This is a genomic window from Nitrospinota bacterium, from assembly GCA_029881495.1.
In the GTDB taxonomy this organism is placed as follows: Bacteria; Nitrospinota_A; UBA7883; order JACRGQ01; family JACRGQ01; genus JAOUMJ01.
On the sequence record JAOUMJ010000024.1, the window covers coordinates 1 to 42,919 of the forward strand.

Below are 42,919 nucleotides of genomic sequence, written 5' to 3' on the forward strand. Positions count from 1 at the left end.
ATTGTTCGACATCATCAATAAAGCGACACCGGACACGAAAGGTGCCGCCATGGATGTACCCTCAAGGAATCCGTATTCATCTCCCGCGTAGGTTGTGGAGTGACAGCTCACCTGCACATCGTCGATGAGCACCCCTCTATCCTGGCCTGTCGCATCGGTTATCAGGTGGAATCGGATTGCAATGGTCGGTTTGTTCTCAAAGGCGCTAAGGTCGTGTACCATCACGACTGCTTCTGGCATAAGCCCTGTAAAGATCCCAGCCCCCTCAGCTTCCGTGAAGGGGCGCCAATTCAGGCCGCCGTCGCTTGAAATTTCCGTCTGCATGAAATCCTTATTCGGTTCAAGGCTCCCGGCAAATATATAGGAAAGCTGACATCCAATCTCCCCCTCAAGACTGAATGTTTTGGATCTAACCCATGAATCGGTACTGTTCTCGTACAATCCGGTTTCTTCCGAATAAGGCTCTGGATTCGGACTGTCGGTAAGCGCGCTCGGAGGGCTGTAATACAGGTAGCTGGTGAGACCCCACAGATCTTTCACTCCGCCGTGGGTCCAATCTGCCAGCGTGGAAAAATCATCGGCAAAGACCGTCTTTCTCGCGGGGAAGGTAGAATAAATGTATTGTCCGGGAGCGGCAATATCTACCGACTTCGCGCCGTAATTGGAAAAAACGGTCAAGTTGTCGTTGTAGTCGGAAGCGGCTACTGAAACTATATTATCGAGATCATAGCTTGCGGGATATATCGGGTAGATGTCATTGTTGTCCCCTATCCCGTCGAGGTCGCCGTTCCCGCACGCGACAACGATGAGTATGCCGGCACCCTGCGCCCTTTCGAGGGCGTCTAAAAACGCCTGGCTCATATCCGGCCCGCCGAGACTCAGGTTGATTATCTTAGCGCCGTGATCAATGGCGTAATTGACCGCCGCCACGAGGCTGGACGTCAAACCTGAACCGATCGTATCGAGCACCCTGATAGGCATTATCTTCACGTTCCAGCTTACTCCGGCTACACCTTTACCATTATTGGTTGTCGCTCCGAGCGTACCGGCTATATGTGTGCCATGCTCGTTGAAGTCCGATGGATCGTTGTCGGTATCTATGAAGTCCCACCCCCTCACGTCATCGATATATCCGTTCCTGTCGCTGTCCTCTCCATTCTCCGTTTCGCCCGGATTCTGCCAGATGTTTTCGATAAGTTCCGGATGGTTCCATGAGACGCCGGAATCGAGAATCGCAACGATTATTTCTCCGGAACCTGTTGAAATATCCCACGCCTCCGTCGCGTCTATGTCGGCGTCGGCGGTCCCCTTGCCGTCTATCATCGTATTGGTATGCGGGTCGTAGACCTGCGTAATCACCTGCCCTGCGTTATGCAATCCCCACTGGATCCCGAAATCGGTATCGCTTGGAGTTACGGCAAGCGATCTGTAAATATAATTCGGCTCTGCATACGCCACGCCCGGCAGTTTCTTGTACGATTCAACCGCCTCCTCAACGGACACACCCGGTTTCAGCATTATTCTGTTCAGGCCGAAATTATCTATCTTCTTCATCTCTCTCGCCCCTTCGGGGAGGGAGGAGGGTTTGTAATATCCTTTGAAAGATGGATCCATCTTCATCAGCACTTCCCCCTGGGCATATCTTGGGAGAGCGGGGCGCGGTTTTGTCCTGACTTTTGGATCAGGCTGTCCGGAAGCGTGCGCTTCCCCTTGATTGTCGGGCCGAAACAGGACTAATGACGCAATAATAACGACATATGCAATTTTTTTTAACTTCAAAATCCTGCTTCCTCTTGGCTGTACCCAGTTATTTATATTGAATTATTTTCCGGAATTCGAGCATATAGCATGTCTATTTATTGTACCTCAACGCCCCACAATTTCGTAATTCCGCAAAAATCCGGAATTTCTGGAGTTTCTACTCAATTTTCCATCTTTTCAACGAGTTTCCGGTATTGCAAACCGTAACACATCTCCAGGTATCGGCTGGTCTCTCCCCTCTCAAGATTTGTTACATATTTCCAGAATCCGTATATGCGTGAAAGTGTCATTATCCTTTCAGCGTAGAGATCCCACGTGTAATGCCTGTTGACCCTGTCGATCCCGCCGTCGGATATCCTTTTCCAATACTCCTTATCCCTCGCGCACTCCTCGAAAAAGGAGGCGAGCGTCTCAGCCGCATCTTCCGGGTGATTCGGATCGATATGGAACCCGGAAACATTATCCTCGATGATCTCCATCGGGCCGCCGTAGCAAGTGGCGAATGTCGGCAATCCCGAAGCCATCGCCTCAATGATCGTTAACCCAAATGCTTCGAAGAGCGCGGGCTGTACAAAAACCCCCTTGTTATCCGCGATATGTCTGTACAGCTCTCCCGCAACCGCCTTTTTCAGCTGTACCCCGCACCACCGCATCTCTCCGTCCAGATTGTGCCTGTTCATAAGGTCGTGCATTCTCCCTATCTGATCCTTTTCGTCGGCATCGCTCGACCTGTCGGGATTGACATATCCAGAAATGATAAGAAGGTTTGCGTGCTTCCTCAGCCGAGGGGAGTTTGCGTACATCTCTACCAGCCCGGTCATATTCTTTATCCGATCCATTCTCGCCATAGAAAATATTATCGGCTTCTCTTTTTGCTGAAACACCCCTCTTATCTCCTCTGTCGGCTTATCGCCGAAAACCAGCTCTTCAAGCTCCCCTGACATGGCGGAAAGCCTTCTCCCGGTTTCGTAAAATGGAAAATATATTTCGGCGTCGGCCCCGGGGGAGACAATATTGAATTTCGGGTCGTACCCGTTAATGCCGTTTACCACCCTGTAAAGCCCCGGCATGGTGAACGACTGATAGCTTTCATACTGCCCTACGTTTTCCGCGTTGCCGGCTATCTCCTGAAATGTGCTGGTGATAATGAAGTCGGCGGAATTCATCGCTATAAGGTCGGCTGTAAACTGGCACGAGAAATGAAATCTTTCGTCATTGTCCTTCCAGTAAAGATCCGAATAGAGGTATTTCGTCTTTTCAAGGGCGTGGGCTATGTTGCACTGCGTCACCTGGAACCGCTTTGACAGCAAATAGCCGACAAGGTTCCCGTCGCTGTAATTTCCTATTATGAGATCGGGCTTTGCAAGGAACTCGGCTACCAATCCTTTCTCCGCCTCTTCTGCAAATCGTTCGAGGTAGGGCCATATCTCGAACCTTGATATCCAGTGGCGTATCACCTCACCGTTCCGGTTCCTGAAAGGAATCCTGATTATTCTGGCGTTTTTCGTTCCGACAATCGACTCCGTCGGCTGATCGCAGGTCGTACCGTTCGATTCCGGGATAAGCCTTGTCACAACGACTATTTCGGGATCAACCTCAAACCCCTGTTCATCAAGCCTCTTTATCATCTCCTTCTCCAGCGCGCGCACCTGGTCGAGGATATACACGACCTGTCCCCCTGTGTCCGGCAGACCGAGAACGTTCCCCTGAGAAAAATAGCCGTGAGGGGAGAGTATGGCGATGCGGAAGATCATCGGAATTCTTCCGAGAAATTCGCCAAGCGTCTTGGGATCCGGCGCTTCGAGAATATCAGTAAGGAGCGACATGGTATCCCGCATGCGCGTAACAGTCTTACCCCATCCCGGTTCGAATCCATAACCCTTCATCGCCTGTTCAACATCGTCCCATTTCATATCAGGAGGCTGGCCTTTAAGGTAGTTTTCTGCCGCGCGGATCGCCTGACGCATTTTCACTACGTCGGTGATCTTCTCGTTGATCATCAACTGCATCCCCTTGTACTGATGCACCCGCAGGAAATCTACAAGCTCCATGCCCCCTTTCTCGATCTTCTGGAAAAGCTGGCTGGACAGGACCCTGTTCATGAACTCCACGCCGCGCCCGATTGATTTCTGTTCATGCATGCGCGGGAGATCCCTGTTGAACGGACCGAAATCAATTTCAGTTACCCAGTCGCTCGCGCTCCCGTGGCCGTTGACGAGCGATTCCTTGAACATGAAATAGTCCGACACGGAAACCTCCTCAACATGGACGGATTCCTCGTGTATGCGGAGATATTGCCACTTTGCCACTCTCGACCTGAGAGCGAAATATATCCATGGGGAACTAAGCGCTGCCTCCTGAATCTGAGAAATGATAATCGGCATCCTGGTGCCGGCAAGAGCGCTGTTCTCTTCTTCCGCAATAAATGATTTAAAGAGATCCGAGATCTCCGATTTAAGGAGAAATTTTTTCCCAAGTGACATATAGCCCTTCAGAAGCGCGTAAATGCTCTTCCTGTGCCTTTCCAGCATTTCATTCAATTCATTTTCAATTTCAGCCACTCTTGATATCCTCCATTGATGGGCCAGGCTTCTCCCCGAAGAAATTATAATAATCTATCGCTTCGATTATCCCTTCGGCATTTTCACCTCTGGCAAAATATATATTCGGCTCGCCCCGGAGCTTTTCCAGTTCCGGACTGTGATTCCCCACAACAACGCCGAGCGTATTGCCCGACAGCATATCCTCATCGTTGCCGGAATCACCCGCGACCAGAATACTCTCAACTGAGAGACCCCATTTTACCGCAAGGTAACGGATGGCAAGCCCCTTGGATGCGCGAAGCGGAAGCACGTCAAGATACATGCCATGGGAAAATACCAGTTTCGCGTGAGCGTTGTTCTTTCTCAGCATCATGTATAGATCGGAGATAGGGGGAGCCTTTGCCGGATCCATGAAATAGCTTATCTTGTAGTGCCCCTGCCCCTTCGGCCCTTGCGGTTTTATACCCGGCAGATTTTTCATCTTCTCCCTTATCACTTCAGGGTTCCACCTGTAGGCGATATTGCGCTCGTAACCGGAATCCTTCACAAGCCTCCGCCCATAGTAGATCTCACTGCCTACCGAAGTTATCAGCAGGTTGGGGACCGGAATGTTCCACTCCTTAAGGACGCTCATTGTCAGCTTGAGGCTTCGTCCTGTAGCAACTCCGAAAATAACCTTGCGTTCCTCCTCATTCAGCATTTTCAAAAGGCGATCCAGCGATGGTTTGTCCCCTACAAGTGTGTTGTCTATATCGCAGACAAGTATCCTGTCTGCGGTGATAAGCCGCCTGCTGTTTGTCGTTTCGATCCTCACCTTTCTCTCGTTGGCGTTTATGGCCCTCTGAACATGGCGGAGGTATTTCTCCACATGCCCATCCCAGGAGTAATGTTTTTTCACGTTTACCAGGCCGGCCTTTACCCATCTCCCTCTTCTCTTTTTATCGGAGAGCGAAGCCATCATCGCCTTCCCTATATCGGAGGTATCGAACGGATCAATCAGCATTCCGTTTTTACATGTTGCGACTATTTCCTTTGCGCCGCCGTTCTTTGTGGCGATAACCGGCAAACCGGAGGAGGCCGCTTCCAGAAGCGTCAACCCGAACGGCTCCGTGATGGCCGGATTGATAAAGATACCGTTCGTTCTGGCGGCAAGCCTGTATATTTTCTGCACATCATCAGGCTCATGGTTTTTGGGAATGCCTACGCACCCCCAGAGGTCGTAGTAATCGATCAGGAGAAGGAGGTCGTTGAATATTACCCTCTGCGATTTTTCCATCAGCCTTATATCCTCACGCGTCCCAAGTACCAGCAAAAGGTTCGCCCTATCCCTCAAACCTTTAGTCTCTCCAAACGCTGTCACAAGGCCGAGAATATTTTTCTTTGCGTCCGGGCGGGACAAGGCAAGGATCATCGGCTTCTTCGGGTCGCTGAAAAACTTGAATATGTTTCGCTCAAGGGTTTTATCGTTATCCTTTACCTGCGATACCGTTTTATATTTTGATACGTCAACCCCCGGAGGGATAACGAGCATCCTCTTGCGTGCATAATTGGCGTAGACCCTGTATTGCTCCTCCACCTCCTGTCTGGTGCTGGTGACAACGAACGAAGCGTTTTCGATCGAGATCTCCTCCGCTTCTATCCTTCTTTTGATATTAAAATTCTTTTCAATAGACTCAGCTTTCATCCCCTGCTCAAGCAGTCTCTGCTCCTTCACCTTCCCAAGCGAGTGACCGGTAAACGCCATCGGTACACCGAGAAGTCCCGACACGTAAGAACAGACGTATCCCGCATCCGCGTAATGCCCATGAATGAAATCTGGCATACGTCGGTTATTGCGGAGATATTCGATGATACTGTCGGCAAAATTGCTCATGTATGGCCAGAGAACCTCTTTCCGGAGATACCTGTTCGGCCCGCATGGAAGCCGTACGATATTAAATCCCGGAGATATCTTTTCATAACCGACGGCGTAATCCGGGCTCACCCTGCTATCTATTATCTTCCTGGTCACAAGATCGACGGTATCTACGTCAGGATGTCTCGCAAGTGCCTGAGCCAGCTCCACCACATATTTTATCTGTCCCCCTGTGTCCGAATCCCTCCCCAGTTCCATATGCGAACCATGCACCAGGCCGTGCATGCTCACAAGAACGATATAATACTTTTCCTTACGCATCCTGTTTACCCCAATCGGCTAGAAACCTGTCATAAAGCGAACGGTCCTTGCTCGTAGCCCCCCTTATTCCGCATATCTCGGACGCGAAGGCTATCGCTCTCTCCATGGATCTCTCAATAGTCCATCTGTTCGAAATCCCCAGAATGATGACAGAGCTGAACGCGTCACCAGCACCGACGGTGTCTTCAACCTTTTCAACCTTATTTGCTTTGTGGAAAACAAGACCGCTACTGGAAGACGATACCGCCCCCTCTTCCCCCATGGTTACTATCAGGTTTTCAATCCCTGATTTTTCCCTGAATTTTTCAGCAACCTCCAGCAAGGTTCCCCTCGACGTCAAACTAGATCCCGAAAGCGTTTCAAGCTCCTCGTTGTTCAGCTTCACCCATGTGGCGCCGACTATTGTCTTGCACACCTCTTCCGTATCAAACCACGGCTCGCGAAGATTCACATCTATGAACCTTGGGATCTCACGCGATGAATAAAGCATTTGAAGCGAAGATCTTGAAACGGGCGAACGGGTAATGAGGCTTCCATGGTATAGAAGTGAGAATTTCCGCTTGCCAAACCTCTCCTCCAGAAAACCGGGATCGATAAAATCGTAAGCCTGTTCGGGAAGTATATCGAAGGTATGACCGTCGCCTGACATCTCCACCTTTACCTCGCCGGTTGGGTATTCCGAATCCCTGAACAGGCCGGTAACCTCAAGACCCCAACTCTCCATCTGGGTAATTATCTGATCACCCTCCCTGTCGCGCCCGACAGAACTTACAAAAAGAGGATCCAAGCCGAATCCCTTGAGGTTCCATGCCACGTTGAACGGCGCGCCGCCAAGAACGCTCTTTCCATCGGAAAACTTGTCAAAAAGAACTTCACCGAAAATAAGGGGACGTCTGGAGTCTGAAAAAAACAACGGTTTGACCTCCACATTTACATTTCTCCCTATAAACTAACAATTTATCCACCCTTTGCCAACCAAGCAGGAATCAAACTCCCGATTTGCGCTTAAAAAGGAAAATCTTTTACCTTATGAAGAATTCTTATATCCGTGTAAAATGTTGCGTGGAGTCAATTCAAGCAGGAGCAGGCATTAAGCTAAATAACATTAAACCTTGCCGAGCAGATATTTATAAAACGCAAAATTCCATTTTCAGAGGCAGGCGGATGAAAGAAACTAATCAGCGAGGGACCAGTTGCACAACACGGTAGCCATATTAGCCTCAATCAGCACGGCAGCAATTGTTTGCCAGTGGATCGCGTGGCGCGTGAGACTCCCGGCAATACTCTTTCTCCTTTTAACAGGGATCATTGCCGGACCGATAGCCGGGCTTTTTGATCCCCAGGAAGTTTTTGGACATATCCTCCTCCCTTTCGTATCTCTTTCCGTGGCAGTAATCCTGTTTGAAGGGAGCCTGTCACTGAAGTTCGAGGAGATAGCAGGCCTTCAAAAAGTCGTCAGAAACCTCGTTACCACCGGAGTTCTCACGACCTGGTTCATTACTGCCATCGGGGTCTATTACATCCTCGACTTTTCCGTGGAGATAGCCCTGCTGTTCGGAGCCATTACGGTTGTCACCGGCCCGACGGTAATTACGCCGATGCTTAGAACCATTCGTCCCAAGGAGAACCTTGCGAATATCCTCAGATGGGAAGGGATCGTGATAGATCCGATAGGCGCTCTTCTTGTGGTTCTTGTATACGAATTCATCATTTCAAGCACCGGCGCACAGGCTGTCACTCATACCATCCTCACTTTCGGGAAGATCATTATCATCGGCCTTGTGCTCGGTCTCGCCGCCGGGCAAGGGCTTGGCATGGCGATTAGGGATCACTGGCTGCCTGAGTTCCTTCATAACGTAGGTGTGCTTTCTATAGTGTTCGCGATGTACGCGCTTTCTGACGTACTTCAGCCCGAATCCGGCCTTATGACGGTGACAATAATGGGGATACGCCTTGCCAACATGAAGAAGGTCCCTCTGGAAGGGATCGCTGATTTCAAGGAAAGCCTCAGCGTTTTCCTGATATCGATGCTGTTCATAATCCTCGCTGCCGATCTTGAGTTCGAAAAACTCCGCCTCCTGGGACCTGGCGCTTTTCTTGTGTTCCTCCTTATCCAGTTCATTGCGCGGCCCGTAAAAATAGCCGTTGCGACTTTCGGTTCCGGACTGACCTGGCGGGAAAAGGCTCTGCTGGGATGGATAGCCCCGCGCGGAATCGTGGCGGCTGCCGTTTCGGCGCTTTTCGCGATACGTCTTCAGGAAGCCGGTTACGCCGAGGCTGAATCGATAGTCCCCCTTACATTCGCGGTCATAATCGGTACCGTTGCCCTGCAAAGCTCCACTGCCGGATATCTCGCAAAACTTCTTGGTGTAGCCGAGCCGATACCGAAAGGGTATCTGATAATAGGGGCCAATCCTGTAGCGCGAATGGTGGCAAAAATAATTACAAAGAACGATTACCGGGCGCTCCTTGCAGATACAAACTGGGAGAATATCAAGGAAGCGCGCATGGAGGGATTTCAGACATATTTCGGAAACCCGATATCAGATCACGCCGAACGTTATCTGAACCTTGTTGGAATAGGAAAGATGCTTGCACTCTCGCCAAATCCGGACCTGAACATAATCGCCTCAATACATTTCAGGCATGAGTTCGGGCGTAAAAAAGTTTTCAGCCTCCTGGTCACCCCTGAAAAGGATTCGACGGATAAGCATTTGGTCTCTTCAGATCTGAGAGGATACGTTATTTTCGGTAGCAACGTTACATATGCCAAACTGGCGAGCCTTATAGCGAAGGACGCCGAAGTAAAAAGCACCAAACTGACTGAATCTTTCACATACGGTGATTACATCGAACAGTATGGCGCAAGGGCTATAACGCTTTTCGCGCTCACCCCCAAAGGAAAACTCGAGATATTTGTCGAGGGATACAAAATGAAACCTGCTGATGGGTGGACAATAATAAGCCTTATCGAACCGGAGCCGGAGTCAGCCCAGAATATCTCGAAGCCCCAAAAAAATACATCTCCGAAACCGCTCCCAGGTTGACCATCTTCCCCCGGACCAGCATCAGATGATTTTTAACAAATCTCATTTTGCGTAATATCCGCAATTTCGGATTAAAATGGCACAATGAAAAATAACGGCAATATGAAAAGAAAAGCTGAACTTGTTTCTCCGGCGGGGAGCCTGGAAAAACTGGAGCTGGCCTACCGCATGGGGGCCGATGCCTGCTATATCGGAAGCACCGCCTTCTCCATGCGCACCCGGCAAAACCATGTCGGCAAACGCCACATAGCGGAAGCAAAGGAGATAGCAAGATCGTACGGAAAAAAACTGTATGTCTGCATAAACACCTTCCCGCACAACGGAATGCTCAAGGGACTCGGAAAACATATCGAGTTCCTAAACGATCTCCAGCCAGACGCGATAGTCTTTGCCGACCCCTCCGTCCTTGAGATCATAAGGGATATCGGATGCGAGATCCCGCTACACCTTTCGGTGCAGACCTCCACCGCCAACTATCTTTCCGTAAAGTTCTGGCAAAGACTTGGCATCAAGCGGGTCATTCTCGCTCGCGAACTTTCATTGAAGGAGATCATTGAAATAAAGAACGAGGTTCCCGGCATGGAATTCGAAGCATTCGTGCACGGCTCGGTATGCATGGCCTATTCTGGGCGGTGTTTCCTGTCATCGGTTTTTTCCGGACGCGACGCGAACAACGGCATGTGCGCCCATAACTGCCGGGACAGTTTCGATGTCATCTCCGCCACGGTGAAAAATGCCGATTACGGCGAACAGGAGATGGTCATAGAGGAAGATATACATGGAAGCCACATCATTTCATCACGCGACATGTGCCTGCTTCCACACCTCGACAAACTGATGCAGGCCGGAATAGACGCCTTCAAGATCGAGGGGAGAAACAAATCCGAATATTATGTCGCAGTCGCAACGCGCACCTACCGCCGGGCGATAGACAACGCTTCTGAAGGGAAACCATACGAACCTGAACTTATGGAGGAGATATCCAAGACTTCGAACCGCGGATTTTTCTCCGGTTTCTATTTCCCTGAGCTGGAGGAACCGGGAGAGGTGGGGAATTCGCCAGAGATAAGGAGCGACTCCATCGGATATTTCGCCGCGGCTATCAGGAGTGTAAGCGAAAACAGCATCGCGGTCGACGTAAAAGGGAAGATAGTAATAGGGGACGAGCTGAGGCTCCTTACAGAAAAGTACGGGGATGAGAAGATTGTCTGCGTAAATGAAATTACGAACCACAGAGGGGAACCTGCAAAAGAGGTCTCCAGCGGTGTAACAGCAACGCTTCTGCTCGATATCCTTCCTGAAAAGTCATGGGAGGGGCTTCTTCTTCAGAAAACCGGTGTACCTGTCCGAAAATAAAAAAACCCTGTTCACCTTTTAAGATTCTTCCGATATGGAAGCATGGGAAAATATGTAGCCTATAACATCGTCATCCACCCCGAAAACGGGGAGGGGAGCGAAATCATACCTGATGTAAAAGCTGAACTGCACCGGATCGGTATCGACAGGGATCAGGCAGGCGATAACGGGGTTCAAAACGTTTCCTGCTTCAACATGAACGGAAAACTGGTGCTCGCCCTCCAGTTTGGCAGAAGCGAGATAGTGACAATGTACGCCTATTCAGCGGTGCAACAGCTAAGCGAAATTCCCAGAACAGGGGATATAAATCTATTCAGAAGAGCCATAAAGAACAATCTTACAAGCTTTAAAAAATGATGATTCCGGACAATCGCGGCTACGAAAGCCTGTTGCGGTAATCCTCGTACCCGAATTTTCTTATGATCCTGAAACCTTCCTTCTCGGACCATATCCCGATAGACGGCAATTGCACTCCGTTGAACGTAGTGTTTTTAACCATCGTGTAGTGAAGCATATCCCCGAAAACAAGCTTGTCCCCGATCTTTAACGGCTCGGGAAATGAATAGTCCCCTATTACGTCCCCCGCCAGACAAGTCATCCCTCCGAGCCTGTAAAGATGCTCAAACACTTCCGGCTCGCCCGCGCCCGAGATCCTAGGCCTGTACGGCATTTCAAGAACGTCCGGCATATGCGCGGAAGCGGATGTATCGAGTATCGCTATCTTCATCCCGTTGTTCACGATATCAAGCACGGTAGCCACAAGGACCCCCGCGTTCAAGGCTATCGCTTCACCCGGCTCAAGAATGACCTCCACCCCCCAACGCTCGCGGAATCGCTTCACTATCCTGATAAGCCTTTCGATGTCATAGTCATCGCGCGTGATGTGATGGCCTCCGCCGAAATTCACCCAATTCATCTTTCCAATGAGATGACTGAACTTTTTTTCGACAGCATCCACAACTCGCTCCAGCGCATCGGAATTGTTCTCGCACAGTACATGAAAATGAAGCCCGCTAATCCCTTCCAGTTCCGACTCCTCGAAATTGGCAAGGGTTACTCCAAGCCTTGAATATGGGGAACATGGATTATATAAACCGGTTGTAACTTCTGAATGCTCGGGATTGATCCGAATTCCACACCTGATATCCTTCCCCTTTAACCTCTCCCTGAACTTTTTCCACTGCCCGAAAGAATTAAAGGTTATATGGGACGAATAGCCGGATATCTCTTCGAATTCGTCTTCCCTGTATGCAGGAGCGTACAGGTGCACCTTTTTTCCGAACTCCTCGAAACCAAGCCTCGCTTCGTTGAGCGAGCTGGCGGCGGTTCCAAGTAGCGCCCCCTTGAGCATCGGGAAGACCGAAAACATGGAAAACCCTTTCAGCGCAAGAATGATCGTAGCGCCGGACTCTTCCCTTACCCTGCGTATAGTTTCAAGATTGCCCCTCAGCTTCTCCTCTTCGCATACATAGCAGGGGGTTTCGCTGATGTCGTCAGGATTTATATTCAAATGAATTTCTCTGTCCATGGGAGCCCATACTTGTTAAGGTCGTTCATGAACGGCGTCGGGTCGAGCTGTTCCACGTTGTATACACCTTTCTCGAACCAAGTATTCTCCATCACCAGCTTTGCGCCTATCATCGCCGGAACGCCTGTCGTATACGCGATCGCCTGAGAGCCGACCTCGCGATAACAATCCTCGTGATCCTTTACGCAATAGACAAACAGAGTCTTCTCCTTATCGTCCTTCTTCCCCTTTATGAGACAGCCGATACAAACCTTCCCCTTGGTGCTGATACCGAGCGATGAAGGTTCCGGGAGAAGCGCTTTGAGAAATTTCAGCGGAACGATCTTGTTCCCCTCAAACTCCACCGGCTCGATTTTGGTCATCCCGATATTTTCAAGCACTCGGAGATATGTCAGATACTTTTCCGAGAATGTCATCCAGAAACGCAAAGTCTTTATCTCAGGAAGATTCCTGGTCAGCGATTCCAGCTCCTCATGATACATAAGGTACATTTCCTTCACGCCGACAGCCGGGAAATCAAAAGGCTTATGAACGGACAATGCCGGGATGCTTTTCCAGATGCCGTCCTCGTAGTATCGTCCGTCCGCTGTTACTTCCCGGATATTGATCTCGGGATTAAAATTAGTCGCGAAGTGCTGGCCGTGATCTCCGCCGTTCGCGTCGACAATATCCACCTCGTCAATTTCGTCGAAATAATTCTTTTTCGCGTGCGCGATATAGATGTTGGTTACGCCTGGATCGAAACCGCTTCCAAGAAGCGCCATTTTACCTTTTATCTTGAAGCGGTCGTGCATTTCCCACTGCCTTCTATAGCTGAAGTTCGGGTCCTCGGGGCTTTCATAATTGGCGGTGTCCACATAATTCACACCTGTTTCGATACATGCTTCCATTATGGAAAGGTCCTGGTATGGGAGAGCCATGTTTATAACCATCTCCGGCTGGAATTTGCGGATAAGCTGAGACACCAATCGAGGATTGTCGGCGTCCACCTGCGCGGCCTCCAGTGGAGGATAATTCGAAATAGACTGTGCTATAGTTTTTTTCAGCTTTTCCGCTTTTGAAATAGTCCTGTTTGCAAGGATGACCTTGCTGAATGTCTTAGGCAACATGCAGCACTTTTGTGCCGTAACCGAGCCTGCCGCGCCGGTACCGATGATTAAAACGGTTCCCATAATACCTCCGCCAATAATAATGTCGAAAAAGCCCTGTTCATTAAAGGGTATTCTATTCGGCTTGCCTTTTAGCTCCAAATCCTATTTTCAGAAATCATATTTTTTTATCTCCATATCCCCCCTCTTACAAAGCTATGCCCCCCATTCTGATCTCCATTTCAAACCGGACCATTTGGCCCAAAACGGATACTGCGGCAGGACAAAATCGAATATCATTTAGCAATGAGCGAAATGAAAACACCCGACCTGTCGGGAATACCGTCAAAACCGGGTTGTTATTTGATTAAAGACAGGGAGGGGAAGATCCTCTATATCGGGAAGGCGATAAACCTGCGGAGCAGGGTATTATCCTATTTCCGCGAATCAGCGAACCACGCTCCGCGTCTCGCCCTTATGGTCTCCCTGGCGGAGAAGGTAGATTTCACCGTCACCAAGAACGAGGTGGAGGCGCTTATTCTCGAAAACATCCTCATCAAGAAGGAGAAACCGCGCTTCAACATCCTCCTGCGGGACGACAAAACCTACCCCTACCTGAAGGTGACCACGAACGAGAAGTATCCACGGATTTTCATCGTAAGGAGAGTGGTAAAGGACGGCGCCGAATATTTTGGACCATACATATCGGCAAAGTCGGTAAGGGCTGTACTGCGCCTTATCCATAAGATATTCCCTGTCCGTCAGAGCAGAGACAGCCTTGACAATGCCGCGTTGCGCCGCCCCTGCCTCAATTACCAGATGAAAAGATGCCTCGCTCCCTGCGCCGGGAAGGTGACTCCCGAGGAGTATAAACAGATGATCGCTTCCGTTATCGCTCTTATTAAGGGGAGAGACAGGGATGTTGTAGAAACGCTTAAACGCGAAATGGTAGAGATGTCGAACAGGGAGGAGTTTGAGAAGGCGGCTCTTTTGCGTGACCAGCTTCAGGCCATAGAACGGTTACAGGAGAAACAGAAAATAGACGCCGCCTCGGAATCGATCGATGAAGATTATATCGCCACCGCCGTAGGAGAAGGGGGGGGAGTGGTCAGAATAATGATGGTGCGTGGGGGGAAGCTGAAAGGGGACCAGAATTTCACCTTCAGAAAGGTAGACGACGCCGCAGAATTGACAGGGGCGTTCATGGAACAGTTTTATAGCGCCTCCTTTTCCGTTCCCGGCTCGATATTCGTGAACGTGGAGCCTGCCGACTCCGAGGTGATAGCCAGATGGCTTTCCGGCATGAAGAAGGGGAAGGTAGAAATCGTTCAGCCACAGAGAGGGCGGAAAAAAGAACTGCTGAAAATGGCTGTAGAAAACGCAAAGCTCAAACTCGCCACCTTTTCCTCAAGCGAAGAATCGTTGAAGGAGACTCTTGGCGAAATACAGCGGCTGACCGGCATGGTGGGTTGGCCAGCCATAATGGAGTGCGTGGATATTTCAAACACCAGCGGGATCTCCGCCGTAGGCTCCCTTGTTACCTTCTTCAATGGAGAACCAGACAAGAAAGCCTACAAGCGATACAGTATCTCAACTCCCGGCCCCGATGACTACGCGATGATGGCTGAAGTAGTTGAACGCCGTTTCCGCAGGCTCAAGGATGAAGGGGGAAAGTTCCCTGATATCCTTGTGATCGACGGCGGACCGGGTCAATTGAACATCGCCTCCGAGACCGCAAAAAAATACAATCCCGACCAGATAGTCATAGGAATTGCGAAGGGAAAGGAGAGGGAAAACGAGGAGACCGACAAATTCTACCTCGCCGGGAGAAGCGAGCCTCTGCCGATCCCCCCTACAAGTCCAGCCCGTTTCATGCTTCAAAGATTGCGGGATGAATCGCACAGGTTCGCCGTGAACTACCACAGGAAAAAACGCTCGGCGGAGGCCTTCAAAAGCGGCGTTGACGAGGTAAAAGGTTTCGGCCCGAAGCGGAAAAAACTGCTGATAAAGGAATTCGGATCGCTGAAAGCCGCGCGGGGAGCAAGCGTAAACGAGATCGCGCGGGCGCTTTCGGTAAGCGAAAAACTCGCCGCGGAAATTCTGGAAAACCTCTGAGTGCCGGTTCTGTCCGCCTCTGCGCCAAACAACCTGTTTTTCCACCATCGATTGATTAATGTTAAAATGCCGCTGAGACTCCGGCATTTGGCATTGAAAATACCGGCAAGAACCATATTTGAGGAGATATGCAATGGCTGAAAAACTGAAAGTCTACTCCCCTTTTGACAGGCGCCTGATAAACGAGTACGACATCGACACCGCGGAGCGAATCGAACAGGCGTTAAAGACTGCGGACGCTCTTGCGAAAGATATCGATGGAAGAATTCCGATACCGAAACGGATAGAGATACTTGAAAAAACCGCCACTCTCGTTGAAGAACGTATTGAACGATTCGCCAGGGAGGCCGCGCAGGAGGGGGGTAAACCGCTCATAGATTCCCGCGTAGAGTTGAACCGCGCCGTGCAGGGGATAAGGGAGGCGGCCCGCTCCATCAATCAGCTTGTTGGCCGGGAAATTCCGATGAAGATGAATGCCGCGTCCCTTAACCGGATGGCTTTCACGGTTCGCGAACCGATCGGGGTTGTTGTGGCAATCAGCGCCTTTAACCACCCGTTTAATCTGATAGTCCACCAGGTGGTTCCGGCGATAGCAGTCGGTTGCCCGGTTATCGTCAAGCCAGCCTCCACCACCCCCGCCTCCTGTTTCAATCTCGCAAACACTCTTTACGAGGCGGGGCTCCCAAAAGAGTGGTGCCAGGTGATCCTCTGCGGACGGGAACTTGCGGAAAAACTTGTTACAGACCAGCGTGTGGCATTCCTTACTTTCATAGGTTCCGGCGATGTCGGCTGGTCTCTACGCTCCCGGCTTGCTCCCGGCACCCGTTGCGCGCTGGAGCATGGGGGGGTTGCGCCTGTAATTATCGAACATGACGCAGACATAAAAGAGGCAATACCTCTACTTGCGAAAGGGGGCTTTTACCACGCCGGGCAGGTCTGCGTCTCAGTGCAGAGAGTGTACGTGCATGAAAAGCTCGTTAATGAATTTGCCAACGGCCTTGTAGCGATTGCCAAAAAACTGGTTGTAGGTGATCCGACCGACGGCAAGACCGAAGTTGGCCCCCTCATCACCGAGGCTGAGGTAGCAAGGGTGGACGAGTGGGTGAAGGAGGCCGTAAAGGGGGGAGGCAAAATACTAGCTGGCGGGAAGAAGATAGGGAACACATGCTACGAACCTACCGTAATTCTGAATCCTCCCGACAACGTCCGCGTCTCGACGCACGAGGTATTTGGGCCGGTCATCATAATTTATCCATTCAGCGACAGGCTTGACGCGGTCAAGCGTGCGAACTCCATTCCCTATTCGTTCCAGGCCGCTGTTTTTACGAAAAATCTTGATATCGCTTTTGACTGTGTGAAAAGACTTGATGCCGCGACAGTGATGGTGAATGACCATACCGCTTTCCGCGTCGACTGGATGCCGTTTGGCGGCCGCAAGGCGTCTGGTCTTGGCGTTGGGGGGATACTTCCATCTATGGAAGAGATGACGGAAGAAAAGTTGATAGTGTTCCGTTCAGTATCTCTTTAAAGGGTAAACGTTAACGTGAAAAGGAGCTTCGCGGCGGCTCTTTAAAGCTACCTGCCGAGGCTCCTTACATATGCGCCGACATCGATAATCTCGCCGTCGTTGAGAGTGCCGTCCCATGGGGGCATGAAGTCCCCTTTGCCGTCATGGATTACCTGGATCAGCTGTTCATCGGAAATCTTTTTCATGCTCTTGTCGGTGAAATCAACCATCTTTATGCCGATCAGTTCTGCAAGAATCCCTTTACCGGTGCCGTGCTGATCATGGCAGGAAACACAAGCGCTCTTGAATATCTCCCTCCCCTTTCTTTCATCACCTCTCAACTGGAGGTTGGATCTTTTAAATCTCTTTATGAAAGCGGCAAGATGGCGCAGGTTTGATTCGGGTATAGCGTCTTTCCATAAAGGCATGGCCGAACCATCTTTCCTTCCGTAGAATCCGATAACCTTCACGAGCTCTTCGATGCTTTTTACCTGATATTTGTTTTCGGTCAGGTTCACAGGAGATATTTTCCGTTTAATCGCCAGAGGGCCGTTCCCCTTGCCATCAGTACCGTGGCAAACAAGACAATAGGAGCGGTAAAGATGCATACCGATGTTCGCGTCGGTTTTGCTGTCCCCTTCGGCGAAGGAAGCCGCTACCGAACCAAACAGGAATACAGCCAAAAACACCATGCTTCTCATAATCAACTCCTTTACCTGTTCCAGCCTACTGCTGTAATTTCCTTAAATAAGCGGTTACATGCCATGCCTCTTCGTCGGAAAGCTCGTTTCTGTATCTCGGCATGATGGATTCGCTTGCGAGTATTTTTACGAAGAGTTCGCCATCTGTCAATGATGCTGTCCCTTCTTCCGTCAGATCAAACGGCATTGTTTCCATTTTCTGAGCAACGGGGGTATCTGCCTTGCCGGTAGGGCCGTGACAAGTTTCGCAATATATCGCATACAGAGGCTTCCCCTTTTCAGCCGCTTTCGCGTCAAGCGCGAATGGAGCTTCAATGGTAACCCCGTCAACGCCGAGGTAGCTTATCCGTCTCCCCTTGGCAGGTATTGACCTGACAGGTGCAAACTTTTTTGGGCCTTCCTGAGGTTTTATCGATACCTGATCCCACAGGTTTCTATCATAGTTTTCACATCCGGCAATAAAAACGAGCGCGAAGATAAGAGCAAGGTTTCTCAAAAGTCCCCCTTCCCTTTTATTATCTTTACAGCCCCGGTGGATTTCATGATCCCCTCTATCTTTGACGCCTCCGCGTCATCTTTGCACCTTACGAGAACGCCTATCTTCCCGTCGGATATCTCGGGGTCATACGCCTTCTCGGTCCAGTCCGGCATACCGCCGTACCAGAGCATGCCGATTACGCTGCCGAGTACTATTCCAAGCAGTGTGGTTTCATAACAGATGACGCCGACAACGGGGAAAGAGACCGGGTCCTTCCCGCCGACGTTAAGGTTCATTAGCCACTGTGTGAATCCGGCAAGGAAAAGCCCGGCGCCAAGACCGCCGAATCCCATAATCCCTGCCCACTTCCAGAGGGGTCTCTCCTCTTCATGGAAAAGGGCGCCGTTCGGATAAACAGTATTCGTAAGCAGAGAGATATCCTCGTGCTTTATGGCTGCTTCATCAAGAGGTTTCATCACCTTCGCAGTTATTTCGATATCTTCAAATAGAGCTAAAACTGTAGGATTCATCAATGTTCCCCCGGATCGCCGTAGGCGCGTATGTTTGTATTACCAATCGCAATATCACCGGTAATGATCTTGCCTTCCTTGACATCCGCAATCGTAACTATCGGCATCAGTTTAATAAATATCGCGTATAGCATCAGGAAGTAGGCGGCCGCGCCAACCGCAATTGAAGTCTCGATAAATGACGGCCAGTAGTCTGTCCATGTGTAAGGATTGTCGCGGTGAGTCAATACAGGCACGACTATCAGGTATCGCTCAAGGTACATAGCCGTGTTTACCCAAATCGTTATGAATAGGAGCATGCCGGGACTTTTCCGCACCCAGTCCCATGAGAGAAGGCCGATAGTAGCTACCGAACAGCCAAGCATTACGATCAGCTGCAGGGAGAATCGTTCCGTCTGCCACTCCCATACGTTCATCTCCACCGGATTGTTCCCGTACCATGTGACAAGATAGTCGGTGAAGTAGAAGTATGTCCAGATTATGGACATCAACAAAAGCATCTTTGAAAGGTTGGTCAAGTGGACCAGCTTTATAACATCGTCCAGCTTGAATACCCACCTGAGAAGTATCATCAGCGTAATAACGCCGGCAACACCCGAATAGATGGCGCCAACAACAAAGTATGGCCCGAATATCGTCGTATGCCAGACAGGCGTGATACTCATTGCGAAGTCCCACGATACGATCGTGTGAACCGAAGGGGCTATCATAAGAACGAATATGGCCAGGTATATCGAAGCTTTCTCGTATATCATCCACTGCCTGTGGGTTCCTCTCCAGCCAAGGGCGAGGATCTTGAGATACAGGCTTCTCCAGTTACCTTTCGGGCAGAGATCGCGCGCGACCGCAATGTCGGGCAAAAGGCCGACAAAAAGGAAGAGCGACGAAGCTGTCAGGTAAACCGTGATGGCGGTCATGTCCCACGCAAGAGGGCTTCTCAGATTCGGCCAGAGTTCCCTCTGGTTCGGCAGCGGAAACATGTAGTATACGCGCCATAATCTACCGACGTGAATAAGCGGGAACATGCCGGCGACGAGGAGTGAAAAGGTTGTCATCGCCTCGGCGCCCCTCAGTATCGGCCTTCTCCAGTTTGCGGATACCAGCCTTAGAATACTTGAAACCATCGTGCCCGAGTGGCTGACGCCGACCCAGAAAACGAATGTAGCGATGTACATACCCCAGAATACGGGGTGTTTCAGATTTGTAACCCCCATGCCGTTCCATATCTGGTAGCCCCAGCACGCTACTGCCCACGCTACAAGCGATGAAAGCGCAAGAGTATATACGAACCAGGCTTTGGTTGTTCTGAACATTGGGCGCAGCGATTTTTCATTCAGTATCTCATCCGACATATGCAGGTCAACGTCGCTGCCCGCATTGATACCATGCGCCTTACCTTCATTTTGAAGGGTCTGGAATTTGGTCGTTAATATGTGTTTTTCAGAATGGGAACCCATCAGGCCCCTCCTTTTAGATAATAAACGGATGGATGTGTGCCATGCTCTTCCAGCAGCCTGTGGCGCCTTTTAGTTTCTATAAGTTTTGCTACCTCGCTTTCGGGATCGTGCATGTTCCCGAACGTGATGGCATTTGTCGGGCAGGTCTGTCCGCAAGCCGGCATGATATCGCCGTCTTGTACCTTTCTACCTTCATCCTTCGCCCTGTCCTTACCGCGCCTTATGCGCTGCATGCAGAAGCTGCATTTTTCCATAACACCGGCGTCCCTTACAGAGACATCGGGATTTAACTGTTCGTTGAGCGGGCTTTCGAAACCGTAATCAAACCAGTTGAACTTCCTGACCGAATAAGGGCAGTTGTTTCCGCAAAATCTGGTCCCGATACACCTGTTGTATATCATCGCGTTTAGCCCTTCGGGATTGTGATATGTCGCAAATACCGGACACACAGGCTCGCATGGAGCGTTTTCACACTGCTGACACATCATCGGCAGAAATACGGTGCGTATGTTCGGCCACTCACCTTCAAAATATCGCTCAATCCTGAGCCATGACATAACGCGCTTTTGAAGGGCAAGCTCCTCACCGACAACTGCAACGTTGTTCTCGGCTTGGCAACTTACGGTGCAAGCGCCGCAACCGTTACAGCGGTCGAGGTCGATGACCAGCGCCCACTTGTAATCGTTATCGTGCTTGGTGTTAAAAGACCAGCTAACCACTTACAACTCCCCTCTCATAAATTACAGTTGGAAGATCTCTGTTCCTTCGTATTCCCCTTTGGGATTCGCCTCTCGAATAATATCCTTTTTGGTCCCTGTTTTTGTGACTTTCACCCGGATGGCGCGCCATGCAGGCAGTCCGCCGTTCCCGTTCGGGAAATCACCCAGCAGATCCATGGCATTTGCCCCTCTTGCTGTAGCATTCTTGCCGAACGAGACATGCCCATAACCGAAAGGAACTGCCACTGTTTCAGGCCCGATTCCCGGATAAACAAGCGCCGGAGCTTCAACGGATCCGAAAGGGGATTCCACTTTCAGCATGTCACCGTTGGCGACCCCCATACCCTTGGCGGTTTTGGGATTGATCTCTACCCATGAACCCCAGCTGACTGTTGTCATCGGCTCGGGCATCTCCTGCAACCAGCTGAGGTTGCTTACGTTTCCATCTCCCATGTTCACTGTGCTGTACGGATGCAGGTAGAAGGTGAAATCGTTCCCGCCGGCAAACGCAGGATCGCCAACCTTTAACTGATCAGACGTAACCCACGCGCTACCTTCGGAGATGGCCTTTTCGGCTTTGTGATGGATATCAGCCCACCAGCCGCCCTTTTGAAGAAGTGCTTCCCAAGCCTGCTTCTCATTAAGACCGGCAGGTATTCCGTTCCATTTAGAACGGAACTGGATCAACATGTTCTTTACCATGACTTCCTGATTTGCAATACCGACTCCAAGGCCAGCCATTGATGCCGCTTTTAAAAGCGCATCGCCAGCCTGCATGGTACCGGGTGCGGCGTTAACCACCGGCTGAATAGTATTGAATACCGGAACTCCGTGCGGGAAATCGACGACCTGCGCGGACCACGATTCAAGGAAATGAAGGTCCGGCAATACCACATCCGCGTAAAGCGATGTATCGTCAAGGAAATTGGTCACCTGCGCCACAAACTTCACCTTCGTAAGTGCATCAGCCGCCTTCAGCGCCTTCGGGGTCGCGTATACCGGGTTTGAATGGAGAATCAACCCAAACCTTTGGCTCCCAGTCGCTGCTTTTCCAATAACCCCCTTGAGTGCGGAGTATTTTTTCGCTTTTTCAGGCACGCCGATGAATTCGTTCATCGCGCGATAAAGCTCCTTGTTCTCCTTTGGCAGAACCGGTACGGAAGACAAGCCCTTCTCGGCGGCAAGCTCGCGGAGTATGGAATTGAGGAACTCAACCGCTTTTAGCGACTCAAGGCCATTGGTATGCAGGGCGACATCGTCACCCGGAACAACAACAGCCGGTAAATGCTCAACAAGCTCCATTGCAAGGTGTTTTACCTTGTCAGCCGGTACAGTGGTCCTGATGCTGGTCTCTTCAGGGGTATACCCTCCAATGGCATGGCGCCACTCTTCGACCTTGGTGGCCGGGAGATTCTTTAAAAGATGTTCCTCCTCTGCAATATGCAGAATTTCATTCGCTATTCCGAGCGCAAACTGCCCCAAAGTCCCCTGTTTTACAGCGAAAAAATGATCCGCAGAGGCGGCTGTCATAGAAAGCCTGGGGCCCGCATAGAAAAGCTGTCCCCTCTTTGTCTTGTTCCCCCTGCGCATCTGGCCGAAAGCCCAGCCATAATGCACCGGCGAAGCGCCCCCTTCAAAGATATCCGCTCCAAGCAGAAGAACTGCCGATGCGTTGGCGATATCATAATAAGGAACCTTCGGTGTTCCAGTAGACGAAGTCGCTTCGATGAACTTCTCCCTCGAATCAAAACCCGAAACCGCGAAATTGTCCGAACCCATGTTTTTCAGGATTCTGGCGGTAATGGCGGCCGTCATATCGGAACCGTCGCCAGCTATAATGAAGGAGCTATCCTCCTTGGCGTTTTTCATATTTTCAGAGATCATGGAAATGGCTTCTTCCCATGTAATCGGCACCAGGTTGCCCGTCCCCTTGGCCCCTTCGCGGCGCATCGGGGTCATCAGCCTCTCTGGATGGTAAAGCTGTTGAACAGCGGCTTGCCCTCGGGCGCAGACGCCCCCCTTGTTTATTGGATGATCAGGATTTCCCTCAACCTTCTTGGCGCGCCCCTCAACTACGCGAACCATGATCCCGCAACCAGAATCACACATCCTGCAAGCGGTGTTATAGAACCACCCTTCAACAGGATTAATTCCTTCATCGGGCGGAATTGCAAACGGAATAACTTTTTGCGCAATCTGCCCGCACGAGCCGACCAGACCGGTTGCGGCTACCGTACCGCCGATTTTTAGAAATTTGCGCCTGTCCATATTCTTCCCTTCACCTCAAATTAGGTATGGCATGTCCAACAATCTGTCGGAGCCTGCTCCTGCTGGTGGCAGTCCAAGCAGAAACCCATCTTAAATTCGTTAACTTTTCCAACGACTTCCATGGTTTCAATAGGCCCATGGCATTTCTGACATTCAAACTCTTTTTTGATATGCCGCTTATGATTGAAAAACACATGGTCGGGCAATTTGAAGACCCGCTCCCACTCGATCGGAGTTTTCGCTTCAATATTTTTCTTCAGGAATGTGATCGCGTCCGACTCAACCGCAAGATTTGCATGACAGTTGTTACAGGTTGAGATCGAGGGTACCCCAGCCATTTCCGAGCGCCTGGCATAGGTGTGGCAATACTGGCAGTTTATCTTCAGGTCGCCTGCATGCTGTTTATGTGAAAAAGGTATCGGCTGTTTGGGAGTATATGTGGACAATCCCATGATCGGTCCCTGATAAAAGTAGGTTACCTTGTATGTCAAGACACCGCCCACGATCAGAATGAGTAATGCCAAGTTGCGACCGATAGCCGACTTGGGCATCAAGGTGCCTATGTCTTTTAAGCTACTCCTCATACTTCCCCTTACTGTACAAGTTATAGAACCGGTTAAAAATTCAGCTGCATCCCCCTGTGTTCAGCCTAGCTAAATCTTTAGTGTGCGTAAGACTACCCAAAAAATAATTTTGACACAAGCCTTTTTTTTATTATTTTTTCTCACAGGTAAATCAGCGTTTACCTGACTTGGACTCGCCGGAACTGGAAGATGTCTGATGCTCAAACAATAACAGATTTATGAACTGCCGTTTTTTTGAAATATTTAAGAGAAAAAAACATTTTGCCTAGCAGACTTTCCACCTGCATTGAGCATGTCAACCATTCCAAAAATACAACATGGCAGAACCAGGGAAATGCTAACGATATGTTACATTAAAGTAAAAATCATCAGAACATGGATATCCTTGAAGAGGGAAATTTGAAAAAATACATCACGTTTTGATGCCCCGGCCCCGCAAGGTCATTCCGTTCAACAGGGGCCGGGCATTAAACGCTCTATTGAATTTTCTCCATCGTCTCAGATGCCCTCGACTTTATTCTCTCCTTATCTATCTCCTTTTTCGGAGGGGGCGAAGCACATGCCAGAACGAAACTTGCCAATAGAAGAACTACTGCAAAGCGATACATTTTAATGCCTCCAAAGATCGTTTTTCAGCCCCGGGGCGAACCTCCGGGACTGAAATAGCGACCAGGTTATTTATCCATTTTTTCAAAAAATCTATTCGCGTTTTCCTTTACATATTCCTTTAGTTTCGGATCTATGCTTCTGTCCTCATTGATGATTTTCTCCATATTGCTCATGCTGAACTTGGCAAGCGAATAGTGGATTCCCGCTTCCTTGTCATGGCAACGGTCGATAATCTTCACCCCAACCAGAGATTTCTCCACCACGGTCTTGATGCCCTGAGTAACAGACTGTTCACTTGCCTCTCCGCCCGCGGCCGATACCGAGTTCATATAATCTTCAACCATGGATTTGGAGCTTACGTTGAGCTGCTGGGCTATTTCATTTATCGCCCTGGAATCGGATGTTTTCCGAAGCAACGAAATATTGCTGATATTATCCGCCGAACCGACTCCATAGAAAAGATCCGTGCTTTCAGGGAATGCCGCATCCCCTTTTGTTGTCCATTCAGGACAGACCGCTTCTTTCGGCGGCGGGGCAGACGCGCATCCGGTATAGAGAAGCAGCAACGGAAGAACAAGTAACGCCTTTGAAAATTTCATTTTTTTACCTCCTGTTTATAAGTATTTTAGCCTTTTTTTCCTATTTCCGTCTTTATCCGCATTTCAAAAAGGTCATCCAGTGAATCAGCTTCGGAAGTCAGCACCCCCAGCTCCGTTCTTATTATCATTGCGTTATCGAACAGCGTCACTGAGTTGCTTACTATCCGCTGTACCCTGACATCCGCAAATGGCGACCGAACAAGCTGGCTCAACTCGTTTGGCATGTTCATTATTGATGTAGGTATTTTGATAATTGCCACCGCCACCAGGGTAGTAGCCTCTATGTTTATTTCCTTTATCGCCTCAACAACATGCTGAATGTTCTCAGCCAAGGCTGTCTGCTCCTCATCCAGAGCCGTCACCTGCTTTCTTATCTTTGCCAGCTCCGTCGCCCAGATACCGAGCTGTTCCTTATATCTCTTGTTTATCTCTGCTAGATCAACGCTATGTATCTTTATCTCATCCTTCTTCTTGTCGATCTCCCCGGATATGGCGCTCTTTTCATCCCTGGAGGCTTTCTTTTCCTTATTTTTCAGTTCCCGGATATCGTTCGTCGCCTCGTCGATATTCCTGATCTGTAGCTTTTTCTCATCCAGGATATTGTCGAGTTCCCTCAATATCTCCCCCAGAGCCTCCCTGTTGTCCGCAAGGGAGAGTACCGCCTCCCTCACATTGGCGTAAACTTCAGGCGCTCTGCCGTTGAAGGTGCCGAGAAACAGTTCCTTTTTAGGCCTGAAAGCCGGCGAGTATTTAAGGAAGTAGTGGAACGACCTGTAAAAGGCTTCATTATATTTGTCCCCCAGAACCGCCTTCCCGTACGCCTTTACGCTCTCCGGGTTCGGATCTGTCTCAAGATATTTGCGCTCGTAGTACATATTCGGAAACTCCTCAAAAAGGAGTCCCTGTTGATATAAAACCCTGATCTTTATTGGTGACGGGTTAAATCCCGATCCATAGGCATATATCCCTTCAAGCATGACGCTCCCCATCAATTTCCCTACCTCCCTGGATGGAACCTGGGAAGCTACCTGACTGGGCCATTCAGAAGCGGCGGAGATCGGGATACCGTGCAACATCAGATCGCCAAGCTCCAGCGCTCGGGCGCTTGTGTTCACCCTTTCAAGAGCCATCTCCATGCTTGGAGGCTCATTGTAGGCGTTCAGACCCTCAATAACCGTTGAACAGGAGGAGAGTATAAGGGCCAGCGGAACAAATATCAGATATCTTGATCGGTTGGACATGCCTATTCTTCGCCTATATATTTTGATACTCAACTCCGGTTCCGGGAAATTTCCCGAAAAACCGGCTCCTACTTTTCAGAGCCCTGCATATCCTTCACAAGCTTTTTCCTGATCTTCTTCACGCAGGAGTCGGCTGAAAGGAGATCTATCTCTTCATCGCTTTTCAAGGCGCTTCCCACCCCTTTGCACGTCTCGCTCCTGAATGAAGAGATGTTTTGATTTTTCAGGTATAGATTCAGATCGAATGCAAAAAACCTCGCCCTGCTCTTTCCGTCGGACGATTTTTTCTCTTCCTTGAACGTCACGTCGTATCCGGCAAAGATCGTGTTCGGCAGTTTTTCGCAAACTCCAGCCTTTTCCCCTTTTGCGCATGGGAGGAATTCCGCTTCCGGCGCTTTCACTTCCAATCCCAACTCCCTGAATATCGATTCAAGGTTCCCTTTAAAGCGCCCCTTCATTTCAGGAAGCGCCGCGTTCTCCCCTAATGGGAAAAACATGATCATCTTACTTGTGTATTTTTTCGCCAGCTTCTCCTTCATCTCCTCCTGAATCGCTTTTACGGTCTTCTCCGATATGACGGCAAGGGTCCAGAGCTGGCAATTGTCCCTGTTTAACCATTTGTTCGGGAAATCTACGTCCCTAAGCGTCTGTTTCACACTCGATTCCGTAACGGCCTCAACCTCCTGCTCAACGTCATCGCTCCCACCCCTGGAACTGCTTTTCAGCGTATCCCGTATCGTGGAAGAAACGGATACCGATATCTTCATTGATATCTCGTTCAAGGCGCTCTGCTTCGAGGCTTCCAGCTGTGCTTCCACGGAATCCTTTCTTTCAGAAACGCCAACACCGACATAGTGGCCGGGCATGGTCCAGCCGGAGGTTATCCATTTCGGCGGAGGCTCCTCGGGAAGAAAATCGCACCTGACCCCTTCTGAAGATGCAGGAAATAGAGTGAATAGCAGAAGAGAGAGAAGCAGAAGCGGTATAGGCTTCTCCCCTCTCAATCTGTTCAACGATTGATGCGTATAATTGACCATTTTTGTGGACCCCTTTCCGAACTTCATGTCACGCGCGGCTACCACATTAAAGCCCCGACTCTTCTTTCGCCTTTATACTGCTCTGGAGCGATTTCAACGCTTCCCGCGCCCGCCGTTCCGCCAGTATATAGAGTTCATCCTTGCTTATCGCAAGCGCCGCTTCGTAGTCTTTCAAAGCTTTTTTCAGATTTGTCACGCCCCCTTTCGCCTCGTAAGCGACGCCTCGGTTGTACAGGCTTTCATGATTGTTCGGAAGTTTTTTTATCTGCTCCGTCCATATGTCGATCGCCTGATCCCAGTTCCCTTCCATCGCGGCATTTACTCCGATGCTGTTTGTCCCCGATGTTTTGAATTCCCGAAGCTCCCTGCGGGTGGTATGTACAAAGAGAGAGACATACTCCTTCACAGCTTTTTCCACTAGGATGCTCCTGACCTCCGATGCGGGCGCTCCGGGCCTGTTCGCATTTTTGGAAACCGATTTTTTCTTGAAAATCTCTCCGCCGTAATACATCACAAAAGAGATCCCAAGCGAACCGCCGCCATCGTTGATTCTGCACTCCGTGACCTCACCTTTTATCGTTATGGTGACGTCTTCTTCTATAAATTCAACATCCCTCTCAAACTCGAAGATCCCCGCCTTGTCTATCTCCATTTCCAGCCTCTCCATTATCGGACCGGTGCACGATTCTTCCCCCTTGAACTCCCCAATGAATACCTTGCTCACACCTTCCGGCAGAGGTATATCCGGGGTGACCGCGACATTAACCACTACGGCTTTCGGCGTAGTTGCGCATCCAAAACCGATAAGGAAAAGAGCTGAAAGAGAGAGGAGCCTGAACAATGAAAATTTCATATGATTACTCCATGTCAACCTGATATTTTGACCGCCTGTTTGACTCAATTTTATTTTATTCAGATGGTTTGTCAAGATAGCAGTATACCCCATTACCTGAGGCCAATTTCGAGCAATTAGATTTCTGCGGTATAATGTACTTACGATATACACAACTGGAATATGCATATTTTGAGATATTCAAAAACCTTTTTACCCGCAATAATTCTTATAGGATTGTTTCAAACAATGAGCGAGTCCTACAGATTGAATAAACCGTCCGAAGAGGAACTCAAAAAGATGTTAACGCCGCTTCAATACCATGTCATCTGTGAAAACGGCACCGAACAACCATTCAGCAACGACTATTGGAATAACAAGGAGCCAGGGATATACGTTGACCGTGTTTCGGGTGAGCCTCTTTTCAGTTCGCTGGACAAGTATGATTCAGGCACCGGCTGGCCGAGCTTCACAAAACCGCTTGAGCCGGAAAATATCAAGGAGAAGGAGGACAACAGCCACTCGATACCCCGTACCGAGGTGCGTAGCAAGGGGGGCGACAGCCATCTGGGGCATGTTTTCAATGACGGCGCTGGCCCGGAGAGGCTTCGATACTGCATAAATTCGGCATCGCTCCGTTTTATTCACCTCAACGACCTGGATAAAGAGGGGTACGGAGAGTACAAGAAACTTTTCAATAAACGGCAGGACTGATTGAAAATTTATGAAAAGTCTTCGGGAGCCAAAAGGGATGCCGTTATTCTACTTTCATTCATATACATCCTCTCCTTTTCAAGCTGGTGCTACGCTGTGAAAGGGGACGCAAAAGGGGAGACCGAAATAGCGACATTCGCCGGGGGCTGTTTCTGGTGCATGGAACCTCCGTTTGAGAAGCTGGACGGAGTTTTATGCGTTATTTCGGGCTATGCAGGGGGGAAGAAGGAGAATCCTTCATACGAGGAGGTCTCCTCAGGTGGAACCGGCCACACCGAATCGATACAGATCGTATTTAATCCGAAAAAGGTCTCATACGGTGAACTGCTTGATGTGTTCTGGCGCAATATCGATCCGACCGACGCGCATGGACAGTTCGTCGACAAGGGGGATCAATACCGTCCCGCTATCTTCTACCACGACGATGAGCAGAAACGTATCGCCGAAGGATCGAAAAAGAAACTCCAGTCCTCCGGTAAGTTCGACAGACCGGTCGTTGTGGAAATTGTACCTGCAGGTCCTTTTTATCCCGCCGAAGAGTACCATCAGGATTACTACAAGAAAAATCCTGTCCGCTACAAATACTACCGATATAATTCAGGACGCGACCAGTTTCTCGACGGTGCATGGAGCGAAGAAAAAGGGGAATAAGCCGACATCTAATGTTGTCATTATTATTTTAAAACCTAAAAAAAACGGGGAGCCAACATGTGGCCCCCCGTTCGCGAAACATCCGCTGTCTACTTGGTGTAGTTGTACGGGGTCCAGTCCGCCGCAATCTGCGGGATGGTGGCAAAGTTGCCCGGTCCCGGAGGGTTCGGCGTATGAGTCCATTCAAGCGACTTTGAGTTCCACGGATTTGCCGGCGATTTCTCGCCCGCTATTGCGCCGTGTATCCAGTTGATAATAGTAATCGCCATACCGAGTGCTACCATGACCGCCCCGTATGTGGCTATGTGATGGTAACTTTCCGCCTCCGGCATCATCGGATAATCATAGTAGCGTCTTGGCATACCCATTACTCCGACAATGAAGAGCGGCCAGAAGGTTACGTTTACACCTATGAAGTTAAGCCAAAAGCCTAGTTTCCCCATGGTCTCGCTCGCCAGCCTCCCTGTCATTTTCGGGAACCAGAAGTAAATCGATCCGAAAACGCAGAAGGTGGCAAAAATCCCCATTATGAAATGGAAATGAGCATGAACGAATGACGTCTCGCCGACATGAAGGTCAATGACCGTCATGGCAAGCGGAATCCCGGTCAATCCTCCAAGGAGGAGAAGAAAGAGACATGCTACTCCATAGTACATGGCGGTATTGAATGTTATCGCGCCCTTATACAGGGTTCCCCACAGGGAGATGACGGTAAGTCCGACTGGAACCGAAATAAGAAGGGTAGTAACCATCTGCCCTATCCTTATCCAGTCCGGCATACCGGATGTGTAGAGATGGTGCACCCATACCTCGCCGCTGATAAGGACGATCCCCCACATACCTCCGTAAACAAGCGCCTTGTAGTTGAATATCCTGTTCTTCGACATGGTAGCAATGATCTCAAAGAGAAGCCCCATAGCCGGAAGGAATATTACATATACAGCGGGATGCGAGTAAAACCAGAACAGATTCTGGTATAGAAGCACGTCCCCGCCGTTATCCGGGCTGAAGAAATTTGTCCCCAGATATTTGTCGAATAGAATTAGCGTAACAGCCGCGGCCAGTACCGGAACGAAGATAAGCTGAATTATCAAACCGGTAAATATCGACCAGACAAAAACGTTCAACTGGTTCCATCCCATGCCGGGTGCCCTAAGGTAAATGATCGTTGTAAGGAAATTCACCGCGCCGAGAATGGAAGAAAAACCTATCAGATGCACAGTGAAAACGTAAAACGAAGTATTGCCCGCGGTCTGCACCGAGTACGGGGGATATCCGGTCCACATCACATCCGGCGGATCGGGTATGACGAAAGTAAGAAGGGCCACGACAATCCCCATCCAGTACAGCCAGACGCTTAGAGCGTTCACTCTCGGAAAGGCGACATCCTTCGCGCCGATCATCAGCGGAATGAAATAGTTCGCGGCAAACCCCGTCAATCCCGGTATCAGAAATCCGAGTATCATCGCTGCGCCGTGAAAATAGAGCCAGACGTTGTACTGAGTCGGATCCGAAATGAGATCGGCTCCGGGGCTATACTGCTCAGCCCGGATCAACAGCGCCATTATCCCCGCAACGGCAAAGGCGGCAATCGATCCTATGAGATATAAGATACCGACCCTTTTATGGTCGGTAGTAAAAATCCACTCTTTCATAGGTTTCCTCTCCTTTAATTTTTTATACCTGTTTATGTCCTGTCAGGCATATTTGCCGAAACCGGCAATATCCCTGGAGCGGCCTTGGCGGTTCCGGTTTCCGCCATATTGTCCAGCCATGCGTTGAATTCATTTTCCGAAACGACGTTTACTTCGGCGTTCATCTCCGCATGTTGAGCGCCGCAGAACTCAGTGCATGTGGCATATGTCTTTGCGATTTCAGTCGGATTAAACCAGAGATATGTAACCCTCCCCGGCATCAAGTCTTCCTTTACCCTGTACTTGGGTAGGAAAAAGGAGTGGACTACATCATCACTGATCATACGAAGTACCACCGGTCTTCCTACCGGGACCGTCAGAACATCTGAGGTCGCTCCGTTCTCATATTCAAATTCCCATGACCACATGCTTCCGGTGACTTTCACCTCAAGCGCGTTTGCTGGAACCCTTCTATAGGTATTCCAGACGGTCCATCCTTTCGCGGCGAGATAGAAATCGTCTGCCATGAAGATGAATGCCGGAATAAGCGCCCAGCCCCACATTTGCGCTGTTGTAAGTTTTACGGGGGTGCCGACATCTTCGGGACTCTTTGCGCGGTATTTGAAAACCATGTAGATCGCGGCGGCGGCAAAAATTCCGCCCAACACAAAAAGATCCATGAGAACATGGTTCCAAAGGTGATCCCAATCGGAAGCGGGATTGGGTATCTCACCGCCGCCCCCCGAAGCTGAAGCAGGCGACGCAAAAAGCATTGCCAGCCCTATGCCCCTTACTAACGAAATTGAACTCATAACTATACCTCCATTGATTTTCTTTTTTTCTTGAAGATAAATACCGAGCCGAGAAACAGGGATATCCCCAGACCGAGAGAACCGACAGCCACAAAAAGAGGAATATTTAAGGAATATTTTCCGTCCTTGTAGTTGTAGCTGTAGCAAAACCCCAGGACGAGGCTTGTTATCTCCGTCGGTTTGATCTGCTCCTTGGCTGTTTCAATTAACGCAAGTTCCACGTCTTTGCTGCTGACTGTTGAAGAATATAAATATCTTGATACCCTCCCTTCAGGAGTCACAAATATAAATACACTCGGATGGAAAAATGTCCTGTCCCGTGGAGACCAGAAAAAGTTGAACCCGAGAGATGAAGTAAACGGTTTTATCTCATCGGCATCCTTTATCCTTGCTATTGTCCAGCCTTTCTTGAAATCAGCAGGCATTCCCAGCTCCCTGGTGAACATCTCCATGGTTTCAGAATTATCATGACTGTCAAAAGATACAGTAATAACATGGTAGTCATTGCCGATATTGAACCGTTCGATGCTTTCCAGAAGATTCAGGAGCTCGATATTGGTTACCGAGCAGGCTCCATCACACTTGTAATAAGAAAGTACCAGGATCATGGGCTTGCTCAGATTCTCGCCGAGAGTGAACTCTCTCCCGGTCATGTCCAGAAGTTTCAAATCACCATTTATCTTTTTACCAAGGTATTCTTCCTGGTCGATTAAAAATACATTCGGATCAATTTCAGATTCGGGACTCCGGTTATACCTTGCCGACACTATCGTAGACGCAACAAGAATTGCCACGGCTGTCAGAACCCCTATTCTGGACATATTTAACAACACTCAACCACCCCTGAAATCCTGACTACCAGAAATATACCTGCGTTACGACAAAGAACCAGATAATATCGACAAAGTGCCAATACACGCTTGCGCACTTTACGAATGTATCATTCACTCTTCCGCCAAGCGCCGGTATAAGCACGGCAATGAACACGCATACGCCGACAAGGACGTGAGCCGCGTGGAATCCGGTTATCGAGTAAAATGCCGAACTGTAGATATTGGTCGAAGTGCCAAACCCTTGGTGAAGAAGATGATTGTACTCATAGGCTGTAAAGCCTAAAAAGATTATGCCAAGACCGATAGTGGTCATCAGCCATGATCTGAATCCGCCAGCATCGCCCGCATCGAGCTTCTCTTCGGCAAAATGAATGGTCACGCTGGAAGATACCAGAACGATAGTCATCAAAACCGGAATGACCAGATTGATATGCGGAGTACCAGCCGGAGGCCATGTATCCGAAAGAAGCCTTAATCCCCAGTAGCTTGAAAACAGCCCGAGGAAGATGAGCACTTCCGACGTGATGAAGATCGGCAAGCCGACCTTTGAATAGCCGAACTGCCATTCATTCGCTCCTATCCCTTCATTTATCCATCCTGAAATACCGGCAAGAAGAACCGGTACACCGATTCCGAGGCACGCGGTAGCCATTCCAATACTCTCATACTGGAAATAACTTGCGAATGCCAAAGGAACGGTGAAAAGAAGTCCAACTGCAATGACAATTGGTGCCCAACTCGTTTCCCAATGATGTTCATGAGCCTGCATACAATTACCCCCTTATAAAAATAAAATAAATTAATTTATTTACTATATTTATTTTCAGCTTTTCCCATGCATAGCCTCCAAAACTGACAACGGAGATATTTCAGGGATAACTTCACCATGCTTTTTCCTGACCAGCTCCATATGTCTATTAACAAGATCCCGGAAATTCTGTTTCTCAAGTATTTCCCTTATTGCGCTCTGGCATTGCTCCCACATTTCATGTAGCGAGCAAATCTCGTCCCTTGGGCATTTCCCGTCGCAAATCAGGCAGTCATTAAGAAAAAGCGGCCCCTCGATTTTTGCGATAACCTGCCATGGAGATATTGACTCCGGCGGCATGCTCAAGGTCACACCCCCCTTTTTTCCTTTTGACGAAGAGATGAATCCTGAGACCCTCAGGTACTGGATAATCTTTTTTAAAAACGGCTGGGGTATTTCCTGCATTTTGGCAATCTCTTCAGTCGTACACATGCCATTACGAACTGATAGGTGAAAAATCGTCCTGAGTGCGTATTCACCTTTTCTGGACAATCTAAACATGACTTTTTTGACCCCTTTTGCCCTTTAGAATTAAAGTCAGTCTATGTGATTCGGGATCACTATGTCAAGACCATGTTTACCTCTTTTGTCCTATTTTGATTTATCTATATATCTGTATTTCTTGACGTTATCCATACCCCCCCCTTCACCAGCCCTCTTTTCACATTTTCTTCTATGACTTTTATCAGGTTTTTTAGCTTTTTTAATCTCCAAAGGGTCAGATAGCCCTCCCTTGGGCAGAATCTTAAAATTCAGTAATCCTAAAAACCGCGGCTTTCACCATGACCTGCCGCAATTCCTTTTAAGGCAATGATAGAGGGCAAAGAAGGATATCCGGTGAATTCCGGAGTTTTAAGATATCCATGCTGAATATCAGGGAGAATATCAGAATGATAGATTAAAATTGCTGTGACTGAACAAAATCAGCGTGTTTTAACTCCCAAGAACGATTCCTGGATTTTCTTGATCATCTCCATGGCAATATTCGCTAAATCACCATACTTTTGAAATTCGGCAGATTCCGTCAGTTTCGGATTTATATAGATAGCTTCCATCAACCTGCTTGAAGCAGCTGCCTGATCCTGCATTTCAAGATAGGTTACCGCCATCTCGCAGAGTATAAATTCCCTTTTTTTAGGATTCTGCTGAAGTATCTTCTTGTATACCGCTATCGCCTCATCAAGTTTCATGTTTTGCCTGAACTCGTTGGCAAACATCATCCCCGCGGTTCGCATATTTTCGACTATTATCGCCCTGTCTGGAACGTCATATTTGAGCACATCCAGATAGATCTCAAATGCCCTTCCACTTTCGCCGTTCTTTCTAAGCTCTACCGCAAAATTGTTGTAAACGGGACCTGCATGAGATGAGTCCTCCTTGATGATGCTTCGAAATATTTCCTCCGCCTCATCATAGAATTTCGCTCTGGCCAACAGCACCCCCTTGTCAATCCTCAGGAACAGGTCTGTCTCGGCGTTAAGATAGTTTACAGATTTTGTCTCTTCAAAAATGCGCGAGACCATCGCATTTATCTTAGTCTCGGCATATTCCATTCCCAGTCCTCGGAAATCAGCCTCAGCAAGCGCAGAGACTATGCTCGCGTAAGGAGTCTTTGGCAGTTTTTCAGGCTGTTTGCCAAATTCCTCCTGCATACTCTCGTTTAACCTGATCGCTTCATTCAAATACTTCATCCCGGTTTCGAAATATTTTTTTGCCTTCTCGGTATCTTTATCAGCTATCGCTTCCTTCATAACGGCAAAACAGCAAGATCCTATCATCGCGTGCGGATCAGGCGCCAGTTGCGCCAGTTTGTTTGCTTCCCTGTAATCGTTTATCGCCGAAGGGTATTTCTTGTTCCTGAAAAATGCGTCCCCTCTCGCCATTAGAATTTCGGTGTTTGGGCCAAGCTCAATGGCTTGGGTGAAAAGTTCGATAGCCTCGGTAAATTTTCCTGCCCGCATCCGTTCCTTCCCGCGTGCCAGCAACTCCTTGTACCGCTCAGTTTTGCCGTATTCATCCAGACTGATATCCGCAGGGGTTTTCTCATCAGTTCGGAAACCTTTCTCGAGAAGTTCGCTGTATTCAACAAGCTGGTTCAATATCTCTTCCGCATTGTTTTCAGGCAGTGTCTTGGGAGAGAGGAAACAGGCGTACCGTATGCCGAACTGCCCGAGTACCCTGAAAATCTCCATCTCCTTTTCATTGTCTATCGCTCCAATGAATATAGGTATCAGACCGGAAATGGTAGACTGCGTGGTATATTCCTTCAACGCCCTCAAAAGGCCGACGATATTCGTGCCGGACGATTTTGCCCGGTATCTGAGCAACACAAGATTGCCCTTCTTCAGCCAGGTTCCGATGGATTTGGCAAGGTCGGCATTTTCAGCCTTTGTCGCGGTGTGGCAAACGAAACCGACCTTCCCAAGCATCTCCATTGCGCTTTCGGAAATGGAGGTATCGGGAATGTTAAGATAAATATGCGGGTTTCTCTTTACAAGACCCCTGAGCTTTTTCTTGAATTCGATTGTTACCCTCTGTTTCAAGGGGAGATGCTGAATATTATCCTGCTGTTTTTCCATCCACCCTATTTTACCAGTGGAGGTTCAATTTTCCCAATTCGTCCCTTGCCGGCTTTAGATCCGGGTTGATTATCAGGGCTTTTTCAAAACAGTCGACGGCGTCCATCCTGTTTCCCCCCTCTAGATAGGCTTTTCCCATGTTGTAGAGTATCGCCTCATCATCAGGCTCCAGGGCAATCGCTTTTTTATAATCCTCTATTGCCTCGCGCCACTTCCCCTGCCCCCTGAGAATAATTCCAAGCCTGTTATATACATGAACATCGTTAGCGCCAATCTTCAAGGCCTCGCGGAAATACTCTTCGGCCTGCTTCATCATCCCCCCCTTGAAATATGCCTCGCCGATGTCGCTAACGGTTCTCTTGTCATACTTCATCGCGTTCTTGAACGCCTTATCCGCGCCTGGTGCGTTGCCAGCTTCCAATTGAAGCCTGCCAAGCAGAACCTGCCGCTCAGGATCGTTTGGGCTGATGTTGCATAGTTTTTCCAGGTGCTGTAACGCAAGATTCCCCTTCTTGTTCTTCATGTATAGATTGACAACCAGGATATAGGCCGTCAGGTATTTCGGGTTCTTTTGCGTCGCGGCAACGTAATATTCCACGGCTTTGTCGGAATCCCCACCCTTTTCGTGAGCCTTGCCGATACAGACCTGCACGCGGGCGCTGTCATTCAGCTTTCTGGATTTTTCGAAAGCGATCAGCGCGTTGACATGATCACCGGCATCAAGGAGTTTTTCCCCCTGCTTTATCAGTCTGACGAACTCAGGTGGATTTTCCTTTGCCTTGATGATGTTTAGCATCGATTCGCTCATTTTTATGCCGTCAAAAGGCTTGACCAGATAACCGTCAACCCCTATCTCTCCTGCCTTTGCTACCTGATTCTGTTCAATCTCTGCCGTTATCATGAGGATAGGAATATCCTTGAGCGCTTCGTCATTCTTTATCTCTCTGGCTACTTCGATGCCGGACATCAAAGGCATGTTCCAATCAAGCAGAATGAAAAGACACTCGTTTACGGCTTTGGGGCCGGTAAAGAGTTTTATGGTCTCGTTTTCCAGCAGCGTGTCCAAAGCTGAATTTTTGCTCTGTGAGACCGCGTATTTAGGGAGTCCTGCCGCTGGCCCTTCCCTGAGCATTTTCATCGCAATATGCCCGTCACCGATATCCAGTACATTATTGATCCCGAGATGCCTGAGAAGGTTCTTGATAGTCCTTCTCATATTCAACATATCATCGATTACAAGCACATAGCCGTCTCGAAAATATCTGGCAAGTGTGGGATTTTCCCTCCCTTTTGCCTCTGTTTTTTCCATATAAATTACCGAATCTCCTTTACTCTGGAGACATGATATAAGAAAAAACCTCATAATTACACACTATTTCATGTTTTAAATTCAGGTTTTTACTTTTAGATTGATAAATGAATTGCTTTTCCCATAGTTTCAATATCCCCGAATACCGCTTATTAAGCTTGGATATGGAAAAAGATTTTTCCTTACGGTCCAGTACTGGTCGTGAATTAAAGAAATGTTTTGGAAACCCTTGTTACAGGCTGAATTTACAAAAAAAAAGCCGGACGGACTTTAAAAGTCCGTCCGGCGTATTTGCTAAAAGATCAACTTCTAGTATATGTCGTGCATGGTGTTATAAATGTTGAACTTTCCTGTCGGAGTCCTGAGGTCTGTAATCCTCTTCTTAACTTTGCGGGTTTTGTCGTCGAGGATGACGATCTCGCCCTTTTGATCCCAGACAGACACCCAAAGCTCGTCGCCGTCCTTGTTGTATTCCATGTGAACAACGCGGCCTCTGTCAGCAAGCTTGATCATCTCAACCTTCTGAATATCATTGATATCCATAACGCCAAGGCTTACCCTTGTATCCTCACCCGTGTTCAGAGGGAAGTCTACCCAAACGTTTTTGCTCTTGGGATGTGTTTTGAGGAAGAGCTGTCCGCCACCCTCAACGCCTGCGGCCTTTTCAAAGTCGACTTTGTAGAGAACTTTCCATGCGTTGTCTTTGTGCTTCGCAGGATCAGAACCCCAAACAGTCATTACAGCTTCACCGATGTGAACCGTTCCGGTAACCGGACCATACTTTGGATCGGTCCAGTTCGCACCGCGGCCAGGATGCGGTTTAGCGCCTGTTTTAAACTTGGCAACTTTCGTCCTGGTCTTGGTATCGATAACTACCATGGTGTCGCGTGCGTTTGCAGCAGACATGAAGTAGCGGTGTGTTGCGTCCCAACCACCATCGTGAAGGAACCTTTCAGCCTCAATCATCTTGACATTGAGGTTTGCGAGGTCAGAGTAATCAACAAGCCAGATGTAGCCAGCCTCTTTAACGTTTATTACCCACTCAGGCGAGTAGTGCGAAGAAACGATAGCGGCAACGCGCGGCTCAGGATGGTACTCGTTGGTGTCGAATGTATAGCTCCTTGTGCTTACAACCTTGAGCGGCTCAAGGGTCGCGCCATCAAGAATTGCAAGGTGAGGAGGCCAGTAACAGCCGACAACGGCGTATTTGTCCTCAAAGCCTTTGTACTTGGATGTATCGATAGACCTTGCTTCCGAGCAGGTTTTGATCTCTGCAACGAGAGCTGGAGTCTTCATCCACATATCCATCATGGTCGCCTTACCGTCGCGGCCGATGGAGTAAAGATAGCGGCCCGAAGCAGACACGCGAAGAATGTGAACGGCGAAGCCTGTGTTCAGGGTAGCAAGTTTCTCCTTGGTATCACCATCAAATATGGCTACCTGACCGGCATCGCGAAGAACAACACCGAAGAAATTCTGCCAGTTCTTGTTGTGCGCTGGCTTTGTCGGCCTCTTGTCCACAGGAACGGTCACTTTCCATGTTGCCTTCATATCGGCAAGCGAGATCTCAGGCGGAGCTGTTGGCTCCTGCTGAATGTAGCGGGCCATCAGGTTAATCTGCTGTTCATTCAGAATACCGAGGTCTCCGAACGGTACCATACCGCCGGCTGTACCGCTCTGGATGAATACTGCGAGAACATCAGTTCCCATCTCAAGTGTCTTTTTCGGCTCAAGGGCTGGGCCGGTTGCTCCCTTTCGTAGAACACCGTGGCACCCTGCGCACTCCTCAAAATAGATTTTTGCTCCTTCCTTCATCTCCTTTTCGGTCATCTTCGGCGCCGCAGTTGCCTGCGATGCGCTGAAAATCAACGCGAAGGCTGATAAGAAGGTGATCAAGTAACCGAACCTCTTCATACAGTATCCTCCCCTAAATTAAAAAATAAATTAACCAAAAAAAATCCAGCTTAACCATCCCCCTGTTACAAATCACAGCTTTCCGGTCAAGCTAGTACGGATTATTAAAACATATTTTTTTCTTAATCGTAACATAAAATTCTTTTTTTTTTGATTGGTCGCAAAAGCTGATTTTGAGAAAAATTGCATATCCATTTGTGCCGGGAGTTATTGAACGGCTATATAGGCCGATTCCCTCACAATGCAACATAAGCACAGATAACTAACTGTTTCTTATTGCATTACCATCTTTTTTATCGCCGTTCCAGCTTCCATTCCTATTGATGACAGGCAGTTCTTTTCTGAATTTACTTGCTACCAGCCAGCAATAATTACTGGCAACAAGCGATTGAACGAAATATTCAAACCGATTTTTTTTCCTGCAAAATACATCTTCCCCGGATAGCCCAAAGGCAAAACCCACCGCAACAGAAGGGGCTGACAGCATAGATAGCCGGATACCTCTAAAGCAAAGGTAAAAGAGAAATATTGTGGTATCTAGATATAAAGCCTTAATTCCAGATTGACGGAGGCTGGATATGCGCCGTATTCACTCTCCATGGCAAACCCCGACGGCTTTTCCCCTTGCGGGAAGCTGATTCCAAGAGAAAGCTCCCCTTCATCTGAAACTGAATAGAGGAAATACGAAGAGAGGAGGGACGATGTATCTGCCAGATTTGTCATATAAAGGAACTGACCGGTTAAAAGGGGCGAGAACTGGTACCCTGCTCCCGCGGCTAAATACCGTTGCCCAAGATATATTCCGGGTGCTCTGCTCTCCGGCCTCAGACTCCCGTATTCCTTGGAGGATGAATACCCAGACTCGTGATAAAAATACTCCGCTCTCAGATCAAGCGAGTTTTCGAACCTCCGTTCCACACCGAAGCTTATTTCGCTGAACGGATCGACGCCATCCTCTTCCGGCATTGAGTAGTGCCCCTCTGTCCTTATGCCTAGCCAGCCGAAAAGCTCCCCCTGCAAAGAACCCCCTATCACCCTGGTCCTTGTAACATCCCCCCCCAGGATCACCCACTCAAAGTTCCCAAATACCGTGGCAAACCGCGCTACAAGGGAGGAACGCTCTCCATCGGGATAATCGTTGTAGTCCCCGGATACATCGGAACCGTATCCGAGCACCCCCGCGACTGTCAGCTGGGTAAAACTGCCGAGCCTCAGATCAACCCTCGCTGAATCTACCCCCGGCTTATAAGTCCTGAAAAATTCCTCCGCCGAGAAGGGGGCGAAAAAATCGTTTGGCGTGAAATAGAAGGTCGTCGCGAAATTTATCGGCTGTCTCCCGATCTTCACATCCGCGATCCCGAAACTCTTCCTTATGCTTAGATGGTCTACCCCCCCTTTGGAGATGAAATCTTTTTCTCTGCTTAATATTTTTTCCAGCAAAGGGTTTCTATCCAACCCCACCTTGACGTTATCACCGCTCTCCCTGTCGAATGAATCCCATGAAAATCCCAATACTACATTAGCGTCTATCTCTGTCCCCCCTTCCGTTCGTGATCCGATTATCAGCCGACCAACGCCGACAATCGATCTATCCTCGCTTCCTTTATATAGAAGTGAATCTTGGGGATTTTTCAGGTAGAGGCCGCCCAGGCTCAGAAAGAGTCCGGCGTAATTGTCGCCGCTCTCATCCTCGTAGAAAGCGGTTACATCGCCGACGAGAAAAGCAGAGGCCATCAGAAACAGAACAAATGTTCGTGCGAACCTGCGGATCATTTATGCTCATCCGATTCCAGTTTTCCATCCCTGAGGCGAATTATTCTTCTGGCCCGCTTCATTACCCGTTGATCGTGGGTCGAGAAGAGGAAGGTGACGCCATCCTCTTTATTCAGCTTCTCCATTGTGTCTAGAAGCGAATCGGCCGTGGCGGAATCGACATTGGCGGTCGGCTCATCGGCAAGAACGATCGCCGGTTCGGTGACTATCGCCCGCGCAATCGCCACCCTTTGCTGTTGCCCCCCTGAAAGCTCGTTCGGCATCCTCTCCTCAAGGCCGGCAAGCCCCACCTCCTCCAGAACTTTCCGAACCTTTTCCCTCTTCTCCTCCTCGGGCCTACCCTGAAGGTTCAGTACGAATTCGGCATTCTCATATGCTGTTAGCACCGGCATCAGGTTATAGGCCTGAAATACGAAACCGATCCTGTCCCTCCGCATTGCCGACAGCTCCGTGCGGCTCAGCTTCTCTATTTCGCGCCCTTCAAGAAATATTCTCCCGGATGTCGGGACGTCAAGGCCCCCTATCATATTCAGAACGGTGGTCTTGCCGGAGCCGGACGGCCCGCAGACGGCTGTAAACTCCCCTTTTTTCATCACGAACGAAAGGGAGTTGACCGCGGTCACTTCCAGCTGCCCCTGGTTGTAGATCTTCCTCACGCTGTCGAGTTTTACTATCAAACCGTCTTCCATCATTCCACCGCCTTCCACACTTATATAACCCTGATACTCTCAACGGGGGGGACTCTCCCCGCCTTGTAGGCTGGATAAAGTCCCGCGAGTATTGTTAACAGGAAAACCACCACAAATATCGCTATTACGCTTTCCGGGAACAATCTAATCTTCATAACAGTATACATAGGAACCCCGCCTCCGGCTGAATACCCTTCCGGCATCATCGTGGTGAGATCCAGGCCGGTAGTATTGAAATAATAATAGAAGGGCGCGCTCACAATGACCCCCATGATTAGGCCTACAACCCCGATCCAGAACGATTCGGCAAGCACAAGCTTGAACAGCTTCCCGGGGGACATCCCTATCGCCATCATTATCCCGAACTCGCGTGTCCTCTCCAGTACGGCCATAAGTATTGTGTTTAGAATGCCAGCCGCCACCAGCATGCCGAGAAAAACCTGGAACAGGTAGTTAAAGCTCTTGTCGATCGCTACCAGGCTTACAATCTCTTCCTGCGTTTCGGTGAAAGGCAACACGGCGACATCTCCCCCCAGAGCCTTCTGGAGCCGTTCAGTCACCCTGTCCGCCCTCCTCTGGTCGCTGATAAGCACCGATACCATGGTCGCTTCGTCCGATCCATATCCAAGCGTTTTCCTGACACGGTCGATCGGGAGCACAACCATCGCGCCATCGACCTCTTCAACGCCGGTCTTGAACATCCCGGAAACGCGCGCAATCTCACTGACTATCTCGCCATTAACATCGGTAATCGTATATATGATCTTCTTCCCCATCCTGAGGCCAAGCTTTTCGGCAATCTTAACGCCGATGATAATTTCGCCGCCGTCCGTGCCGGAGAAGATCTCCCCCTCCACCATCTTTTTCAGGAAGAGATTGTACTCCGTCGCCTCCTGGGATGGATCGATAGCAAGGAACATCCCGCCGATGCTTTTGGTAGCAGATGCCATCATCGCCTGACCGACGATCCTCTCCATCGCGCCGGAAACCCCTTCCGTTCCAAGCGCTGTTTTCCTTATCCCGGTTG

The 42,919-nt window shown here is 49.3% G+C and carries 37 protein-coding genes; 7 read left to right on the top strand and 30 right to left on the bottom strand.

Features of this window, described 5'->3' with window-relative positions; genetic code table 11:
- The 4 genes from OEY64_10155 to OEY64_10170 all read right to left on the bottom strand — a co-directional run.
- The coding region (locus OEY64_10155) for a S8 family serine peptidase (GenBank protein ID MDH5543311.1) at window positions 1–1,779 on the bottom strand (1,779 nt) is incomplete at its 3' end.
- Window positions 1,780–1,922: 143 nt separating this feature from the next.
- Complete coding sequence (locus OEY64_10160) at window positions 1,923–4,292, bottom strand: sucrose synthase (GenBank protein MDH5543312.1); 2,370 nt, start codon at window positions 4,290–4,292, stop codon at window positions 1,923–1,925.
- A gap of 22 nt (window positions 4,293–4,314) precedes the next feature.
- The gene (locus OEY64_10165; GenBank protein ID MDH5543313.1) at window positions 4,315–6,480 is read right to left on the bottom strand and encodes a glycosyltransferase; all 2,166 of its coding nucleotides are present in this window, start codon (window positions 6,478–6,480) and stop codon (window positions 4,315–4,317) included.
- Entirely contained in the window at window positions 6,473–7,393 is a 921-nt protein-coding gene (locus OEY64_10170) for a PfkB family carbohydrate kinase (GenBank protein MDH5543314.1), read from the bottom strand. The genes OEY64_10165 and OEY64_10170 overlap by 8 nt, the downstream gene beginning before the upstream one ends.
- A gap of 280 nt (window positions 7,394–7,673) precedes the next feature.
- Between OEY64_10170 and OEY64_10175 the strand changes: the two genes are divergently transcribed.
- The 3 genes from OEY64_10175 (at window position 7,674) to OEY64_10185 (ending at window position 11,240) form a co-directional block, all read left to right on the top strand.
- Window positions 7,674–9,527, top strand: a complete 1,854-nt coding sequence (locus tag OEY64_10175; GenBank protein ID MDH5543315.1) for a cation:proton antiporter — start codon at window positions 7,674–7,676, stop codon at window positions 9,525–9,527.
- Between the two features lie 84 nt (window positions 9,528–9,611).
- Window positions 9,612–10,883, top strand: a complete 1,272-nt coding sequence (locus tag OEY64_10180; GenBank protein MDH5543316.1) for a U32 family peptidase — start codon at window positions 9,612–9,614, stop codon at window positions 10,881–10,883.
- Between the two features lie 42 nt (window positions 10,884–10,925).
- Window positions 10,926–11,240, top strand: a complete 315-nt coding sequence (locus OEY64_10185) for a hypothetical protein (GenBank protein ID MDH5543317.1) — start codon at window positions 10,926–10,928, stop codon at window positions 11,238–11,240.
- 19 nt (window positions 11,241–11,259) lie between these two features.
- Here OEY64_10185 and nspC read toward each other — a convergent pair whose 3' ends face one another.
- Both nspC and OEY64_10195 read right to left on the bottom strand, forming a co-directional pair.
- Complete coding sequence (gene nspC / locus OEY64_10190) at window positions 11,260–12,411, bottom strand: carboxynorspermidine decarboxylase (GenBank protein ID MDH5543318.1); 1,152 nt, start codon at window positions 12,409–12,411, stop codon at window positions 11,260–11,262.
- A complete protein-coding gene (locus tag OEY64_10195) occupies window positions 12,390–13,583 on the bottom strand; it encodes a saccharopine dehydrogenase family protein (protein ID MDH5543319.1) in 1,194 nt (397 codons plus the stop codon). The genes nspC and OEY64_10195 overlap by 22 nt, the downstream gene beginning before the upstream one ends.
- A gap of 222 nt (window positions 13,584–13,805) precedes the next feature.
- On the opposite strand from OEY64_10195, the gene uvrC reads away from it, so the two are divergent.
- Complete coding sequence (gene uvrC / locus OEY64_10200) at window positions 13,806–15,614, top strand: excinuclease ABC subunit UvrC (protein ID MDH5543320.1); 1,809 nt, start codon at window positions 13,806–13,808, stop codon at window positions 15,612–15,614.
- Between the two features lie 133 nt (window positions 15,615–15,747).
- Window positions 15,748–17,142: an aldehyde dehydrogenase family protein gene (locus OEY64_10205; GenBank protein MDH5543321.1), complete on the top strand. Its 1,395-nt coding sequence runs from the start codon at window positions 15,748–15,750 to the stop codon at window positions 17,140–17,142.
- Window positions 17,143–17,189: 47 nt separating this feature from the next.
- Here the strand turns inward: OEY64_10205 and OEY64_10210 are convergent, their stop codons facing one another.
- From OEY64_10210 to OEY64_10265, 12 genes are all read right to left on the bottom strand, one after another.
- Entirely contained in the window at window positions 17,190–17,822 is a 633-nt protein-coding gene (locus tag OEY64_10210; GenBank protein MDH5543322.1) for a cytochrome c, read from the bottom strand.
- A 25-nt stretch (window positions 17,823–17,847) separates the two neighbouring features.
- Entirely contained in the window at window positions 17,848–18,318 is a 471-nt protein-coding gene (locus tag OEY64_10215) for a cytochrome c (GenBank protein ID MDH5543323.1), read from the bottom strand.
- Window positions 18,315–18,830, bottom strand: coding sequence for a DUF3341 domain-containing protein (locus tag OEY64_10220; GenBank protein MDH5543324.1), 516 nt, complete (start codon window positions 18,828–18,830; stop codon window positions 18,315–18,317). Before OEY64_10220 ends, OEY64_10215 begins: the two co-directional genes overlap by 4 nt.
- Entirely contained in the window at window positions 18,830–20,287 is a 1,458-nt protein-coding gene (gene nrfD / locus OEY64_10225) for a polysulfide reductase NrfD (protein MDH5543325.1), read from the bottom strand. The genes OEY64_10220 and nrfD overlap by 1 nt, the downstream gene beginning before the upstream one ends.
- Window positions 20,287–21,006, bottom strand: coding sequence for a 4Fe-4S dicluster domain-containing protein (locus OEY64_10230; protein MDH5543326.1), 720 nt, complete (start codon window positions 21,004–21,006; stop codon window positions 20,287–20,289). Before OEY64_10230 ends, nrfD begins: the two co-directional genes overlap by 1 nt.
- Window positions 21,007–21,027: 21 nt before the next feature.
- Window positions 21,028–23,274 (bottom strand): molybdopterin-dependent oxidoreductase, encoded by a 2,247-nt coding sequence (locus tag OEY64_10235; GenBank protein ID MDH5543327.1) that lies wholly within the window; start codon window positions 23,272–23,274, stop codon window positions 21,028–21,030.
- A gap of 20 nt (window positions 23,275–23,294) precedes the next feature.
- Window positions 23,295–23,858: a cytochrome c family protein gene (locus OEY64_10240; GenBank protein MDH5543328.1), complete on the bottom strand. Its 564-nt coding sequence runs from the start codon at window positions 23,856–23,858 to the stop codon at window positions 23,295–23,297.
- A 476-nt stretch (window positions 23,859–24,334) separates the two neighbouring features.
- On the bottom strand, window positions 24,335–24,466 hold the full coding sequence (locus OEY64_10245) for a hypothetical protein (GenBank protein ID MDH5543329.1): 132 nt from the start codon (window positions 24,464–24,466) through the stop codon (window positions 24,335–24,337).
- A 66-nt stretch (window positions 24,467–24,532) separates the two neighbouring features.
- Window positions 24,533–25,066, bottom strand: a complete 534-nt coding sequence (locus tag OEY64_10250) for an LPP20 family lipoprotein (protein MDH5543330.1) — start codon at window positions 25,064–25,066, stop codon at window positions 24,533–24,535.
- Between the two features lie 26 nt (window positions 25,067–25,092).
- Complete coding sequence (locus OEY64_10255) at window positions 25,093–26,307, bottom strand: hypothetical protein (protein ID MDH5543331.1); 1,215 nt, start codon at window positions 26,305–26,307, stop codon at window positions 25,093–25,095.
- Between the two features lie 68 nt (window positions 26,308–26,375).
- A complete protein-coding gene (locus OEY64_10260) occupies window positions 26,376–27,344 on the bottom strand; it encodes an LPP20 family lipoprotein (GenBank protein MDH5543332.1) in 969 nt (322 codons plus the stop codon).
- Between the two features lie 46 nt (window positions 27,345–27,390).
- Complete coding sequence (locus tag OEY64_10265) at window positions 27,391–28,197, bottom strand: tetratricopeptide repeat protein (protein MDH5543333.1); 807 nt, start codon at window positions 28,195–28,197, stop codon at window positions 27,391–27,393.
- Between the two features lie 228 nt (window positions 28,198–28,425).
- Between OEY64_10265 and msrB the strand changes: the two genes are divergently transcribed.
- Complete coding sequence (msrB, locus tag OEY64_10270) at window positions 28,426–28,890, top strand: peptide-methionine (R)-S-oxide reductase MsrB (protein MDH5543334.1); 465 nt, start codon at window positions 28,426–28,428, stop codon at window positions 28,888–28,890.
- Between the two features lie 96 nt (window positions 28,891–28,986).
- Entirely contained in the window at window positions 28,987–29,541 is a 555-nt protein-coding gene (gene msrA, locus OEY64_10275) for a peptide-methionine (S)-S-oxide reductase MsrA (GenBank protein MDH5543335.1), read from the top strand.
- An 89-nt stretch (window positions 29,542–29,630) separates the two neighbouring features.
- Here the strand turns inward: msrA and OEY64_10280 are convergent, their stop codons facing one another.
- The 12 genes from OEY64_10280 to OEY64_10335 form a co-directional block, all read right to left on the bottom strand.
- Window positions 29,631–31,196 (bottom strand): cbb3-type cytochrome c oxidase subunit I, encoded by a 1,566-nt coding sequence (locus OEY64_10280; GenBank protein ID MDH5543336.1) that lies wholly within the window; start codon window positions 31,194–31,196, stop codon window positions 29,631–29,633.
- A gap of 32 nt (window positions 31,197–31,228) precedes the next feature.
- Window positions 31,229–31,987, bottom strand: coding sequence for a cytochrome c oxidase subunit II (gene coxB / locus OEY64_10285; GenBank protein ID MDH5543337.1), 759 nt, complete (start codon window positions 31,985–31,987; stop codon window positions 31,229–31,231).
- 2 nt (window positions 31,988–31,989) lie between these two features.
- The gene (locus OEY64_10290; GenBank protein ID MDH5543338.1) at window positions 31,990–32,820 is read right to left on the bottom strand and encodes an SCO family protein; all 831 of its coding nucleotides are present in this window, start codon (window positions 32,818–32,820) and stop codon (window positions 31,990–31,992) included.
- Between the two features lie 22 nt (window positions 32,821–32,842).
- Entirely contained in the window at window positions 32,843–33,472 is a 630-nt protein-coding gene (locus OEY64_10295) for a heme-copper oxidase subunit III (protein ID MDH5543339.1), read from the bottom strand.
- Window positions 33,473–33,643: 171 nt separating this feature from the next.
- The gene (locus OEY64_10300; GenBank protein MDH5543340.1) at window positions 33,644–34,129 is read right to left on the bottom strand and encodes an Rrf2 family transcriptional regulator; all 486 of its coding nucleotides are present in this window, start codon (window positions 34,127–34,129) and stop codon (window positions 33,644–33,646) included.
- 90 nt (window positions 34,130–34,219) lie between these two features.
- Window positions 34,220–34,342, bottom strand: coding sequence for a hypothetical protein (locus tag OEY64_10305; GenBank protein ID MDH5543341.1), 123 nt, complete (start codon window positions 34,340–34,342; stop codon window positions 34,220–34,222).
- Between the two features lie 209 nt (window positions 34,343–34,551).
- Window positions 34,552–36,207: a tetratricopeptide repeat protein gene (locus OEY64_10310; protein MDH5543342.1), complete on the bottom strand. Its 1,656-nt coding sequence runs from the start codon at window positions 36,205–36,207 to the stop codon at window positions 34,552–34,554.
- Window positions 36,208–36,217: 10 nt separating this feature from the next.
- Window positions 36,218–37,516, bottom strand: coding sequence for a tetratricopeptide repeat protein (locus OEY64_10315; protein MDH5543343.1), 1,299 nt, complete (start codon window positions 37,514–37,516; stop codon window positions 36,218–36,220).
- A gap of 309 nt (window positions 37,517–37,825) precedes the next feature.
- Window positions 37,826–39,430, bottom strand: coding sequence for a nitrite reductase (locus OEY64_10320; GenBank protein MDH5543344.1), 1,605 nt, complete (start codon window positions 39,428–39,430; stop codon window positions 37,826–37,828).
- A 537-nt stretch (window positions 39,431–39,967) separates the two neighbouring features.
- Window positions 39,968–41,203 (bottom strand): hypothetical protein, encoded by a 1,236-nt coding sequence (locus OEY64_10325; protein MDH5543345.1) that lies wholly within the window; start codon window positions 41,201–41,203, stop codon window positions 39,968–39,970.
- A complete protein-coding gene (locus tag OEY64_10330) occupies window positions 41,200–41,895 on the bottom strand; it encodes an ABC transporter ATP-binding protein (protein MDH5543346.1) in 696 nt (231 codons plus the stop codon). Before OEY64_10330 ends, OEY64_10325 begins: the two co-directional genes overlap by 4 nt.
- A 17-nt stretch (window positions 41,896–41,912) precedes the next feature.
- On the bottom strand, window positions 41,913–42,919 hold a 1,007-nt coding region (locus OEY64_10335), incomplete at its 5' end, for an FtsX-like permease family protein (protein ID MDH5543347.1).

Coding starts and splice junctions, on each gene's coding strand:
- OEY64_10160 (MDH5543312.1), bottom strand. CDS start 4,292: ATGCTGGAAAGGCACAGGAAGAGCATTTACGCGCTTCTGAAGGGCTAT.
- OEY64_10165 (MDH5543313.1), bottom strand. CDS start 6,480: ATGCGTAAGGAAAAGTATTATATCGTTCTTGTGAGCATGCACGGCCTG.
- OEY64_10180 (MDH5543316.1), top strand. CDS start 9,612: ATGAAAAATAACGGCAATATGAAAAGAAAAGCTGAACTTGTTTCTCCG.
- OEY64_10185 (MDH5543317.1), top strand. CDS start 10,926: ATGGGAAAATATGTAGCCTATAACATCGTCATCCACCCCGAAAACGGG.
- nspC (MDH5543318.1), bottom strand. CDS start 12,411: ATGGACAGAGAAATTCATTTGAATATAAATCCTGACGACATCAGCGAA.
- OEY64_10195 (MDH5543319.1), bottom strand. CDS start 13,583: ATGGGAACCGTTTTAATCATCGGTACCGGCGCGGCAGGCTCGGTTACG.
- uvrC (MDH5543320.1), top strand. CDS start 13,806: ATGAGCGAAATGAAAACACCCGACCTGTCGGGAATACCGTCAAAACCG.
- OEY64_10205 (MDH5543321.1), top strand. CDS start 15,748: ATGGCTGAAAAACTGAAAGTCTACTCCCCTTTTGACAGGCGCCTGATA.
- OEY64_10210 (MDH5543322.1), bottom strand. CDS start 17,822: ATGAGAAGCATGGTGTTTTTGGCTGTATTCCTGTTTGGTTCGGTAGCG.
- OEY64_10220 (MDH5543324.1), bottom strand. CDS start 18,830: ATGAATCCTACAGTTTTAGCTCTATTTGAAGATATCGAAATAACTGCG.
- nrfD (MDH5543325.1), bottom strand. CDS start 20,287: ATGGGTTCCCATTCTGAAAAACACATATTAACGACCAAATTCCAGACC.
- OEY64_10235 (MDH5543327.1), bottom strand. CDS start 23,274: ATGGACAGGCGCAAATTTCTAAAAATCGGCGGTACGGTAGCCGCAACC.
- OEY64_10240 (MDH5543328.1), bottom strand. CDS start 23,858: ATGAGGAGTAGCTTAAAAGACATAGGCACCTTGATGCCCAAGTCGGCT.
- OEY64_10245 (MDH5543329.1), bottom strand. CDS start 24,466: ATGTATCGCTTTGCAGTAGTTCTTCTATTGGCAAGTTTCGTTCTGGCA.
- OEY64_10250 (MDH5543330.1), bottom strand. CDS start 25,066: ATGAAATTTTCAAAGGCGTTACTTGTTCTTCCGTTGCTGCTTCTCTAT.
- OEY64_10255 (MDH5543331.1), bottom strand. CDS start 26,307: ATGTCCAACCGATCAAGATATCTGATATTTGTTCCGCTGGCCCTTATA.
- OEY64_10260 (MDH5543332.1), bottom strand. CDS start 27,344: ATGGTCAATTATACGCATCAATCGTTGAACAGATTGAGAGGGGAGAAG.
- OEY64_10265 (MDH5543333.1), bottom strand. CDS start 28,197: ATGAAATTTTCATTGTTCAGGCTCCTCTCTCTTTCAGCTCTTTTCCTT.
- msrB (MDH5543334.1), top strand. CDS start 28,426: ATGAGCGAGTCCTACAGATTGAATAAACCGTCCGAAGAGGAACTCAAA.
- OEY64_10280 (MDH5543336.1), bottom strand. CDS start 31,196: ATGAAAGAGTGGATTTTTACTACCGACCATAAAAGGGTCGGTATCTTA.
- coxB (MDH5543337.1), bottom strand. CDS start 31,987: ATGAGTTCAATTTCGTTAGTAAGGGGCATAGGGCTGGCAATGCTTTTT.
- OEY64_10295 (MDH5543339.1), bottom strand. CDS start 33,472: ATGGCTACCGCGTGCCTCGGAATCGGTGTACCGGTTCTTCTTGCCGGT.
- OEY64_10300 (MDH5543340.1), bottom strand. CDS start 34,129: ATGTTTAGATTGTCCAGAAAAGGTGAATACGCACTCAGGACGATTTTT.
- OEY64_10310 (MDH5543342.1), bottom strand. CDS start 36,207: ATGGAAAAACAGCAGGATAATATTCAGCATCTCCCCTTGAAACAGAGG.
- OEY64_10315 (MDH5543343.1), bottom strand. CDS start 37,516: ATGGAAAAAACAGAGGCAAAAGGGAGGGAAAATCCCACACTTGCCAGA.
- OEY64_10320 (MDH5543344.1), bottom strand. CDS start 39,430: ATGAAGAGGTTCGGTTACTTGATCACCTTCTTATCAGCCTTCGCGTTG.
- OEY64_10325 (MDH5543345.1), bottom strand. CDS start 41,203: ATGATCCGCAGGTTCGCACGAACATTTGTTCTGTTTCTGATGGCCTCT.
- OEY64_10330 (MDH5543346.1), bottom strand. CDS start 41,895: ATGATGGAAGACGGTTTGATAGTAAAACTCGACAGCGTGAGGAAGATC.